The organism is Stenotrophomonas sp. YJH_SMC_138 (assembly GCF_059369855.1).
Genome location: NZ_JCAFTB010000001.1, coordinates 1 through 55,574, shown reverse-complemented (window position 1 = coordinate 55,574; position 55,574 = coordinate 1). Strand labels below are relative to the sequence as shown.

Annotated in this window: 53 protein-coding genes and 1 tRNA gene (1 of these 54 running past the window's edge); 19 read left to right on the top strand and 35 right to left on the bottom strand. The window is 66.8% G+C overall.

Annotation, left to right across the window (positions count from 1 at the left end):
• Window positions 1-299 carry the 3' portion of a RidA family protein gene (locus AC5P7I_RS00270; protein ID WP_005418155.1) on the top strand. It extends 49 nt beyond the left edge of the window, so the window shows 299 of its 348 coding nt (coding positions 50-348); its start codon lies beyond the left edge, outside the window; the stop codon is at window positions 297-299.
• A 50-nt stretch (window positions 300-349) separates the two neighbouring features.
• Here the strand turns inward: AC5P7I_RS00270 and rnfB are convergent, their stop codons facing one another.
• The 9 genes from rnfB to AC5P7I_RS00225 form a co-directional block, all read right to left on the bottom strand.
• Complete coding sequence (gene rnfB / locus AC5P7I_RS00265) at window positions 350-763, bottom strand: Rnf electron transport complex subunit RnfB (protein WP_014647962.1); 414 nt, start codon at window positions 761-763, stop codon at window positions 350-352.
• 25 nt (window positions 764-788) lie between these two features.
• On the bottom strand, window positions 789-1,379 hold the full coding sequence (locus AC5P7I_RS00260) for an HAD family hydrolase (protein WP_032958670.1): 591 nt from the start codon (window positions 1,377-1,379) through the stop codon (window positions 789-791).
• A gap of 78 nt (window positions 1,380-1,457) precedes the next feature.
• Entirely contained in the window at window positions 1,458-3,539 is a 2,082-nt protein-coding gene (metG, locus tag AC5P7I_RS00255; RefSeq protein ID WP_495222134.1) for a methionine--tRNA ligase, read from the bottom strand.
• Window positions 3,540-3,641: 102 nt separating this feature from the next.
• Window positions 3,642-4,085, bottom strand: a complete 444-nt coding sequence (locus AC5P7I_RS00250) for a DUF2147 domain-containing protein (RefSeq protein ID WP_012480941.1) — start codon at window positions 4,083-4,085, stop codon at window positions 3,642-3,644.
• 419 nt (window positions 4,086-4,504) lie between these two features.
• Entirely contained in the window at window positions 4,505-4,909 is a 405-nt protein-coding gene (gene gloA2, locus AC5P7I_RS00245) for an SMU1112c/YaeR family gloxylase I-like metalloprotein (protein ID WP_014647959.1), read from the bottom strand.
• Window positions 4,906-5,976: a serine hydrolase domain-containing protein gene (locus tag AC5P7I_RS00240; RefSeq protein WP_014647958.1), complete on the bottom strand. Its 1,071-nt coding sequence runs from the start codon at window positions 5,974-5,976 to the stop codon at window positions 4,906-4,908. The genes gloA2 and AC5P7I_RS00240 overlap by 4 nt, the downstream gene beginning before the upstream one ends.
• 16 nt (window positions 5,977-5,992) lie before the next feature.
• Window positions 5,993-7,933, bottom strand: a complete 1,941-nt coding sequence (locus AC5P7I_RS00235; RefSeq protein ID WP_262088030.1) for a DUF885 domain-containing protein — start codon at window positions 7,931-7,933, stop codon at window positions 5,993-5,995.
• 94 nt (window positions 7,934-8,027) lie between these two features.
• Complete coding sequence (locus AC5P7I_RS00230) at window positions 8,028-8,813, bottom strand: queuosine precursor transporter (protein WP_049442351.1); 786 nt, start codon at window positions 8,811-8,813, stop codon at window positions 8,028-8,030.
• Window positions 8,810-9,505: a DUF502 domain-containing protein gene (locus AC5P7I_RS00225; protein ID WP_049404662.1), complete on the bottom strand. Its 696-nt coding sequence runs from the start codon at window positions 9,503-9,505 to the stop codon at window positions 8,810-8,812. The genes AC5P7I_RS00230 and AC5P7I_RS00225 overlap by 4 nt, the downstream gene beginning before the upstream one ends.
• A 76-nt stretch (window positions 9,506-9,581) precedes the next feature.
• Here AC5P7I_RS00225 and AC5P7I_RS00220 point away from each other — a divergent pair, with 76 nt between their 5' ends.
• Window positions 9,582-10,898, top strand: a complete 1,317-nt coding sequence (locus AC5P7I_RS00220; protein ID WP_262088029.1) for a hypothetical protein — start codon at window positions 9,582-9,584, stop codon at window positions 10,896-10,898.
• An 8-nt stretch (window positions 10,899-10,906) separates the two neighbouring features.
• Here the strand turns inward: AC5P7I_RS00220 and AC5P7I_RS00215 are convergent, their stop codons facing one another.
• The 5 genes from AC5P7I_RS00215 to trxA form a co-directional block, all read right to left on the bottom strand.
• Window positions 10,907-11,623: a hypothetical protein gene (locus AC5P7I_RS00215; RefSeq protein WP_262088028.1), complete on the bottom strand. Its 717-nt coding sequence runs from the start codon at window positions 11,621-11,623 to the stop codon at window positions 10,907-10,909.
• Between the two features lie 47 nt (window positions 11,624-11,670).
• Entirely contained in the window at window positions 11,671-12,123 is a 453-nt protein-coding gene (locus tag AC5P7I_RS00210; protein ID WP_014647953.1) for a DUF4442 domain-containing protein, read from the bottom strand.
• Window positions 12,124-12,190: 67 nt separating this feature from the next.
• Window positions 12,191-13,816 carry a CHASE2 domain-containing protein gene (locus AC5P7I_RS00205; protein WP_069116173.1) on the bottom strand — a complete coding sequence of 542 codons (1,626 nt, stop codon included), beginning with the start codon at window positions 13,814-13,816 and terminating at the stop codon, window positions 12,191-12,193.
• The gene (locus AC5P7I_RS00200) at window positions 13,813-15,513 is read right to left on the bottom strand and encodes a FecR family protein (RefSeq protein ID WP_041863677.1); all 1,701 of its coding nucleotides are present in this window, start codon (window positions 15,511-15,513) and stop codon (window positions 13,813-13,815) included. Before AC5P7I_RS00200 ends, AC5P7I_RS00205 begins: the two co-directional genes overlap by 4 nt.
• Before the next feature lie 107 nt (window positions 15,514-15,620).
• Window positions 15,621-16,478, bottom strand: coding sequence for a thioredoxin (gene trxA, locus AC5P7I_RS00195; protein WP_014038035.1), 858 nt, complete (start codon window positions 16,476-16,478; stop codon window positions 15,621-15,623).
• Between the two features lie 323 nt (window positions 16,479-16,801).
• Here trxA and AC5P7I_RS00190 point away from each other — a divergent pair, with 323 nt between their 5' ends.
• The 8 genes from AC5P7I_RS00190 to AC5P7I_RS00155 all read left to right on the top strand — a co-directional run bounded on the left by AC5P7I_RS00190 (window position 16,802) and on the right by AC5P7I_RS00155 (window position 23,686).
• Window positions 16,802-17,401, top strand: coding sequence for a DUF998 domain-containing protein (locus AC5P7I_RS00190; RefSeq protein WP_053494988.1), 600 nt, complete (start codon window positions 16,802-16,804; stop codon window positions 17,399-17,401).
• Between the two features lie 105 nt (window positions 17,402-17,506).
• On the top strand, window positions 17,507-20,149 hold the full coding sequence (gene leuS / locus AC5P7I_RS00185) for a leucine--tRNA ligase (RefSeq protein ID WP_032961956.1): 2,643 nt from the start codon (window positions 17,507-17,509) through the stop codon (window positions 20,147-20,149).
• 137 nt (window positions 20,150-20,286) lie between these two features.
• Complete coding sequence (locus AC5P7I_RS00180) at window positions 20,287-20,862, top strand: LPS-assembly lipoprotein LptE (protein ID WP_032961942.1); 576 nt, start codon at window positions 20,287-20,289, stop codon at window positions 20,860-20,862.
• A gap of 12 nt (window positions 20,863-20,874) precedes the next feature.
• On the top strand, window positions 20,875-21,912 hold the full coding sequence (holA, locus tag AC5P7I_RS00175; protein ID WP_032961944.1) for a DNA polymerase III subunit delta: 1,038 nt from the start codon (window positions 20,875-20,877) through the stop codon (window positions 21,910-21,912).
• 3 nt (window positions 21,913-21,915) lie between these two features.
• A complete protein-coding gene (gene nadD, locus AC5P7I_RS00170) occupies window positions 21,916-22,581 on the top strand; it encodes a nicotinate-nucleotide adenylyltransferase (RefSeq protein ID WP_014647945.1) in 666 nt (221 codons plus the stop codon).
• A 58-nt stretch (window positions 22,582-22,639) separates the two neighbouring features.
• Window positions 22,640-23,050 (top strand): ribosome silencing factor, encoded by a 411-nt coding sequence (rsfS, locus tag AC5P7I_RS00165; RefSeq protein WP_005418109.1) that lies wholly within the window; start codon window positions 22,640-22,642, stop codon window positions 23,048-23,050.
• A gap of 66 nt (window positions 23,051-23,116) precedes the next feature.
• Window positions 23,117-23,587, top strand: coding sequence for a 23S rRNA (pseudouridine(1915)-N(3))-methyltransferase RlmH (rlmH, locus tag AC5P7I_RS00160; protein ID WP_014647944.1), 471 nt, complete (start codon window positions 23,117-23,119; stop codon window positions 23,585-23,587).
• A 22-nt stretch (window positions 23,588-23,609) separates the two neighbouring features.
• Window positions 23,610-23,686, top strand: a tRNA-Asn gene (locus tag AC5P7I_RS00155).
• A gap of 83 nt (window positions 23,687-23,769) precedes the next feature.
• Here the strand turns inward: AC5P7I_RS00155 and AC5P7I_RS00150 are convergent.
• Window positions 23,770-24,057, bottom strand: coding sequence for a helix-turn-helix domain-containing protein (locus tag AC5P7I_RS00150; protein ID WP_180840068.1), 288 nt, complete (start codon window positions 24,055-24,057; stop codon window positions 23,770-23,772).
• A 55-nt stretch (window positions 24,058-24,112) separates the two neighbouring features.
• Between AC5P7I_RS00150 and AC5P7I_RS00145 the strand changes: the two genes are divergently transcribed.
• Window positions 24,113-24,661, top strand: coding sequence for a hypothetical protein (locus AC5P7I_RS00145; protein WP_180840066.1), 549 nt, complete (start codon window positions 24,113-24,115; stop codon window positions 24,659-24,661).
• 86 nt (window positions 24,662-24,747) lie between these two features.
• On the opposite strand, the gene AC5P7I_RS00140 is transcribed toward AC5P7I_RS00145, so the two are convergent.
• From AC5P7I_RS00140 to AC5P7I_RS00110, 7 genes are all read right to left on the bottom strand, one after another.
• The gene (locus AC5P7I_RS00140) at window positions 24,748-25,263 is read right to left on the bottom strand and encodes a hypothetical protein (RefSeq protein WP_180840064.1); all 516 of its coding nucleotides are present in this window, start codon (window positions 25,261-25,263) and stop codon (window positions 24,748-24,750) included.
• A 93-nt stretch (window positions 25,264-25,356) separates the two neighbouring features.
• Complete coding sequence (locus AC5P7I_RS00135; protein ID WP_180840062.1) at window positions 25,357-26,097, bottom strand: GIY-YIG nuclease family protein; 741 nt, start codon at window positions 26,095-26,097, stop codon at window positions 25,357-25,359.
• A gap of 65 nt (window positions 26,098-26,162) precedes the next feature.
• Window positions 26,163-27,287: a DNA cytosine methyltransferase gene (locus AC5P7I_RS00130; protein ID WP_180840060.1), complete on the bottom strand. Its 1,125-nt coding sequence runs from the start codon at window positions 27,285-27,287 to the stop codon at window positions 26,163-26,165.
• 14 nt (window positions 27,288-27,301) lie between these two features.
• Window positions 27,302-27,523 (bottom strand): ribbon-helix-helix domain-containing protein, encoded by a 222-nt coding sequence (locus AC5P7I_RS00125; protein WP_180840057.1) that lies wholly within the window; start codon window positions 27,521-27,523, stop codon window positions 27,302-27,304.
• Between the two features lie 82 nt (window positions 27,524-27,605).
• Window positions 27,606-28,022 (bottom strand): DNA mismatch endonuclease Vsr, encoded by a 417-nt coding sequence (locus AC5P7I_RS00120; protein WP_180840055.1) that lies wholly within the window; start codon window positions 28,020-28,022, stop codon window positions 27,606-27,608.
• 176 nt (window positions 28,023-28,198) lie between these two features.
• Window positions 28,199-28,477: a hypothetical protein gene (locus AC5P7I_RS00115; protein WP_180840053.1), complete on the bottom strand. Its 279-nt coding sequence runs from the start codon at window positions 28,475-28,477 to the stop codon at window positions 28,199-28,201.
• On the bottom strand, window positions 28,470-29,192 hold the full coding sequence (locus tag AC5P7I_RS00110; protein ID WP_180840051.1) for a hypothetical protein: 723 nt from the start codon (window positions 29,190-29,192) through the stop codon (window positions 28,470-28,472). The genes AC5P7I_RS00115 and AC5P7I_RS00110 overlap by 8 nt, the downstream gene beginning before the upstream one ends.
• Before the next feature lie 315 nt (window positions 29,193-29,507).
• Between AC5P7I_RS00110 and AC5P7I_RS00105 the strand changes: the two genes are divergently transcribed.
• Complete coding sequence (locus AC5P7I_RS00105) at window positions 29,508-29,789, top strand: hypothetical protein (RefSeq protein WP_180834315.1); 282 nt, start codon at window positions 29,508-29,510, stop codon at window positions 29,787-29,789.
• Here the strand turns inward: AC5P7I_RS00105 and AC5P7I_RS00100 are convergent.
• The 5 genes from AC5P7I_RS00100 to AC5P7I_RS00080 form a co-directional block, all read right to left on the bottom strand.
• On the bottom strand, window positions 29,782-30,060 hold the full coding sequence (locus tag AC5P7I_RS00100; protein ID WP_180840049.1) for a hypothetical protein: 279 nt from the start codon (window positions 30,058-30,060) through the stop codon (window positions 29,782-29,784). The two genes, AC5P7I_RS00105 and AC5P7I_RS00100, sit on opposite strands and share 8 nt — an antisense overlap.
• Window positions 30,053-30,553, bottom strand: coding sequence for a hypothetical protein (locus AC5P7I_RS00095; RefSeq protein WP_164212638.1), 501 nt, complete (start codon window positions 30,551-30,553; stop codon window positions 30,053-30,055). The genes AC5P7I_RS00100 and AC5P7I_RS00095 overlap by 8 nt, the downstream gene beginning before the upstream one ends.
• A 511-nt stretch (window positions 30,554-31,064) precedes the next feature.
• On the bottom strand, window positions 31,065-33,293 hold the full coding sequence (locus AC5P7I_RS00090) for a VapE domain-containing protein (protein ID WP_180840047.1): 2,229 nt from the start codon (window positions 33,291-33,293) through the stop codon (window positions 31,065-31,067).
• 2 nt (window positions 33,294-33,295) lie between these two features.
• A complete protein-coding gene (locus AC5P7I_RS00085) occupies window positions 33,296-33,577 on the bottom strand; it encodes a DNA-binding protein (RefSeq protein WP_180840045.1) in 282 nt (93 codons plus the stop codon).
• Window positions 33,578-33,920: 343 nt separating this feature from the next.
• Entirely contained in the window at window positions 33,921-35,111 is a 1,191-nt protein-coding gene (locus AC5P7I_RS00080; protein ID WP_180840043.1) for a tyrosine-type recombinase/integrase, read from the bottom strand.
• A 336-nt stretch (window positions 35,112-35,447) separates the two neighbouring features.
• On the opposite strand from AC5P7I_RS00080, the gene AC5P7I_RS00075 reads away from it, so the two are divergent.
• Window positions 35,448-36,374 carry an alpha/beta hydrolase gene (locus tag AC5P7I_RS00075; protein ID WP_425604939.1) on the top strand — a complete coding sequence of 309 codons (927 nt, stop codon included), beginning with the start codon at window positions 35,448-35,450 and terminating at the stop codon, window positions 36,372-36,374.
• A gap of 49 nt (window positions 36,375-36,423) precedes the next feature.
• Here the strand turns inward: AC5P7I_RS00075 and AC5P7I_RS00070 are convergent, their stop codons facing one another.
• The 4 genes from AC5P7I_RS00070 to AC5P7I_RS00055 form a co-directional block, all read right to left on the bottom strand.
• Window positions 36,424-37,845 carry a basic amino acid/polyamine antiporter gene (locus AC5P7I_RS00070; protein ID WP_262088027.1) on the bottom strand — a complete coding sequence of 474 codons (1,422 nt, stop codon included), beginning with the start codon at window positions 37,843-37,845 and terminating at the stop codon, window positions 36,424-36,426.
• Between the two features lie 167 nt (window positions 37,846-38,012).
• Window positions 38,013-40,808, bottom strand: coding sequence for a TonB-dependent receptor (locus AC5P7I_RS00065; protein WP_014647941.1), 2,796 nt, complete (start codon window positions 40,806-40,808; stop codon window positions 38,013-38,015).
• Window positions 40,809-41,005: 197 nt separating this feature from the next.
• Window positions 41,006-41,656 carry an energy transducer TonB gene (locus tag AC5P7I_RS00060; RefSeq protein ID WP_049406597.1) on the bottom strand — a complete coding sequence of 217 codons (651 nt, stop codon included), beginning with the start codon at window positions 41,654-41,656 and terminating at the stop codon, window positions 41,006-41,008.
• A gap of 219 nt (window positions 41,657-41,875) precedes the next feature.
• A complete protein-coding gene (locus AC5P7I_RS00055) occupies window positions 41,876-42,613 on the bottom strand; it encodes an SIMPL domain-containing protein (protein ID WP_049406598.1) in 738 nt (245 codons plus the stop codon).
• A 129-nt stretch (window positions 42,614-42,742) separates the two neighbouring features.
• Here AC5P7I_RS00055 and AC5P7I_RS00050 point away from each other — a divergent pair, with 129 nt between their 5' ends.
• Genes AC5P7I_RS00050 through tldD form a run of 4 tightly spaced genes read left to right on the top strand, consistent with a single transcriptional unit; the run spans window position 42,743 to window position 50,223 of the window.
• Window positions 42,743-43,351, top strand: coding sequence for a Maf family nucleotide pyrophosphatase (locus tag AC5P7I_RS00050; protein ID WP_262088026.1), 609 nt, complete (start codon window positions 42,743-42,745; stop codon window positions 43,349-43,351).
• Window positions 43,344-44,831, top strand: coding sequence for a ribonuclease G (rng, locus tag AC5P7I_RS00045; RefSeq protein WP_005418079.1), 1,488 nt, complete (start codon window positions 43,344-43,346; stop codon window positions 44,829-44,831). The genes AC5P7I_RS00050 and rng overlap by 8 nt, the downstream gene beginning before the upstream one ends.
• Before the next feature lie 30 nt (window positions 44,832-44,861).
• Window positions 44,862-48,719 (top strand): YhdP family protein, encoded by a 3,858-nt coding sequence (locus tag AC5P7I_RS00040; RefSeq protein WP_495222133.1) that lies wholly within the window; start codon window positions 44,862-44,864, stop codon window positions 48,717-48,719.
• A gap of 58 nt (window positions 48,720-48,777) precedes the next feature.
• Window positions 48,778-50,223, top strand: a complete 1,446-nt coding sequence (gene tldD, locus AC5P7I_RS00035) for a metalloprotease TldD (RefSeq protein ID WP_014647936.1) — start codon at window positions 48,778-48,780, stop codon at window positions 50,221-50,223.
• Window positions 50,224-50,264: 41 nt separating this feature from the next.
• Here the strand turns inward: tldD and yjgA are convergent, their stop codons facing one another.
• Window positions 50,265-50,852 carry a ribosome biogenesis factor YjgA gene (gene yjgA, locus AC5P7I_RS00030; protein ID WP_014647935.1) on the bottom strand — a complete coding sequence of 196 codons (588 nt, stop codon included), beginning with the start codon at window positions 50,850-50,852 and terminating at the stop codon, window positions 50,265-50,267.
• A gap of 68 nt (window positions 50,853-50,920) precedes the next feature.
• Between yjgA and pmbA the strand changes: the two genes are divergently transcribed.
• The gene (gene pmbA, locus AC5P7I_RS00025) at window positions 50,921-52,288 is read left to right on the top strand and encodes a metalloprotease PmbA (protein WP_014647934.1); all 1,368 of its coding nucleotides are present in this window, start codon (window positions 50,921-50,923) and stop codon (window positions 52,286-52,288) included.
• An 87-nt stretch (window positions 52,289-52,375) separates the two neighbouring features.
• On the top strand, window positions 52,376-52,747 hold the full coding sequence (locus tag AC5P7I_RS00020; RefSeq protein ID WP_014647933.1) for a DUF4870 domain-containing protein: 372 nt from the start codon (window positions 52,376-52,378) through the stop codon (window positions 52,745-52,747).
• 76 nt (window positions 52,748-52,823) lie between these two features.
• Here AC5P7I_RS00020 and AC5P7I_RS00015 read toward each other — a convergent pair whose 3' ends face one another.
• Genes AC5P7I_RS00015 through tilS form a run of 3 tightly spaced genes read right to left on the bottom strand, consistent with a single transcriptional unit; the run spans window position 52,824 to window position 55,275 of the window.
• Window positions 52,824-53,702, bottom strand: coding sequence for a polyprenyl synthetase family protein (locus AC5P7I_RS00015; protein WP_032961955.1), 879 nt, complete (start codon window positions 53,700-53,702; stop codon window positions 52,824-52,826).
• Window positions 53,692-53,952, bottom strand: a complete 261-nt coding sequence (locus tag AC5P7I_RS00010; protein WP_014647931.1) for an exodeoxyribonuclease VII small subunit — start codon at window positions 53,950-53,952, stop codon at window positions 53,692-53,694. The genes AC5P7I_RS00015 and AC5P7I_RS00010 overlap by 11 nt, the downstream gene beginning before the upstream one ends.
• Window positions 53,953-53,988: 36 nt before the next feature.
• On the bottom strand, window positions 53,989-55,275 hold the full coding sequence (gene tilS, locus AC5P7I_RS00005) for a tRNA lysidine(34) synthetase TilS (RefSeq protein ID WP_262088025.1): 1,287 nt from the start codon (window positions 55,273-55,275) through the stop codon (window positions 53,989-53,991).
• Between the last annotated feature and the right edge of the window lie 299 nt (window positions 55,276-55,574).

The following is a 55,574-nucleotide window of genomic DNA, read 5'->3' as shown; positions in this document are numbered from 1 at the left end:
ACAACAAGGTCGCCTACCTCTCCGGCCAGATTCCGGAAGACACGAGCCAGGACATCACCGGGCAGACCCGGCAGGTGCTGGCGGAGATCGACAAGCTGCTGGCACTGGTCGCCAGTGATCGCCAGCACGTGCTGCGCGCGGAAGTGTTCCTGGCCGATATCGCCGACTTCGACGGCATGAACAAGGCGTGGGACGAGTGGGTGGTCGAGGGCGCGACCCCGGCCCGCGCAACCTTCGAAGCCAAGCTGGCCCACGCCGAGTGGAAGGTCGAGATCGTGGTGACGGCGGCCGTGCCATAACTGCGGGATGGGGCCGGATCCCTTTCCCGCGGAAAGGGATCCGACCCCTGTTACAGGGGCAGCAACTCGATGCAGTCCACCGGGCACGGCGGAATGCACAGTTCGCAACCGGTGCACAGATCGGCGATGACCGTGTGCATGTACTTGGCGCCGCCGACGATGGCGTCCACCGGGCAGGCCTGGATGCACTTGGTGCAGCCGATGCAGTCGGCTTCCACGATCAGCGCCACCTGCGGCACCTTGTGTTCGCCACGCGAACGATCAAACGGAATGGCAGGCACGCCCAGTACCTGCGCCAGCGCGCGCGCGCCGGCATCGCCGCCCGGCGGGCAGCGGTCCACGCCCACCTCGCCGCGCGCCATCGCCTGCGCATACGGGCGGCAGCCGTCGTAGCCGCACTGCCCGCATTGGGTCTGCGGCAGCAGGCGGTCGAGGCGTTCGGTCAGGGGCGGGATCAGGCTCATGCGTGGCGAAGGCTGCGCGTCGGGGTTACTTCAGGGGTTTGCCACGGAACCAGCGCTCGTGGGCCAGCGCCAGCATCGGCTTGTCTTCGGAACTGTCTCCGTAGGCATGGATGCGCACGTAGCGGGACAGATCGAACTGGCGACGGATGTGCTCGACCTTGCGCGGGCCGCAGTCGCCACCGGCATAGCGACCGGTCAGGCGGCCGTCCTGGCTTTCCAGCCGGTTGCAGATCAGCTGCAGGCCCAGCTGCTCGCACCATGGCCGCAGGTACAGGTCGAGCGAGCCGGACACGATCACCACGGTATGCTGCTGTTCCCTGTGCCAGCGGATCTGCTCCAGCATTTCCGGGCGCACCACCTCGGGCAGGAACTCACGCGAGAAGCCTGCGGCCAGCGTGGCGATGTCATCGCTGTGGCGGTTGCTGAAGGTCAGGCGGGTGACGCGTGCACGGATGCGTTCGGCCGAGATCAGTTTCAGCTTGTATGCGGCCAGCCACGGGCCGACCTTCCACCACGCCTGCGCCAGCTGTTCGGCGGTGGCCACGCGGCGCAGGAAACGGCCATAGGTATCGCAGGTGGTCACGGTGTGGTCGAAGTCGAACAGCGCCAGTTCCATTCCATTGCTTCCCATCGCGTTGCCTCCGCTGGCCGATGCTGCCGGCAGGCGCGGCGGTGGCCGCGCCCGCTGCAGGCATCAGCGGACCGGCATGCCCGGCTGCGCGCCGCTGTCGGCGTCCAGCAGCGCCAGCGCGCCGCCGTCGAAACCGGCCGACAGGATCATGCCTTCGCTCAGGCCGAAGCGCATCTTGCGCGGGGCCAGGTTGGCGATGAACACCACGCTGCGACCGACCAGGGCTTCCGGCTCGCCGTAGCTGCCACGGATGCCGGAGAAGATCTGGCGCTTGCCCAGTTCGCCGGCATCCAGTTCGAAGCGCAGCAGCTTGTCCGAACCTTCCACGAACTCGCACACCAGCACCTTGCCGATGCGCAGGTCGAGCTTGGCGAAATCGTCGATGCCGATATAGGCCGGAGCATCGGCGCTCTTCGCGTCGTCCTTGGCCGGGGCCGGTGTGGCCGGCTTGGCGGCGTCGGTCCTGGCGGCGGGGGCGGCAGCGGCGGCCGGCTGCAGGGTGTCCTTGGAGGCGTCGATCATGGCGTCAATCTTCTTCGGGTCGATACGGGTGAACAGCGGGGTGTAGTCGGTGATGCGGTGGCCCAGCAGCGGCTGTGCCAGTTCGGTCCAGTCATTGACCGGCGCGGCCAGGAAGGCCTCGGCCTGCGCGGCGGTGGCCGGCAGCACCGGCTTCAGTGCGGTGACCAGCACGCGGAACAGGTTCAGGCCCTGGCTGCACACGGCCTGCAGCTGCGCGTCGGCGCCTTCCTGCTTGGCGATGACCCACGGCTTGACGTCGTCGATGTAGCGGTTGGCTTCGTCGGCCAGGGTCATGGTCAGGCGGATCGCCGCAGCCGGGTCGTTGCGCTCGTAGGCTTCGCGGATCGGCGCCAGGCCGTCGACGAAGCGCTGGTACTGCGCCGCGTCGGGCAGCTGCGCGGCCAGCTGGCCGTCGAAGCGCTTGCTGATGAAGCCGGCGCAGCGGCTGGCCAGGTTGACGAACTTGCCGACCAGGTCGGCGTTGACGCGGGCGATGAAATCACCCAGGTTCAGGTCAAGATCGTCGACGCCACCGCCGGACTTGGCGGCGTAGTAGTAGCGCAGCGCTTCCGGCTCCAGGCCGGCATCGAGGAAGGTACGCGCCATCACGAAGGTGCCGCGCGATTTGCTCATCTTGGCACCGTCCACGGTCAGGTAGCCGTTGACGTGCAGGCGGGTCGGCGCGCGGTGGCCGGTACCGTGCAGCACCGCCGGCCAGAACAGGCCGTGGAAGTTGACGATGTCCTTGCCGATGAAGTGGTGCAGTTCGGTGGCGGTGCCGGCGCGCAGGTGCGCTTCGAAGTCTTCGCCGAGCTTGCCGCACAGGGTCTGGAAGCTGGACAGGTAGCCGATCGGCGCATCCAGCCAGACATAGAAGTACTTGCCCGGCTGGCCGGGAATCTGGAAACCGAAGTACGGCGCATCGCGCGAGATGTCCCACGCGCGCAGGCCACCTTCGGCGTTGAGCCACTCACCCAGCTTGGCCTTCACGCCCGGCAGGGCGACATCGCCGGCCAGCCATTCGCGCAGGAATGCATCGAAGTGGCCCACCTCGAAGAAGAAGTGCTCCGAATCGCGCATTTCCGGCGTGGCGCCGGAGATGACCGAACGCGGCTCCTTCAGGTCGGTCGGTGCATAGGTCGCGCCGCAGACTTCGCAGTTGTCGCCGTACTGGTCGGGGCTGCCGCAGTTCGGGCAGATGCCCTTGACGTAGCGGTCGGGCAGGAACATGCCCTTGGCCGGGTCGTAGAACTGGGCGACCGAACGGCGGCTGATGTGGCCGGCCGCTTCCAGCTTCAGGTAGAACTGCTCGGTCAGTGCCTTGTTGGCCGCCGAGTTGGTCGAGTCGTAGTGGTCGAAGGCCACGCCGAAGGCGGCGAAGTCACGTTCGTGGCTGGCCTGGATGTTGGCGATGAAGGTTTCCGGGGTGACCCCGGCCTTTTCCGCGGCCAGCATGATCGGCGTGCCGTGGGTGTCGTCGGCGCAGACGAACCAGGCCTTGCCGCCGCTCATTCGCCGCGCACGCGCCCAGATGTCGGCCTGGATGTAGCCGACCAGGTGGCCCAGGTGCAGCGGGCCGTTGGCGTAGGGCAGGGCGGTGGTGACGAGCGCGGTACGGGTCATGGTCGCGGGGTGAAGCCGAGGGGAACCGCAGAGTATCGCATGCCCGCAACGACGTGACCCGGCCGGGGCCGGGTCACGGGGATGAAGCGGGGGCCGGGGCGCTTATTCGCGCTGCCAGGTCTGCGCGCGGCAGATGAAGGCGATGCAGCCGGACACGTCCAGCCTGGTGCCACCCGGCTGCAGCTCCATCTTCGACTTGTAGGTCTTGCCGTTGGCCGGGTCGAGGATGGTGCCGCCGGACCACTTGTTGGCGCCATCGGCCTTCAGGTTCCAGAGGATGGTCATGCCCTTCACCGGCTTGTTCCTGTTGGCGCCTTCACATCCATCGCAGACCGGGTTCGGGCCCTTGTCCGAGTGCAGGATGTCGACCACCTTGCCGGTCAGGGTGCCGTTGGCGGCCTGGGTGATCTCGACGATCGACTTCACCTTGCCGGTCTTGTCGTCGATGGTCTTCCAGCGGCCGGCGGCGCCGTCGGCGGCCTGGGCCGACAGGGCGGCCAGGCACAGCGGCAGTGCCAGCAGCAGGGTCTTGAAGGTGTTGCGCATGGTCCCCTCCCAGGGTTCATTCCGGCACGGTGCCGGCATGGGTCGACTGTATACCCATTCGGCGGGGTATGGGGAAGGGGGGGCTTTGTAGGGCTGCGCCCTGCACCTGCAGAGGCAGCCGCAACAGCCGGAGCAACAGCAAAAGCGGACTTGCTGAGGGATGGCGGGGCACTGTGGGTTTGCGGGGCCGCCGTAAACCCGTCCCTGGGGGCTTGGTCGCCGCATCCATGCGGCTCACACCCCGCAAACCCACAATGCCCCGCCTTCGACAGTTTCCGGCGATCTGCCGGTGCTGGTGCGGTTGGTGGGTGTCGACCTTGGTCGACACAGATCCATGCCATGCGTGGATGACGTTTCCGGTGGCGGCGATGGGGTCAGATCCCTTTTCCGTCGGAAAAGGGATCTGACCCCCGGGGACGTCAACCGGCTTCGTACAGCTCCAGCGGCAGGTCGTCGGGGTCGGCGAAGAAGGTGAAGCGGCGGCCGGTGTACTCGTCCACGCGGATCGGTTCGCACACTACGCCGTGCGCTGACAGGCGCTGGATGAAGGGTTCCAGCGTGGCCACGCGGAACGCGAGGTGGCGCAGGCCCTGGGCTTCCGGGCGGCTGGGACGGGGCGGCGGCGAGGGGAAGGAGAACAGTTCCAGCTGGCCGCCGTCGGGCAGGGCCAGGTCCAGCTTCCAGGAATCGCGCGCGGCGCGGTGGTTCTCGGCCAGCACGCGCAGGCCGAGGATGCGCACGTAGAAGTCTTTTGAACGTGCGTAGTCGCTGCAGATCAGTGCGGCGTGGTGGATGCCCAGCAGGGCACCGGAATCGGCGGTCATTGCAGGGTGTCCAGCCAGCGCTGGGCGATCTTCAGCGCCAGCGGATAGGGTTCGGGGTCGTTGCGGTTGGTCAGAACGATCACGGTCAGGTGTTTTTCCGGGTGGCGCACGATCACGTTGCGGAAGCCGATGCTCTCGCCGCTGTGCCATTGCACGGGGCCATTCAGCCGCCAGCCGAACCCGTAGTGCGGTACATCCGGTTCGGGCGTCGATGTGGCGGGGCTGAACATCGCGCGGCGCGAGGCCTTCGACAGCAGGCGGTCGTCGTACAGCGCCGCATCCCAGCGGGCCAGGTCGTCCAGCGAGGAATAGATGCCGCCATCGCCGAGCACGGCGCTGGTGGTGCTCTGGTCGGTGCGCTGCCAACGGCCATCGATCCAGCTGTAGCCATAGGCGCGTGCGGCGATGGTATCGATGCCGTCCTGATGGGCCACGGTGTGGGCCATGCCCAGCGGGCGGAAGATGCGCTGTTGCAGGAAGGCTGCGAAATCCTGGCCGGAGGCGCGGCCGACGATCAGTGCCAGCAGCGCATAGCCGCTGTTGCTGTAGTGGTACTGCGTGCCGGGCGCGAAGTTCAGCCGGTCCTGGCGCGACAGCAGGGTCAGCACATCGGCGTCATGCACCTGCCGAGCATCAGCCGGGTCCATCAGGTCTTCGTAGTCGGGCAGGCCACCGGTATGCGAGAGCAGCTGGCGGATGGTGATGGCGGCCGCAGCCGGGGGCAGTTCGGGCAGCCATTGCCGGGCAGGTTGGTCCAGCCCGAGCCGGCCATCTTCCACCAGCAGCAGCACCGCCGCAGCGGTGAACTGCTTGCTGACCGAGGCCAGCCGGAAGTTGCTGGCCGCGGTGACCGCCGTGCCGTCCTCCACCACCGCCAGGCCATAGCCGCGCCGGAATACCGGTTTGCCGTCATGCAGCACCAGTACGGCGGCGCCGGGCACCTGGCCGTCGTAGGCCTGCATCAGGCCGTCGATGCCCGCATCCGGTGGGGCCAGCACCGGTGCGGCAACGGTGGCCAGCGGCAGCAGGCCCAGCACGGCGGCGAACAGGGCGACGGCAGGACGCATGGCGGCTCGGGAAGGCTCAGGGTGACGGGGCGGGCGTGGCGCTGGCCGGCTGGGCCATCCAGCGTTCCATCTTGCGGTCCAGCACGTCCAGCGGCATCGAGCCGTCCTTCAGCAGTTCGGCGTGGAAGCGGCGCAGGTCGAAGGCGGCGCCCTGGCGCGCCCTGGCCTTGTCGCGCAGGGCGACAATGGTGGTCAGGCCGGCCACGTTCGACAGTGCCTGGCCAGGCTGGGCCATGACCCGCTCGACTTCGGCGTTGGCATCGTCGCTGCTCATGTCCACGGTCTTCTGCAGGTAGGTGACAGCCTGCTGCTTGCTCCAGCCCTGGGCATTCACGCCGGTATCGGCCACCACGCGGGCGGCGCGCAGCAGGCGCGAGTACAGGTAGCCGATGCGGTCGTAGGGATCGGTGTAGATGCCCAGGTCCTCGCCCAGCGTTTCGGCGTACAGGCCCCAGCCTTCGACGAAGGCGAGATCGCCACCGAGGCGGCGGAAGCGCGGCAGCTTGGCCAGCTCCTGCTGCAGGCCCAGCTGCACGTGGTGGCCGGGGATCGCTTCATGCAGGTACTGCACCGGCACGTTCCAGCGCTTGCGGCCGGGCAGGTCGCGGGTGTTCACGTACAGCACCGCGGATTGCCCGGGCAGTGCCGGCTGGTAGGCAGCGGCAGCGGCGGTGAGCGCACGCTCCGGTTCCACCGCGTGTACGTCCAGCGGCGCCTTGGGCAAGGTATCCAGCACCTGCGGCAGGCGTGCGTTGACCTGCTGCTGCACCTGGCGGTAACGGTTGATCAGCGCATTGGCATCGCCGTACTGGAACTGGCGGTCGTTGCGCATGCTGCGCAGCAGCTTGGTGGGGGTGCCGCGCAGCTTGGCATCCTTCATCACCGTGGCGATCTGCGCCTGCAGTTCCTGCACGCGCTGCTCGCCCAGTGCATGCAGCTGAGCGGCAGTCTGGTCGCTGGCGGTGGTCTGCACGATCAGGCTGGCGTACCACGCCTGGCCATCGGGCAGCGCGCTGAGGCCACTGCTGGCGCGCGTGGCGGGCAGGTATTCGGTGGCAATGAAACCGCGCAGGGCGCGGTAGGCCGGCATGATGCGCAGTTCGATCATGCGCTTGTACTCGGCACTGATGCGCGCTTTGTCCTCGGCCGCGATGGTGTTGGGCATGGTGCGGATCGGCGACCAGAAGATGCTCTCCTCAGCGGTCGGCTTGATGACCGCATCCAGCTGCGGCAGCACCTTCTCCATCAGGTCGCGCGGCTGTACCACGCCGGCCTTCATGCCCTGGCGCATGTTGTCGATGGCCTGGTCGAACAGTTCGGGAATGCCCAGCGAACGGCGCGACCAGGTGTCGTAGTCCTGCACGGTGTTGAATGGCTGCGCGCCGGCACCGGCACCGAGGATCGCCATGATGCTGCCGATGTTGTAGTACTGGCTGATCGGCATCATCCAGCTCGGGTAGCGCTCGGCGGCCAGCGAGGCGCGTGCGTCGCGCACGAAGATCTCGTAGCTGAGCAGGTCCTGGCCCTGCAGGCCATCACTGCCGAGCTTCTCGACCTTGCCCAGCCATTGCGTGGTGAAGTCGTGCGACTGCTGGCGCCAGGCGGCGGACAGGATGTTGGGCAGCTGGTCGTTGTAGCGGGATTCGCCCTGGAAGGTGGCCTGCAGCGGGTTCAACCGCATCGAGGCATCCCAGTACTCGTCGTACAGGCGCTCCAGCTGTACCTGCTTGGGTACGGCACGGGCCGGCGCGACCGGACGCGGCGCGGCGCGGCGTGCCGAGCTGCCACGCGCCGGTGCGGTGGCGCGGGCGGGCCTGGCCTTGGGCTTGGCAGCCTGGCGGGTCTGCGCGGCGGCAGGGCGGCTGGCTTTCTTCTTCGCTGCTTCGGCCGACGGCACGGCACTGAACAGGAACAACGCGGCGATGGCGGCGGCCAGGGCGCGGGTGGGATGCGGCATCAGGAGCTTCCGTGGAACACAGACCGTGGAGCTTGCACGATCCGGCCGCGTACGGCCAGCGTGAAGGCGCAGTCAGCTTGCCGCCGCTGGGGCTTCAGTCAGCCGCCGCCGCCGCGCGCAGCGCAGCGGCCCTGTCTGCGCCCAGATAGCGGGTGATCGCACGCCGCATCAGGTACAGCACCGGAATCAGGGCAATTGCAAAGCCCATCTTGTAGATGTAGTTGACGCTGCTGACGGCCAGGAACAGCGAGGTCGGCCAGTGCTGCGGGCCGAGCACGAAGGCGATCCAGATCACCACGAAGCTGTCCACCACCTGCGATATCGCGGTGGACCCGGTCGCACGCAGCCACACGTGGCGCTCGCCGGTGGCCTGGCGGATGCGATGGAACACCGCCACGTCGATCAGCTGGCCGAGCAGGAAGGCCACCAGTGAACCGGCGATGGTCCACATGCCCTGGCCGAACACCGCTGCGAATGCGGCCTGGTAGTCCGGCACGCCGTGCCCGTCCATGGAGGTGATCCACCAGCTGGCCGGCGCCAGCGAGATCGCCGCGAAGGCGAACAGGAAGCCATAGGCGATCAGGACCACGGCCAGCCACGAGATGAAGCGCACGCCGCGCTTGCCGAAGAACTCGTTGATGGTGTCGGTCATGATGAACACCACCGGCCATAGCAGGGTGCCGGCGGTGAAGCTGAGCGAACCAGTCTGGCCGAACAGATTCCAGTTCAGCGGATCGATGCCGAGGGTGTCTTCCAGCGCGAAGATCTTCACTCCGATCAGTTCGGCCAGCACCGCATTGCCGCAGAAGAACGCAGCCAGCACGATGAACAGCAGGACCGCGCGGTCCTGCAATGGGCGCTCGATCGGCGCCGCGGTCATTCGCTGCGATCGCCGGGGCGATCGCCGGCGCGCGTGAACGGAACGCTGGACGGCGCGACGGCGCCGCCGGAAATGATGAAGCTCATGGCCTGGTCGACGGTCCAGTCGGTCGGGGTCAGCAGTTCCACCGGCACGATTTCCAGGTAACCCGAAGTCGGGTTCGGCGTGGTTGGCACGTACACCGCGGCCAGTTCACGGTCGGTGCCGTGTTCCTTGATCACGCGGGTGACCAGCCCGACCGACTTCATGTCGCGGTGCGGGAAGTCGATCAGCACCACGCGCTGGGTGCTGCCCGGTTCGGTCTGCAGCATGTCCAGCAGCTTCTTGGCGCTGTCGTAGATGATGCTGGCCAGCGGAATGCGCTTGATGACCGCGCCGACCCAGCGCAGCAGGCGCTGGCCCAGCACGCGGCGGCTGGCCACGCCCACCGCCAGGATCACCAGCAGGGTGGCCAGCAGGGCGATGGTGTTCTGGATCCACTCGGCCCGGACCCAGCCGAGGTAGTGCGGAAAGCTTGTCGCGATCTGCTCGGAAAGTGGCACCACCAACGGGCTGGAAATGCCCGACAGCAGCACGAACACGAACTTGACCACGACCCAGGTCAGCCAGATCGGCAGCAGGGTCAGCAGGCCGGTCAGGAACAGGCGCTGCAGGGAGGGGCGGGGGACCAGGGCGGGGGCTTCGAGCGACATGTGCGCATTGTAGCGGTCACGGCCGCTCGATTACGCTGGGCAATCGACTGCGGCAACGGCACATGGAAGGGAAGCTGTGTTGAAGATTCTGCGCGGACTGGGTTGGACCCTGGCAGGCCTTCTGGTGCTGGCCATCGTGGTGTGGTGCGCCTCGCGCATGTGGCCGGTGCCGGAATCGCGGCGACAGGCCCAGCAGCGCCTGCAGGCCCGCCTGCCTGTCCACGGCCACAACGGTTTTGCGCTGCTGTGGACGCTCGCGTTCGACGATCTGGACGCGCGCCAGCGCGAACAGGCCCTGGCCCGCGACGTGCAGCGTTGGGAGGCCGATCCGCGCGGCAATGGCGGCGCCGGACCGCAGCTGGCGGAGGACCATGACGCGCTGCGATCGCGACCGGCGGCCAGCTGCGGACCGACCGCCAGTGACTGCCTGGGCCAGGTGCGCGCCGATCCGCAGCGCTTCGTCGATGCCCACGCTGGCCACCAGCAGCTGCATGCGCGCCTGGACCAGCTGGCCGATGCGGACCACTTCGTGTCGCCATTCCGGCCCAAGGGCGACGGCATCCTGGTGCCGATGCCGACCTATGGCCTGATGATCGATGCCACCAGCGCACGCGCGCTGGCCTATGTGCAGGGCGATATCGACGGTGCGCTGCGTGGCAGTTGCAGGGGGCTTCAGCTGGGCCGGCGGCTGGTGACGGGCGGCAGTTACCTGGTGGAGAGCATCATCGGTGCCAGCCTGGTGCAGGCCAATGCCCAGCTGCTGGCCGACATGCTGGTCGAACTGCCGGCCGACCATCCGTTGCCAGCGGAATGCGACCAGGCAATGCAGCCGATGCTGGCCGCCGAACAGAGCCTGTGCCGTGCGATGCAGGGTGAGTACGCGATGAGCCGGGCTGCGATCGAAACCTCGGCGCAGGAATTCGGCGGGGTGCTGGTCCTGGATCGCAGCAGTACCCTGGCGCGCGCGGCGGGCAATCTGGGCTGGGCCTGCGGCGCGGCGGCGATGGCGGCGCTGGAAGCGGATCGCCCGCTGCCGGTGCCGGCACCGCCGCAGCATGACTTTGGCTGCCTGTCGAACATCCTGGGGTGCGTGCTGACCGATATTGCCCGCCCGGTCTATCCGGCCTATTCGTCAGGGACCCAGGATGCCGCCGCGATGGTGCGGCTGATCGGCGCGCAGCGCTGGCTGAGGCAGCAGGCGCAGGATCCGGTGGATGCGCTGCAGCGCCTGCCTGCGCAGTTCCGCTCGCCGGTGCGGGCACCGCAGCTGTCGGCCGATGGCCGCCGTCTGCAGGTGCCGCGGCGTTCACCGTCGCGCAGCACCGACGAGAGCCCATGGCTGTCGGTGCCGCTGGTGATGGAGAACGCCCCGGCCGCTGCTGCGCGCGATTGAGCAGCGTCTCAGTCGCTGCCCGCCAGCGGATCGAATGCCCAGCCATCACCGATGGTCTGCAGCGTCCAGCGGCGGCGGCTGTGCAGGGGCTCCCAGTGCACGCTGTCCTTGTCGTCCTCGATGCTGCCTTCGCTCCGCTTTACCCTGCCAGTGGAGAAGTTCACGCTCACCGACTCGGTCTGCCCGGAATTGCGCATCACCGAATTCTGGTCGTAGCCGATCAGCGCAAAGGCATCGTCCTGCCAACGGAAGGTAAAGGCGGTCGTGCCCATTGACCAGCTGCCCGCGCTGGCGAATGAAAACAGTGCGACCTTCAGGGTGCCCCGCTGGATGCTGACGCCGCCGTCTTCGAGCGGGTCGCTCATCACCGGATTGTCCGGGCGCGGTATCAGCTGGTGGTCCTGCACCGCCAGCACATAGCCGGACGGGCGCGACCACGCCACGGCGAGAATGCGCGGGTTGCTGTCGTACGGCGAGGGACCCAAGCCATCGTGCTCGATGACGTTGCGTGGCGCCTGCTGACGCAGCACCAGCACCAGGTCCGCGCGGCCACCCTGGTCGAGATCGCCTTCGACACTCGATTCAAGTGCCCAGCCCTGCGGGACGAAACCGGCGGCATTGGCCGCCTGGGCCGGCAGCGTCGGATATTGCACCGGTGGCAGGTCGAGAGCGTGGGCGGTGAAGGACAGCAGGGTCAGCAGTGTGGCAAGCGCATACGGGCGCATCGGAGCCTCCATGGCAGGGAGGCCGAGGATAGCGCGCGCGTGCTGGATCAGCGTGCGTGCGGCTTCAACCGCAGGTACACCTGCTTGCGTACCTGGGCGACCACTTCGCCGCTTTCGTCGACGACATCGTTGCTGAACCAGCGCAGCACCTTTTCGCCGCCGGCCGCTTCGGCACGCAGTTCGGCCAGCAGTGCATCATCGATGCGGAACGAAGTGCGCACCGTGCCCCGGCCAGGCTTGAGGAAATCGATCGCACCGGCCCGGTCCCACACGTAATAGTCACGGCCTAGGATGTGCAGCAGGCCCAGCATCCAGAATGGATCGGTCATCGCGAACAGGCTGCCGCCGAAATGCGTGCCCACGTAATTGCGGTTCCACGGCCGCAGTCGCAGTGCCACGTCGATCTGCCGGTAATCGGGCGTGATCCGGGTGACGTGGATGCCGGTGAACAGGAACGGCGGCCAGAGGTTGATGCCGAAGCGGAACAGGCGGGCGTTCATGCGGGTCCGGGGCGCGGGGCGAGGTGCCCAGTCTAACCATTCGCATGCGTATGTTGCACCCCGGGAGTCACGTCCCGCCGTCGATCATGAACCCGTCGCGGCCGTTGGCCTTGGCCTGGTAAAGGGCGGTGTCGGCGCCTTCCACGAAATGGTGCGGTTGCAGGTCACCGTCGGGCACGCGGGTGAATACCCCGATGGTGAGCGTGACGCCGTCATCGCTGCCGTCGCCCGGCGCCGGCAGTGCACGCACGCAGGCAATCAGGTCCTCGATCACCCGGCGCGCGCCCTCGGCCGGCGTATCCGGCAGCACCAGTGCGAATTCGTCGCCACCGTAGCGCGCCGCCATGTCGCGCGGGCGACGGGCATGCGCGCCGATCAGGCGGGCGACATCACGCAGCACGCGGTCACCGACCTGGTGGCCATGGCGGTCGTTGTGGCGCTTGAAGTGGTCGACGTCGATCAGCGCCAGGCTCAATGGCTTGCCACTGCGCCGCGCGGCGTCGCATTCCTGCTGCAGTGACTGCTCGAAGCGCAGGCGGTTGCCCAGGCCGGTGAGGGCATCGCGGTTGGCCAGGCGGTGCCAGGCCGAGATCCGCCACACCGCCCAGACCAGCAGTGCCAGCACCACGCCCAGCATCGCGCTGGCCGGTGCCCACCACAGGTCACCGGTGCGCAGCAGCAGCCAGCTCAGCAGCGGCGGCATCGGCAGCGAACACAGCGCGACCAGCCACGGCAGGCGCAGGCCGAGCAGGATCACGCACAGCGCCACCAGCACGCCACTGATGGCGTGCTGCCAGGCGTGCGGCAGCACGTCGATCTGCTTGTGCTGCAGCAGCATCGAGGTGATGTTGGCCTGGTACTCGCTGCCGCTCATCCAGAACTCGCGGGTGGTCGGGGTCAGCAGGCGAGGCGCGATGCCGCTGGCCGTCATGCCGACCACGATGCGGCGGCCATGCAGCATCGCTCCATCCACGTGCCCATCGAGCACGTCCGCATAGGACACCTGCGGCAGCCGCTCGGGCGGGCCGGCGTAGCGCACGCGCACGTAATCATCGCGACGCCATTGATAGGGCGAGCCCAGCGCCGGGTCGGGGTCGGGCAGGCCGCGTACCGCACCCGCAGGCAGGTCGGCCAGTGCCAGGCCCAGTGCCGGCCAGTGCGGCCGTCCGATACCGGCGTGCAGATAGACGCCGCGGGCGACGCCGTCCCCATCCACCTCGACATCGGTGTGGCCGATCGCGGCGGCACTGGCGGCGATCTGCGGGATCGGCAGCATTTCCTCGGCCATGCGGTCGCCGGCCGCCGGTGCCGCCAGCACCGGCAGCACCACCCGGCCGTTGCGTCGGATCGCGGCCGCCAGCTCATCATCCTGGCGGCTGTCGCGACGGTCGGGTTCGGACAGCATCAGGTCCAGCGCAACGCGTTCGGCGCCGGCATCGGTCAGGCGGTCCAGCAGGCGGGCATGCACCGAGCGCGGCCAGGGCCACTGGCCGATACGCTGCAGGCTGCCTTCGTCGATGGCCACGATCAGCACGCTGGGGTCGGGGCGGTAGTCCCAGTTGCCGACCAGTGCGTCATAGGCGGCCTCGTCCTGCCGCCACAGCCATTGGCCCTGGCTGGCCACGATGGTCAGCACGCCGGCCAGCAGGGCCAGCAGGATCCGCTTCGACCATGGCAGCGGCGAGCGCCTCACAACAACAACCAGAGCAGCAGTGCACCGCCACCGGCGCCGTAGCACAGGCGGCATGGCAACGGGATCTGCTGGGCAGGAGAGAACTCGCCGGCGTGGCCGTCATCGTCGATGTACTGCACGCGCACGTGCAGCGTGCCGCTCCACGGGCGCTTGAAGCTCACCTGCGGCTGGGCCACGGTTTCATCGATCAGTGGGGCCTTGAAGTCACCGCGGCGATCCACCTGCACCCGGTAGCGCTGGCCTTCGCTGCCGGCCTGCCAGCGCAGGGTGAGCTCGCCGTGCGCGGCCTCGGGCGGTTGCAGTGCCGGGTCCACCGGCTCGTTGCTCAGCTGCAGCGGCAGCGCCTGGCCATAGCGGCCCTGGTGGCCTTCGGCATCGCGCGAGGCCACGCGCCAGTAGTACTGTCCGGGCGGCAGCGGTTGCGCCAGGCGCAGGTCGGTCGCATGGGTAGCCTGCTCCTGCAGTGGCTGCCGGAAGCTGGGTTCGGCGGCGATCTGCAGCACGCTGCTGCGTGCACCGGGGGCCTGGCTCCAGCGGAAGCGCGGGCGGTCGCTGTTGATCGTCTGCCCATGCAGCGGCGATACGGTCAGCGGCGGCGGTGGCTGGTCACTGAGCTCGAAATCGGCGCTCGCATCCAGGCCTTCGACGCCCTGTGCGTCGACCGCGCGCAACAGGAGGCGCAGCTGGCCGGGCGGCAGGTCGCCGATCGCCAACCGGGTGTCGGCGGTGGAGGTGGCGAACAGCAGGATCTCCGGCGTTGCCGCCTGCACCACTTCCACCCGGTAGTGATCGGCGCCAGTGACCGGTTCCCAGGCAAGCAGGGTCGGCAGCGGCGCCAGGCGCAGCGCGTCATTGCGCAGCGCCGGCGCCGGCAGCAGGGCCGAGACCGCGGCGGGGGCCGCATCGGCGCTGCTGCTGCGGGTGGACTGCCCCGGCCGTACCAGCCGCTGGCCATGAGGGTTGCCGACCTGCACCTTGCCCTGCAGGACCTCGGTGGCGCCGACGTGCCCGGTATCTCCGGCGCTGACCCGGAACACCGTGCCGCGCACGCTGCTGGTCGCGGTGGGTGCATCGATGATGTAGCGCGAGGCCGGGCCGCGCGCCGGCGTCACCCGGTTGCTGGCGCGCCCCTGCTGCAGGCGCAGGCGGGTGTCGACCATGCCGGTGTGGCCATAGCGGCTGAGCTGGTCCAGGCGCAGGCGCGAGTATTCGCGCAGCTGCAGGCGCGAGGCATCGGCAAATTCCAGCGTGATGCTGGAATCGCCCTCGGTTTCCACGGTGTCACCGATATGCAGCTGCTCGCCGGCCTGGAGCGCACGGGTCGCCGTGCCATCGGCACCGGACAGCTCGACCTTGCCGCGCACCGACAGCACCCGGGCCGGCGCCGGTTCGGTGCGCAGCCAGCTGATCGGGAAGCGCAGCAGCTGGCCCGGCGGCAACTGGTAGGGGTTGTCGATGCGGTTATGCTGCTGCAGCTGCTGCCAGCGTACCGAGGGTTTCAGGTACAGCCCACCCAGGTCCCACAGGGTGTCGCCGGGCCGGACCCGGTAGTTCCAGTCCTGGGCGCCGGCGATGGCAGGCGGCAGGAGGAGGGCGCAGAGCAGGGCGCCCGTTAAACGCATGGCGAACGACAGAGAGCGGACGACGGTCACAGTTTGCAATCCCGGCAATGCGGGGGTGCAGCTGCAAGACCCCATGGCCCCGACCTCATCCCCCCGAACGGATCGTGGCGACCGCAAGGCCGCCAGCGCGCGCATTATTGCCCGCGTTCAGTGCAGGGATTCTGAACGGAGCGGGCTTCCGTTCAGAACAGCAGCGACGCCATCCTGCGGCGGTACTGGCCTACAAGGTCCTCGTCGGAGATCACGTTGAAGGCGTCGATCAAGGCTTTGCGTGGCAGGCCCTCCTCGAATCCACGGTCGATCCGCAGCATTTCCAGGAACTGCGCCAGGGCGGCCTCGTCATGCCCGCCCAGCAGCAGCTGCACGCCGCGCAGGTGGCGGGCCTTGAGATCCTTGCCATCAGCGGCGATGCGGGCCTCCAGCACCTCGGCCGCCGGGGCATCCTTCAGCGCAGCGGCGAAGGCCAGGCGGGCACGGGCGCGCACGGCGCGGTCGTCGGTGGCCAGATTGGCCGGGAGGCCGTCGATCAGGGTACCGGCCTCGTCCACGCCGCCGATCTGCAGCAGGGCCAGGGCCAGGTCGAGCTTCAGCTCATCCTTGTCCGGCTCGGCGGCGATCTGCGCGCGCAGTACGTCGACCTGCGCCTGCGGGTCCAGCGGGGCGTCATCTTCAGGGGCGGCATCGCCGACATCGGCCGGCACGATGCCGTGCTGGGCCAGGAATTCACGCAGCTGGCCTTCCGGAATGGCGCCGGGGAAGCCGTCCACCAGCTGGCCGCCCTTGACCAGGAACACGGTGGGCACCGAGCGGATCTGGAAGGCCGCCGCGATCTGCTGTTCCTTGTCGACATCGACCTTGGCCAGCTCGAAAGCGCCGTTGTACTCGGCAGCCAGCTTTTCCAGCATCGGGCCCAGGGTCTTGCACGGCCCGCACCAGGTGGCCCAGAAGTCGACCAGCACCGGCGTCTGCAGCGACTTCTGCAGGACTTCGGCCTCGAAGGTCGCAGTGGTGGCGTCGAATACGTAGGTCGTCTCGGTCATGGGGGAGGCATCGCTTGGCATCTGGAGACCGATTCTATGGTGACGATCGATGTCGGTCTCAACCCTGCCATCACGGAGTACGCCCTCGAGTGATGCTGGCGGGCCGGCAGGGGCGCAGTGCAGCGTGTGGATCACCCACTAGCCGGAGGCGACAGGCTTCGATGGGGAGGCGCGCTTGCGACAGGGCGGAACGGCCATGCCTCGAGCATCACGGTAGGCGCAGCAGGCGGATATTGAATTGCTCTGGAATGCGCCGCGCTTGGCGCATCGCGCCGCTACCGCGACAATGCCGTGGTCCATTCCTTTCCAGGTGATTGCGCGCAATGTCCGTGGTCCGGCTTGATCGTTGGTTGGGGCTGCTTGCGGCAGTCGTATTCGTCCTGGCCGTGGCCGGCTTCGGTGCCGGCCTGGACGGCTATGCCCAGGCTCGCCACCCGGTGGCGCTGCTGGGTGCGCGCGGTGTACCGCATGCGCTGGCCTTCAATCTGCTGGGTTTCGTGCTGCCCGGCGTGCTGGCGGTGGCGGTGGCTGAACGCCTGCGCCGCAGTCTGCCGGCCACCGCTGGCTGGGCGCCACGGGTCGGCAGCCAGATGCTGCTGCTGGCCGGTCTGGCCTTTGCCGCGATGGGGCTGCTGCCACTGGACGTGGATGACCTGCATGGGCCCGCCAGCCAGTTGCATGCCAGCGCCTGGATGATCTGGGTGCTGGGTTTCGTCGCCGGCACCGTGCTGCTGGGCGTGTCCCATCTGCGCCAGGCGCATGGCCGGGCCTTGGGCGCAGTGGTCCTGGGCTGCGGCGTGCTGGCCGCGCTGGCGGCGTTCGCCCTGCAGGGCACACTGCCGGCGCCGATGGCACAACGGCTCGCGTTCGCCTGCTGGCTGGTCTGGCTGGCGGCGGCCCTGCCGCTGTCGCGTCCGCGCTGAGACGCCTCCCCGAGCGCCGCGGCGCCGGCGTCCGGCAGGCAGGATTGGAGCCATTTGCCGCACTGCGGTACGCTGTACCGCTTTGCCGCCGCATCCGCGTGTTCCATGACCAGCGCTGAAACCAACGCCTACGACCCGCAGCAGGTTGAATCCGCCGCCCAGCAGTACTGGGACGCCACCCGTGCCTTCGAGGTCGACGAGACTTCGGACAAGCCGAAGTACTACTGCCTGTCGATGCTTCCGTACCCGTCCGGTGCGCTGCACATGGGCCACGTGCGCAATTACACGATCGGCGACGTGATCAGCCGCTACAAGCGCATGACCGGCCACAACGTGCTGCAGCCGATGGGCTGGGACGCGTTCGGCCTGCCGGCGGAAAACGCTGCGATCAAGAACAAGACCGCGCCGGCGGCGTGGACCTACAAGAACATCGATCACATGCGCAGCCAGCTGAAGTCGCTGGGCTATGCCATCGACTGGTCGCGCGAGTTCGCCACCTGCCGTCCGGACTATTACGTCCACGAGCAGCGCATGTTCACCCGCCTGATGCGCAAGGGCCTGGCCTACCGCCGCAACGCGGTGGTGAACTGGGACCCGGTCGACCAGACCGTGCTGGCCAACGAGCAGGTCATCGACGGCCGCGGCTGGCGCTCCGGTGCGCTGGTGGAGAAGCGCGAGATTCCGCAATGGTTCCTGCGCATCACCGACTACGCCCAGGAACTGCTGGACGGCCTGGACGAGCTGGACGGCTGGCCGGAATCGGTCAAGACCATGCAGCGCAACTGGATCGGCCGTTCCGAGGGCCTGGAGATCCAGTTCGATGTGCGCGATGTCGATGGCAGCGCGCTGGACCCGCTGCGCGTGTTCACCACCCGCCCGGACACGGTGATGGGCGTGACCTTCGTGTCGATCGCCGCCGAGCACCCGCTGGCGCTGCATGCGGCGAAGAACAACCCGGAGCTGGCGGCGATGCTGGCCGACCTGAAGCAGGGTGGCGTGTCCGAGGCTGAACTGGAAACCCAGGAAAAGCGCGGCATGGACACCGGCCTGCGCGCGCTGCATCCGGTCACCGGCGAGCCGGTGCCGGTGTGGGTCGCCAACTTCGTGCTGATGGGCTACGGCACCGGCGCGGTGATGGCCGTTCCGGGCCATGACCAGCGCGACAACGAAGTGGCCAACAAGTACGGCCTGCCGATCAAGCAGGTGATCGCGCTGAAGGATGCGCGCACCGAAGAGGAGCGCAACTGGGACGGTAGCCGCTGGCAGGACTGGTACAGCGACAAGAGCCGTGCCTTCGAGCTGGTGAACTCGGCCGAGTTCGACGGCCTGGATTTCCAGGGCGCCTTTGAAGCCTTGGCCGAACGTTTCGAGCGCAAGGCCCAGGGCCAGCGCCGCGTCAACTACCGCCTGCGCGACTGGGGCGTGAGCCGCCAGCGCTACTGGGGCTGCCCGATTCCGGTGATCTACTGCGCCAAGTGCGGCGCGGTGCCGGTGCCGGAAGAGCAGCTGCCGGTGGTGCTGCCGGAAGACGTGGCCTTCGCCGGTACCGGCTCGCCGATCAAGACCGACCCGGAATGGCGCAAGACCACCTGCCCGGATTGCGGCGGCGCGGCCGAGCGCGAGACCGACACCTTCGACACCTTCATGGAGTCGAGCTGGTACTACGCCCGCTACACCTCGCCGGGTGCCCGTGATGCGGTCGACAAGCGCGGCAACTACTGGCTGCCGGTGGACCAGTACATCGGTGGCATCGAGCACGCGATCCTGCACCTGATGTATTTCCGCTTCTACCACAAGCTGCTGCGCGACGCGCGGATGGTGGACAGCAACGAACCGGCGCGCAACCTGCTGTGCCAGGGCATGGTGATCGCCGAAACCTATTACCGCCCGAACCCGGACGGCTCGAAGGACTGGATCAACCCGGCCGACGTGGAAGTGCAGCGCGACGAGCGCGGCCGCATCACCGGCGCCACCCTGATCGCCGACGGCCAGCCGGTGGTGGTCGGTGGTACCGAGAAGATGTCCAAGTCGAAGAACAACGGCGTGGACCCGCAGGCGATGGTCGGCAAGTACGGCGCCGATACCGTGCGCCTGTTCTCGATGTTCGCCGCACCGCCGGAACAGTCGCTGGAGTGGAACGAAGCCGGCGTGGACGGCATGGCCCGCTTCCTGCGCCGCCTCTGGGCCCAGGTGCAGAAGCACGCTGCCGACGGTGCCGCCCCGGCACTGGATACCGCGGCGCTGGATGCCAACCAGAAGGCGCTGCGCCGCAAGACCCATGAAACCATCGGCAAGGTCGGTGACGACTATGGCCGCCGCCACAGCTTCAATACCGCGATCGCTGCGGTGATGGAGCTGATGAACGCGCTGGCCAAGTTCGAGGATGGCAGCGAGCAGGGCCGCGCGGTGCGCCAGGAAGCGCTGCAGGCGATCGTGCTGCTGCTCAACCCGATCACCCCGCATGCCAGCCACGCCCTGTGGCAGGTGCTGGGTCATGGCGAGACGCTGCTGGAAGACCAGCCGTTCCCGCAGGCCGACAGCAGCGCGCTGGTGCGCGATGCGCTGACCCTGGCGGTGCAGGTCAACGGCAAGCTGCGTGGCACCATCGAGGTGGCGGCCGATGCCGCGCGCGAGCAGGTCGAGGCGCTGGCCCTGGCCGAGCCCAACGCGGCCAGGTTCTTGGAAGGCCTGACGGTGCGCAAGATCATCATCGTCCCGGGCAAGATCGTGAACATCGTCGCTGCCTGATGTCCCCGGCACCGGTCACCCGCGCGGTGGCCGGTGCCATTCCATGAGCAGGGCCGGGCGCCTGATGGCCCTGCATTCACGCGGCTTCGGGCACGCTGTGTGTTGCCGTGATCGCCCGGCTCCGCCAGACTGTCTCCATGACCCGAATCCTGCTTGCCCTCGTTCTTGTCCTCGGCCTCGCCGGCTGCGGTTTCCATCTGCGCAACAAGCTGATGCTGCCGACCGACACTGCCCCGGTGAAGGTGGTCTCCACCGCCCCGTACAGTGAACTGGTCAAGCTGCTCAACCGCAGCCTGCTGGCCTCCGGTGCCAAGCTGGCCGATGAGGACAGCAAGGGACCCAACGCCCAGCTGCAGGTGCTGTCCGAGCGCTGGGGTGACCTGCCGATCGCCATCGACTCGCAGGGCCGCGCACAGGAATACAGCCTGCGCTACGCGGTGATCTTCATCTTCCGCCGCGAGGATGGCAGCGAACTGGTGCCGCAGCAGGTGATCGAACTGTCGCGCGACTATGTGTCGCCGCCGACCGACGCCACCGGTACCACCACCGAACGCGAAATCCTGGCCACGGAGCTGCGCCGGGAAATGTCCGCCTCGATCATCCGCCGTATCGACAGCGTGGTCCGCGCCGAGATCGAGAAGGGCGGCAGCCTGTCCGCGCCGAAGGCCAAGCCGATCGAGGGTGCGGTGCCGGCCGCCGACGTCAAGCACTGAGCGGAAGCGACGATGGAACTGCGTCCGGAGCAGCTGGCCAGCCAGGGCGCTGACACCCCGTTGGCGCCGGTGTACCTGATCGCAGGCCCGGAAACCCTGCGCGTGCTGGAGGCGGCAGATGCCGTCCGCGCGCGCGCGCGCGCCTCCGGCATCGGCGAACGCGAAGTGTTCGACGCCGACGGGCGGGATTTCGACTGGAACCAGCTCGACGCCAGCTTCAATGCGCCCAGCCTGTTCAGCGCCCGCCGCCTGGTCGAGGTGCGCCTGCCCAGCGGCAAGCCCGGCAAGGACGGCGCCGAAGTGATCAGCCAGTTCTGCGCCAATCCGGCGCCGGACGTGGTGCTGATGATCACCGCCAATGAATGGAGCAAGGCCCATCAGGGCAAGTGGGCCGAGGCGGTCAGCCGCATCGGCGTGCTGTCGGTGGCCTGGGCGATCAAGCCGCACGAACTGCCGGACTGGATCGAGCGCCGCCTGCGCGGCAAGGGCCTGCGTGCCGACCCGGCCGCCGTGCAACGCCTGGCCGAGCGGGTGGAGGGCAACCTGCTGGCCGCCGCCCAGGAAATCGACAAGCTGGCGCTGTTGGCCGATGGCCAGCCGCTGGATGTGGAGCGGATGGAATCGCTGGTGGCTGACGCTGCCCGCTACGACGTGTTCCGGCTGGTGGAGGCGACGTTCTCCGGCCAGCCGCCGGCCGTGCTGCGCATGCTGGCTGGCCTGCGCGGCGAAGGCGAAGCGGTGGCCGCACTGATGCCGATCGTGATCCGTGAACTGCTGGCCGGTGCCGGCCTGGCCCGTGTGCAGGCCCGTGGCGGCAACCTGGCCGCCGAAATGAAATCGCGTGGCATCTGGGAATCACGGCAGGCGCCCTACAAGCGCGCGCTGCAGCGGCACCCGGAAGGCAAGCGCTGGGAACGCTTCGTGGCCGAAGCCGGGCTGGTCGACCGCATCGCCAAGGGGCGGGCCGACGGCGATGCCTGGCTGGCGCTGGAGCGCCTGCTGGTGGCCGTGGCCGAACCGCGTGCCGTGCGCCTGCTGGCGCGGGCCTGAGCGATGAGCCTGCGGATCTATTACGGGGGCACCTTCGATCCGGTGCACCTGGGGCATCTGGCAATCGCGCGAGCCGCCCGGGACGAACTGCAGGTGGCCGTGCGCATGTTGCCGGCAGGCGATCCGCCGCACCGTGCGGTGCCCGGCGCTACCGCCGAGCAGCGCTGCACCATGTTGTCGCTGGCCATCGGCGACGAACCGGGCCTGCTGCTGGACCGTCGTGAACTGGACCGTGCCACGCGCTATCCCGGTCGTCCGTCCTACACCGTCGATACCCTGCGCGAGCTGCGTGGCGAGCTGGGCCCAAGCCGGCCACTGGCCTGGCTGGTGGGCGCCGACAGCCTGCTGGGCCTGTCCGGCTGGCACGAATGGGAGGCCCTGTTCGGGCTGGCCCACTTCGTGGTGGCCGAGCGGCCGGGCAGCCCGCTGCAGGCGTCGATCGACGGTGAACTGGGGCGTGCCCTGCAGGGGCGCTGGGCCGACAACGAACAGGCCCTGTTCGCCAGCCCGGCCGGGCGCATCCTGCGCCTGCACCACCCGCTGCGCGAGGAATCGGCCAGCGCCGTGCGCTCGCAGATCGCCGCCGGTGGCCCCTGGCGCGCCCTGCTGCCGCCGGCTGTCGCGGACTACGTCGCTGCACACGGGCTGTACCGCCCGGCCACAGCGTGAATGGCGCCGCCGTGCCATCCCCGTATAATCGCCCCCACGTTTATCGAGTCGATCCACTTTGAGCAACCAGACCCAGCCCCAGACCATCAAGGTCGATCTGCCCAGCCCGCCGCCGTCCGTGCCGGAACTGCTGGCCAGCGTCCGCCAAGCCACCGAAGACCTGAAGGCCAAGGACCTGGTCGAGATCGACGTGCGCGGCCGGTCCAGCGTTGCCGACTACATGATCGTCGTTTCGGGCACCTCGACCCGCCACGTCAAGTCGATCGCCGATGAAGTCGTGCGCTTCGCCAAGAACATCGACGTGATGCCGCTGGGTGTTGAAGGCGAGCGCGAAGCCGAGTGGGTGCTGGTCGATCTGGGCGACGTGATCGTCCACGTGATGCTGCCGCGCGTGCGTGAGTTCTACGCCCTCGAGCGCCTGTGGACCGTTGGCGACCAGCCGCCGTCCAGCGACGACGAAGTGGCCTGAGCCGCACGTTGATGCATCCCTTCGACGGCGCCGATGGCGCCGTCGACGTTTTGGAGGACCGTGTAGATGAAAGCCCGCCTGATCGCCACCGGTGAACGCGCGCCCAGCTGGGTCGCGCAGGGCTTCGCCGAGTACCAGAAGCGGCTGTCGCACTGGCTGCCGTTCGAGCTGGTGGAAATCGAGCCCGGCTTGCGCGGCAAGGGACGTGATCCGCGCCGCGCCACTGAAGAGGAAGGCAAGCGGGTCATCGCCGCGCTGCCGAAGAACGCCTATGTGGTGGCACTGGATGTGCCAGGACGACAGCTGAGTTCCGAACAGCTGGCACAGCGCCTGGAGCATTGGCGCGGGCAGGGCCGCGACCTGGCGTTCCTGATTGGTGGCCCGGAAGGGCATTCGCCGGAGGTGTCCGCGCTGGCCGACGAGAAGTGGTCGATCGGACCGCTGACGCTGCCGCACATGCTGGTGCGCCTGGTGGTGGCCGAGCAGCTGTATCGGGCCGCCGCAATGATTGCCAATCACCCCTACCATCGCGCGTGAAGAGTGGTTATACTAGTCGTCTGCCCGAATAGCTCAGCCGGTTAGAGCACTTGACTGTTAATCAGGGGGTCGTTGGTTCGAGTCCAACTTCGGGCGCCATATGATTCAAGCACTTAGGCCGCGCATCGTCGCGGCCTTCGTCTTTTGTGGGTTGCTGAAAACACGAAAGCAACACAGAAGCGTCACCCTCGCTGCTTAGACCCCTTCCGCGTCTTCGGTGACGTCGCACGCCCACGCTGCGCCAGGTACTCGCCCAGCAGCTCCTGCGGGGCGACGCCCATGGCCTCGGCGAACTCCACCAACTCCACGGCGTCGATGCGCCGCTCCCCGCGCTCGCACTTGGACACGAAGGTCTGCGTGTTACCCAGGCGCTCGGCCAGCTCGATCTGCGTCACGCCCACCCGCTTACGGACCGCCTTCAGGACGGCCAGCAGGAGTTGGTAATCGCGGTTGTGGGTCGATTGGGCCATCGCGCGGTGACATGAAGTTCACCGCACGCTAGAGTCCGTGTTGGATTAGTCCAAAATGGACTATTCAAAGCCACCACATCAAGGGGACATAAACATGAGACTTTTGGCCTTCCTGTTCTTCGCCATGCTCACCGGGTGCTCGACCACTACGGGCAGCGGCGCCAACGTCACCCGCAGCGGATTCGACGGCGCGCGGGTCGTGACCATCAACGGTCACGGCAACGCCTGCAAGTCGATGCGCTGCACCGGCCTAGGCGCGCAGTGGACCTCCAAGAACCCGAAGGAGTCGGTCCTGATCGTCTATCTCTTTAACGACATCAAGGGCATCACTGGCGCATCGCTCAACATCGACGGACAGACCTACGACCTCTCGACCATGCAGCCCTTCACCAACTTCAATGAGTTCGGCGCGGCGACGCAGGAGTCTCGCAAGGGGTTCCTCGTGCCACTTGACCTCATCCGCAAGATCACCGCATCGCAGCGGACGTGGCTGAGGGTTCAGACCACCGGGGGATACGTCGAGGACGCGGTCATCGACGGGCAGACCGATAGCAAGGCGTACCACGCGCTCAAGCGCTTTCTGGCCTCAGTGGATCAGGGCTAATCCACAGTCGCGCGACGGCGCACAAGGCAATGAAAGGAGGGCCACCTTCGCGGCGGCCCTTTCTTGTACACGGCGGGAGAACGGCGTCAGCCGTCGGACGGCGCGGGCTCGACCACGCGCACGGTGGACAGCGCCTCGGCGGACTGCTCCCCGTCCATGTCGGCTGGGTGGTGCTTCTGACGAGGCGGCACCTCGACGCCTTTCTTGCGCATGTCGTTGGCATACCACCGAACTGACTTGGCCGTCGCCGCCGCGCCCTCAATCTGCGCGTTGACCATCTCGGCCACTAGCGCGTGGGGGAAGCCAGCGGGGTCCATCAGGATCGCGCGGGCGAGCGCGCCGACGCCCTTGCCGTGGAGCTTCTTCTCTGTCGCTTCGGGTGCCTCGGCGGCCTCGGCTTTCGGCTCTGCGCGCTCCTTGGTCGCCTTGGGCTTCTTCGGCTGCCCGAACGAGGCCAGGTCTATGTCCTTGGCCTCGGCGACCTGCTCGATCCGGGCGACGAGCTTGCTCCGGGTCGCGAACGTCTTGGGACCCGCCGGCTTGTCGGCGATCCGGTTGTGCAGGTCCAGCAGTGCCTTGGTGGGCATGTCTTCCAGCTTCATGGCGTTCTCCTACGTGTTGGTGGGCACGCAGGCATTAGGTCGCGGTTCCCTCGACCCGGGAGCCCCCCCCTCTTTTATGGAACGGGCTCTGACTCACTCATCGCCATCGCCCTCTTCGCCACTCTTTTGCTCCACTGACGCAGCCCCACCTAGTGCGGCATACCGCCGATCAGCAAGCCACTGCAATCGTTTTGCTTGAGTGAGTAAGACCCTACGCAAACCGCCTTGAACTTTTCGCTCCGATATCACCTGCGCCAATCTGGAGATAATTAGCGCACGTCGTGCAATACGGAAGTCGGGGTGAGATCGCAGCTTGTAGACCTCATCAGACACGATCTTCATCCTGAAGGACTTCGGCAGCGTCACTTCAACAGTGGGAGGCGGCGGGTCCTTTTCGTTCAGAACCGCCTTGAACTCGCTCTTTTCAATCGCGTCTTTATAGACCAATGATTCAAGCGCATTCAAATGCGCCTTCGCTGCCTCTTTCTCTGCCTTTGACATGCTCTTCTGAAAATCGGGCAGAGGCCAAACTTCAATCTCATAGACTTCGAATGGATCAAGCACCGACATGGCCACGGCGTCGGTCCTCTGATTCGTCAGATGCCGCCGAATGCGCGTACGCAACTTCTCATTCGTCTGACCGACGTAAATCGGCTCGCCGTCATAGTCGAAGAATGCATAGACGCCCCAAGTGAAGTTCCCGACCTTACTTTTCACCTGCGTATTGGGATCCTCGAAAGCAGCATCGAGGAAGGCTGCCAAATTCTTGCGGAGATCCTCCGTCTCGAATGGCGGCACGTTGATGTTATCGGCAGTGATCTTTGCTGCGCTCAAGGCGGAGCTCCCCGGTGGTACACCCCACCGAGGATAGCGATTTGCAATTCAAATTGCGACGAAGTCTAGGCTGCTACCGCGATCTGCCGTTGAGGCAAGATCTTCTCCAATAAATTGGATGCAAGAAAGCGGACAACTGGCACAGCCACGCCGTCACCCGCTAAGTGGTAGGCCTCGTTGTAATTTACGGGCAACCGGTAAGAATCCGGCAACCCCATCAGCCTTGCCGCCTCGCGGGGTGACAGAAGCCGAGAACGAATTCGTCTCCCGTCAACAACGAGAATCGTTTGTCGACTTGAGCCGCCACTAGGCGTACGCAGACATCCAGCGACATCATCGAAACGAACCTCGGCGCGTTGAGTGCCATTTCGCGTCCTGCGATACAACGCACCCACCATCTTCTTTTTGCTTTTCTTCGCAGTCTCAACTTTGGAACGGTTGAGGGGGGTCATCATGTCCAGCAGTTTCTTCGTCTCTTCAGGCGTATGCCATTTAACACCTTGAGGCTCATCTTCTATGAGGTCTGCAAACGTCGTAAGACGCGGCCCAGGAGAAGGCAGATTCCACCAGACCCACTTGGATTTCGCACGTCCAGACAAATCCTCGTGAGCATTCACCAAAGCCTCGTTTTGCCACGGCAACTGCGGTTGCGACGCGCGAAGATAGCTTGGGACTTCAATGTCTCCGGCCACGCCGATGAAGAACAGGCGAGGTCTGGACTGCGGCAGGAAGCGCACCGCATCTATGACCACAGCACCGAAGCGATAACCCGCTCCAGCTAGGGCGGACGAGATCGCGGAGAAGTCGCGCCCCCCGTGTGAAGTGAGTGCTCCGCAAACGTTCTCTAGGACCACGAGCTTTGGAGCACGGTTCTCCTTAGCGAGCTTCCGCACAAGTTCCCAGAATGGCCAAAACGTGCCCGACCGGTTACCGTCAAGGCCGGCTCCAGCCCCGGCAAGCGAAAGGTCCTGACAAGGAAATGACGCCCACACCAGGTCTGGCCGACCTGGGAGATCCTCGGCTCTAATCTTCGCTACATCGCCGACATGCAATTCGTCCGAACCCCAGTTAGCCGCGTAAATCGCCGCCTTCTTAGGATCGAAGTCATTGGCAAACGCGCAGTCCCAACCCTCGCCCAAGCCTGCACGCGCCATCCCACCGCCAGCGAAAAACTCAAAAAATTTGTGCACGGGCTTGTATCTTCCTATTTGGTTTTTCGCCGATTGCCCGCTGCCAAAGGAGCTTCAAGCAGCGGCCACTGATCTCGTACGTATTGTTCTGCTGCATCGCGGACCACCCAGGCCAATGACACCTTCTTTTCTCTGGCGAGCCCTTCGAGGGTTTCGTACAGATCAGCAGGAAAACTGACCGAGAGCCGCGTGCTCCTCAGCTCCACGTCGCGTTCTGTTGTCGGTTTGCTGACCATCTGGCGCATCCGGAAAGGATGCACCACGTTACACCACTACGGTGCAGTTGAAAACGAGGGGGCCCAGCTCGGTTCGATTAGATCAACGTCGGTTCTCGGGAGGTGAGATCCGCCGGTAGAGCCTGTCCAAGTTCGTCGGGCTCAATTGACACTCCCACACCGTAAGGACGCGCCAGCCAAGCCGGCGCAGCCTCCCCGCTACGAGTTGATCGCGCTCCTTATTCTTCCTGATCTTGGAGAGCCAGTAGGCGGTAGTTGTCTCCGGTAGGCGGGCGCGGCGACAGTTCTCGTGCCCGTGCCAGAAGCACCCATGAACAAACACTACGGCCCCGCGCTTGGGGAACACCAAATCAGGCTTACCCGGCAGCCGGCTGTCGTGCAGCCGGTAGCGGAGGCCGCGCTTGTGAAGATACGAACGCACGACCATCTCCGGTTTGGTGTCGCGGCTCCGGATAAGGGACATCCGGTGGCTGCGTGCCGCTGGATCCAAGAAGTCCATGCCGCATCATGCCGCGGAAGCGCCGACATGTGAGGCGCTCTGATTGCCTGTCGGCGGGGGCGTGCTGCCTAAGTGATTGAAAAAGAAGGGGATGCCCTTGGGGCATCCCCTCCGAAACACGGCCGGGCCACCCGTTGCCCTCTGCGCACCTAACCAACCCGGCCGGGTTTGCCCGGTCAGGCTGAGCAGAGCGCGAGGTGCGCCTGGTGGTAGCCAAGTCGGTCGGCCCGGCGCTTCGTGGCGCGGTCCACGTACAGGTCCAGCGCGCGGCAGTACGGCATCCCCGCCAGGCGCGCCGCGTCGTCGAAGTAGTCGGAGTACGGGCGGACGCCCGCGGCCTCGGCCCGCTCGGCCAGGGCTTCGAGCAGGTCGCGGCCGGTGCGCAGGGCGACGGCCAGCCCGGCGAGCGCGATCGCCACCGGGTGGTCCGCCGAGTAGTGGGCCAGCTTATTCATCGCCGCCCCCGATCAGTTCGTGGTCGATGTCCCGCTCGCGCATCGCGAGCTGGATCGAGCTGATGGGGTTGGCCTTGCCGGCGTTCCAGGCGCGGATGGTGACCAGGATGCCCTGGAGGCGCGCGTCGCCCAGCTTCACGTACTCCTGGACCTTGAGGTAGTCGTCCATGCGCATGGCGGTGGCCAGCTCGACGGGGCCGACCGGGCGGTCCTTGGACGGCATGCGGTCGATCAGGGACAGCACCGCCGAGGCCAGGGCCAGGTTGCGCGTGCCGACGGCGACCTGGGCCATGTGGCCGAGCTCGGCGGGGCCGGCGTGCTGGAGCTGCTGGAGGTACTCGGTGCGCTTGGGGTCGCCCAGGGCCGCGCGGGCCAGGACTTTCGCCGGGGAGTCGTAGAACTGGCGCTGGCCGATCAGCTGGGCGTGCGGGGCGCCCGCGTCCTTGATGATCTTGTCGAGCTCGGCCTTGGAGTTGTCCTTGATCTCGCGGACGGTGGCGACGGTCTCGTGCTCGGCGAAGCGGGCGACGTCAGCCCCGCCGATGCCGGGGGCGCTCTTCCAGCGCGCGGCGATCTGCTGCTTGCGGGTCGCGATATCCTTGTTCAGGCGCTCGATCGCGGCGAGGGTGCGCTTGTGCAGCAGGTCCAGGGTCGAGGCAAGCTCGCCGATCTGCTGGGTGCTGAGGAGGGGGGTATCGCTGAGGTTGATCTTCATGGGTCGTTGGCTCCTGCGAGGGTTGTGGTCCTCCGGTCGCCTGTCACGAGCGCATCCCCAGCCTTGGGGTGGTCTGCGCGCCAATGCGCTGACCGGATGCCTGCAATGTGTCGCGGAGCGTTGGGCGCGAACGCCATCGTTCTCCTGACGTGTTTCCCTCGAAGCTGCCGCCGTCACTGCGGCTTACCAATCATGGGCTTGGCATCGCGCGACCCACCGATGGAATGTTAGAGGGTTGAAGTCGTCGCAGGATTTGCGACGCGTTCGTGGTTCCATTTACTGGCATCAAACCGATGCGCACGGGGGAGCCAACCAATGGCGAACAATCTGATTGTGTCGTACGACCTGTACAGCCCAGGGCAGGATTACTCGAAGGTTATTGATGCGATCAAAGCCCTGGGCTCGTGGGCGAAGATCCATAAGTCTGTCTGGTACGTCAATTCCAACTACACGGCAGCCCAGGCTGTTGATAAAGTCTGGGCGACGATGGACCGCAACGATTCCCTGTTCGTGGCAGATGCCACCAACAACAATGCAGCTTGGCAGAACCTGAGTGACGAGGTCTCGAACCACATCAAGGATCAGTGGTTCAAATAGCAGGGCGTTGGCTGGGTGGCTGTGACTGGCTCTCGCGATTGATGCTGCCATGCTCGCGTCGCCCCTCGTACTCCTGTGACATGCGCTCCCAGGTATCGGCGTCCAGGCGCGGCACTGGGCCGATGCAGGTCATCTCGCTGCGACGAGCCAGGGCATCGCGCCCACCCATCGCCTGGACTGCATCTGGCGAGGTGTCGTGGATCGCGTCCAGCATTGCGTCGATCTGGGCGGCGCGCTGCACCACCTCGGCCACGCTCAGGTTCTCACTCATCGTCTTGCTCCTTGTTCGCGTTGTATTTGCCCAGTAGGGCGACAAGTTGCGCACGCTCAGTGGCAGGCATCCGCAGCAGCCCATCTGCTGACAGGCCTGTGTCTTCGACTTTGACGCGCAGGCGTTCAGCCATCTCGTCGCCGTAGTGGAACTTAAGCATCACTTCCAGCAGGCGATCGCTGTGCTTCTTCACTGTGAGCGCGCGCTGTTCGCCTGTGTGTGGGTCGCGTTCTGTTGAGACTTGGCCTTGGTAGATGACTGGCTCATCCACGCCGACAACAGCGCGCCGATATGCTTCTTCGAGAAGGGCATCCATCGCGATCTGGATGGACTTCTCCCAGCGACGCTTGAAATCTAGGTCGTTCTGCTTGTACTCGAACGCAAGGCGCCTGGAGATGCCGCACACCTGAGCCGCCTGTTTCGGCGAAGCTGTGTCCTCCAGAACCTGGAGAAAGACCTCCTGCACCTCTGGTGTGAACTTCTTCGTGGCCATGGCCAGTTCCCAAAAGGTGGTGTTGAACTTGATCGTGCCGTGTCATGCGCGCGAGGCACGCCAGCACTTATGCATGCCGATCAATCGCTTGGGATGCATGGGTCACCCGAACCCCGATTAGATGTCCTGAGTCCACGCGCGCGAGGGAGAGGTCTGGCGCGCAGTTGGACGAAGATCCGACGCATTCCCCGCATTGGTGCCACGCCCACCACATTCGACCAGGTACTCGCCTTTTCGATGTCTGTTGCACTCCCTTGCTGCTGCGCCAGGCGGCCAGAAATCCTTATGCTGCAAGACTTGTTGCTTCGTTGCTGCAGTTGCGCTCGATCTGCTTTAACTGCCAGGACTGTCTTGCCCTTCAGCCCCTAATCTGGCTAGGGCTTTCTCTTTCCAGGGTTTAAGTAAAAAAGAGCAACAAGAGCAACAGAGCAACGAGTCTTGCAGCACAAGGCTTTCGGGCGCTGCCCATGGCCACTGAGGGTCAGCAACCAAGGCAGCGCCCAGCCTCATGTCATGGCCTCATGTAGCCGCGTCCCTGCTTTCCTTCATGTCCAACGCGCACGTTGTTTTTGTGTTCCCAGCCCAAATACTTCTCCATCACGATCTTCAGGCGCTGTGTGTGCTCAGGACGCAGGCTTCCTGCGGGAATCTGTAGCGCATCGGTCAACAGCATGCTGGTATGCACACGATCCATCGGCTCGACTTCTTTGTAATTTTCATCGCCAACCCAGACGATCTTGCGATCAACATAGGCGCGTAAGATGTCAGCCCACGGGTCTTCTGAAACACGCTCTTCCTGCTCGATGGCTGCCATCGCCCACAGGTCCTGCGGCAGGAACAGTGATTCGCCTTCTGCCTCCCTGGTAGCAGCTTCTGCCCAGAGCTGGTCGCGATCAGCTACCAAGGCCTCCAGGTCGATAACGCCGACCTTCACGGGCCAGAAGCGCCTGTTGCCTGTCTGGTCCTTCAGATAGGTCGCTTGGTTGGTAGTGCCGATGAAGATGCACTGACGCCGCAATTCTTCATGCATGCGGCCATAAGGGCGACGGACATTGTCGATGCTGCTCGACACGAACGCCTTGAGTGCCTCGACGCCTGACTTGGACAGGACGGACATCTCACCCAATTCGATGATCCAGCGCCCCTCCAATGACAGCGGTGCATCTTTTGACTCTGTGTTGCCAATGGGTGAATCCGAGAACCACTCGACGTGCGGCGACAACAGCTTGACGAACGAGCTCTTGCCGCTGCCCTGACTTCCTTCCAGGACAATGACGTTGTCGAACTTGCAACCAGGCTGGCGAACGCGCCTCACAGCGGCAATCAAGGTCTTGGCGCCGATGGCGCGAACGTAGGCACTGTCCATCGCACCTGCATACGTCACCAACAGCTTGTCGATGCGGGGAACGCCATCCCAGGTCAATCCATCCAAATAGTCACGCACTGGATGCACGGTATTTTCGCGGCCAATGGTGAGCGCAGCCTCCAAGACGTCTTCCTTTGTCCAGTTTGCATCAGTAGCCTCGACGAAGTACTGGCGGATACGGCGCACCACGTCATCATCCAACCTGCGGCCTACGTCCACATTCCATGGCAAGTCTGCTGCCGTGAGGTGCGTTGATCCGCAGAACTCGTCATACGCCAAGCCAAGCTGGTCGCGGATATGGCGCATCAGCTTCAGGCAGTTCGGGAAACTGCTGACGATCTTGCCAGCGTCAGTGCGTCTCATCGCGGGCAACTGCTCGCCCTCGAACGGCACAATGTCGAAGTCCTCTTCTGGGGCTGAGCGTGGCACGGCTCCACCTGCGGCCTGCACCACCTTGTGCAGGTACTTCACGGTGATCGGCTTTCCTGCGCGCCCTGCCGAATGCAGTGAATCCCAGCGGCGCCCGATGATGTGGCGATGATCCGCGTATTCGGGGTCGTCGGTACTCCAGTCGATGAACTGCTCGCGCCCCTCACCAGCAGTGGCGTGATGGCATGCCATCATCAGGCTGAGCCATTCCTCATGTTCGCGGAAGTTACTGGGGTCGAGATGTTCCAGGGCTGAGGCAAGCATCTCTGGGGTAAGTTCGCCCCACAGTTCTGCATCCGTCCCCTGTTGTAGTTCGGGCCTGCGGATCAGCTCCAGGAGCGAATCTGGCGCTTGCGGAGTCTCATCCAGGCCAACCAGGAAGAACTCGGGCTCATAACGCTTGCCATTGGGGTGCACGGAACCTGCCGCGACGACCTGCTGGCCTGCCGTCTTGAACTCGACACCTGGGTACTTTGCCAGCGTGCCAAGGATGGGCATGTCTGCAGGCTTGTGCAGGTGATAGTGGTGGCCGCCACCGCCCGTGATTACATGCGGGCACGCATCCAAATGCAGGCCGATGTCGCTGGCGAGTTCAGCTAGGCTGTCGCGGCCTGCAGGATAGTTACGCGGATCGGCATCGATGACGAGGTCAATCGGGCGCAGGCGGACGCCCACGTTCAGCCCTTCGCGTTCCGCGTGTGCCAATACTTCGGCGGGGTCGGTCTGGGCGCGTGTCCAGCCCGTTGAGATCGGCCGCTTGTCGCCGCGATGTAGGAGGATCAGACAGTGACCTGCTTCGGCGTAGGCCTGCATGGATGCAAATGACGGCTTCAGAGCGGCTGGTCCCGCGACATCATTGCCCCAGTGAGCCTTGGACAGCTCCGTCTCCTGGTCAGTCGTACCCTTGCGCCCGCCTTGCCCGCGGGCGTTTTCTTTCATGTCCATACTCAGCCCTCCATATCAGCGCCACGGCGCTTCATGTGGGCCCGCAGGTCGCCCATGCGGTATCGGACTGTGCGCGACCCGACTACCAAGTGTGGCGGATGGCTTTCGGGGCGCTGCGTACGGCTCCAGGCCAGCGTGCGGGGTGTCAGGCGCAGGAAGGCAGCAGCCTCGATGCTGGTGACGACGGCGTCGTCAGGCAGGGCATGCAGTTCAGATAGTTCTTGGGGATTGAGCCTTTTGGGCTCGTAGGGTGTGAGCCTCTTTGGCTCATTGGCGGTTGCCATTGGCAAGTTCCTTGTCAGAAGCCGCCCCATGGGCACCATGCCCTTGGGACACATCCGCAACCTTTCGTCGCAGATAGGACCCGTGCATCCCTTGTTATCGGGCGGGCCTCGGCTGTTCTTGCCGCCGAAAGCACTTCTGACCGCCATAGCAATTGCCGACGATCCTCCGGGTCAGTTGCTGACCAAGATTGAGTCGATAGTAGCGGCTAACGACAACCAAGGAAACCATCGTCTTGCCAGATTGGCCAGGTGGCTCCGTGTCGCGATCGAATGGCCTCGGGCTGCTCAGCACCAGGGTCGAAGCCATCGGAAGCGACACGGCCCATCTGGTGAGACCGCGCGGCTATTCTTTGAGCCGTGGCGGCCACGATCCAGGTTCGTGGACCAAGCCCAGAGCGTCGAGGATGTAGGCAGATGCCTTCTCTTGATGCTCGCGCAGGTGGTCGAGCGAAGGGTGCAGGTAGCCCATGGTGACGCCGCCGCTGGATGCGCTGTGATTCAGCAGGAACTTCAGTTCCAGCAGTGGTACGCCGGCCTGCAAGGCCAGCGATGCGTAGGCATGGCGCAGCGCATGCCCCGTGAGGCCGTCCAGTTCGGATTGCTGCACCTCGGCGACGTGCCCACTTTTGCTGTCGGAAGGAAACAACCATGGATTCCTGCGGCTCATCGCAGAATTGGTGGCAGCCCTGTGGGCGACCAGATCAGCCAGCGCAGATGACAACGGCAGGTCGAAGGCGCGGGCAGCGCCGCCCTTGGGCGAGGGAACGTGCAGGGCATTACCTTCCTCGCTGATGTGCTCCATCTTGGACTCGCAGGTAGCTGTGCGCCGCATCCCTGACAGCATCATGAACAGGTTAAGGTCTCGCCTGACGGGTGACAGACCCAGCACTGCCTTGCCCCACGCCTTTAGGCGATCCGCCTCGACGTCCACCTTCCTGCGCTTCTGGCCGTGGAAGTCCACATTCATCGCCGGGTTGGCGGGCAGTTCAGGATGCTCACGCAGACCGCGGTTGTACACCGCACGGAAGATGCGAAACACCGCGTCGGCGGTAGTAGCGCCGTTCTTTTTGGTGATGCGAGCATGGCGCTCGCGCACGCCAGCACGATCTGCACCTAGTTCGGCCAATGGCCTTTCTAGCCAGTCGGAAAGATACTGACCACAGTTGTAGCGGTATCCCTCGACCGTCTTCGCCGACAGCTTCTTTGCCGCGATATGCAGGTCCAGCGCCTGCTGTAGTGTCATCCCCCGAGCGCGTGCCTTCCTGCGCTCTTCGGTCGGATTGACGCCCGCGCGCATGGCGACCAGCGTCTTGGCGGCAAGCGCCCTCGCATCTTTCGCTGCCAGCGCAGGGTGCTCCCCGATTTTGGTTCGCACCTGCCGCCCGCGCACTAGGCTCTGCGTGTAGTACGAGCGTTTGGTGTTGGACACGATCAAGTAGAAACCCCGCAGTTCGGGATCGGCATACAGGACTGTGCGGCCACGCTCCACCGTCGGCGCCCGCTCGACGAGCGCCTGAGTGATCTTTGCTTTCATGGGTTGGATTCCTCGACGTTTGCGACACCGTCTGAACACGGTTTTTGCGCACAACAGCGCAAAGCTGCGCAAGCTCAAACCCTCAGACTCACCACCATAATGTCGTGCAAAATCAACGGCGTAAGCCTGTTTTTGCCCAAGGAATCAAGTCACGGCAAAGCCCATTCGTGCCGTCTGTTAATCAGGGGGTCGTTGGTTCGAGTCCAACTTCGGGCGCCACCTTGAGAAACCTGCATCGCAAGATGCAGGTTTTTTTTTTGTCGCTACACTCTGCTGCTGCAACCATGGATGCCGATCATGCGCGTGCTGCTGTCCTCGAGCTTCCTGCTGCTGGCGATGGTGCCGTTCGCCACAACGAAGGCCGCGCCTTCCACCTGGCATCCGCCACAGGGCACCACCGAGCTTCCGTTGTGGCCGCAGGGCACGGTGAGCGCGCCGCCGAAGTTGAAGGGGCCCGAGCAGGTCAGCGAAGTGATCTCCGAAGCCAGTGGCGAACACTGGATGATGCTGCAGAACGTCGCTGCGCCGACCCTCACCGTGTTTCCACCGAAGGGACCGGCCACCGGCACCGCAGTGATGGTGGTGCCTGGCGGAGGCTATCGGGTGCTGGCGATGGACCTGGAAGGCAGCGAGATCTGCGGCTGGCTGACCGCACAGGGCATCACCTGTGCATTGCTGAAGTACCGGGTGCCAGCCTCTGGCCCGAACTGGGACCCCGAGTGCAACTGCCGCGACATTCCGAAAGTGCCGATGGCCCTGCAGGATGCACAGCGTGCAATGGGCCTGCTGCGCGCACAGGCCGAGCGCTGGTCCATCAATCCGAAGCGGATCGGGGCGATCGGCTTTTCCGCCGGTGGTCACGTGGTGGCGGGACTGAGCACGCACGCGCTGCGCAGCTACGCGCCGGTCGATGCTGCGGATGAGCAACCCAGCCGTCCCGATTTCGCGATGGTGATGTATTCCGGGCACCTGTGGGCAGGGCACGGGAAGGGATTGTCGCTGGTCAGGGACATCACCGTGGATGACAAGGTGCCGCCGACGTTCATCGCGCAGGCCACCGACGATCGCACCGATGACGTGCGCGAATCGCTGGCCTATTACCGTGCCCTGGCGGACGCGGGCGCGCCGGTGGAAATGCATCTGTTCGCACGCGGCGGCCACGCATTCGGGCTGCGCATGAAGGATGCACCGGTCGCGGCGTGGCCGCAGCTGGCCGAGCGCTGGATGCAGGATATCGGCATGCTGGCGGATCGCCAGTTGTAGAGCCGAGCCATGCTCGGCTGCCTGTGTGAAGCCGAGCGCGGGCTCGGCTCTACAGTGCCAGCTCACCTCTGCAGAAGGCCACCAGCGTGGCGATCGCCACTGCCAGGATCGCGCCGAACAGTACCCACTCCCAGCGCGTGAATACCCGCTCGCCGCGCTGGCGCCGGGTCAAAGCGAACAACACCACGCCGGGCACGTACAGCAGTACCGACAGCAGCAGGTTGTCCAGGCCGCCGGCATACACCAGCCACAGCGCATAGGCGCTGGCCAGCAGTGCGACCCCGAAATCGCGCCAGCGCACGCCTGGTTCGCCGGTGTAGGCCTGCCCGCGCCAGGCCAGCTGCACGCCGAACGCGGTGGACAGGAAGTAGGGCACCAGGCTCATCGACGCAGCGAGCAGCACCAGCCCGGTGTAGCTGCCCGAACTGACCAGCACCATCAGCAGGAACAACTGGATCAGGCCATTGCTCAACCACAGTGCATTGGCCGGCACGCCACGCGCGTTCTCGCGGCCGAGGAAGGCCGGCATGGTGCCATCACCGGCGGCGGCATACAGCACTTCGGCGCACAGCAGCACCCAGGCCAGCAATGCGCCGAGCACGGAGACGATCGAACCGATGATGATCACCGTCGCGCCCCATTCGCCGGCGATGGCGCGCAGCACGTAGGCCATCGACGGGTTGGGCAGCCCGGCAAGCTCGGCCTGCGACAGCACGCCCATCGACAGCAGGCTGACCAGTACCAGCAGCAGCCAGACCCCGAGGAAACCGATCACCGTGGCACGGCCGACGTCGGCACGGCGCGCGGCACGCCGCGAATAGATGCTGGCCCCTTCGATGCCGATGAACACCCACACGGTCACCAGCATCATGCCGCGCAACTGCTGGCCGAGGTCGCCGAGTGCGGGCGTACCGAGGAAATCGGCGCGGAACACGTCCATGCGGAACGCGCCCGCCGCCAGGATCAGGAACAACGCGATGGGCAGCAGCTTGGCCACCGTCACCAGGCCGTTGACGATGGCGGCCGTGCGCAGGCCGCGCAGCACCAGCAGGTGCACGGTCCACAGCAGCAGTGATGAAGCGGCTACGGCGGCGGGTGTATTGCCTTCACCGAAGACCGGCACGAAGTGGCCGAGGCCACTGAAGATCAGCACGAAGAAGCTGGCGTTGCCGAGCACCGACGCCACCCAGTAGCCCCACGCCGCGGAGAAGCCGATGTAGTTGCCGAAGCCTTCGCGCGCATAGGCGTAGATGCCGGTATCCAGGTCGGGGCGACGATTGGCCAGGGCCTGGAACACGAAGGCCAGCATCAGCATGCCGGCGCCACTGACCGCCCAGCCGATCAAGGCGGCGGCCGGGCCGGCGCTGCGCGCGACGTTCTGCGGCAGTGAAAAGATGCCGGCGCCGACCATCGAGCCGACTACCAGTGCAGTCAACGCGGGCAGGCCCAGCCGTTGCGATGTCGCGGCCATGGAGATCCCCTGCGGCGCGGATGCCGCGAGCATACGGTAGCCATGTCCTCGTGAACATGTCCGCAAGAGCCAGCGGGCAAGCGCCAGCCTGCAGGAACCGGCCCGCGTGAAAACGACGAAGGCCCGGGCAACGGCCCGGGCCTTCGAAGGTGACGCTGCAACCGGTCTTACTTGAACGTGTACTTGAAGCCGACGGTGTAGTAACGGCCCAGCGCACCGGAGAAGTGCATCGGGTTGTAGTTCACCGCGCCGTAGGTGGTCGGATCGAGCGGGGCGATGCGGTCGAACACGTTGGCCACCGAGGCGTTGAGTTCGAACGAGTCGTTGATGCTCCAGCGACCGGACAGGTCCATCGTGGTGAACGAAGAGATCTTCTTCACCGGCGTACCGTCAGCGTAGAAGGCCAGGTAGCTGCCACCACGGCTGTCGATGTTGTCCATCTTGCTGATGTAGTTGACGATGCCGCTGACGCTCCACGGGCCCTGCTTCCAGGTGGTGCCGAAGTTGACCTTGTCCTTCGGCGTACCGATGCAGTTGGTGACGTCGCAGTTGCCGTGGGTACCCACGTAATCAACCGTGTCGCCGCCTTCGGTGCGCTCGAACTTCAGGATGTGGCTCCACTGCAGGTCCAGCTCCAGCTGGCCCGGGCCGATCTCGAAGGTCTGGCGGATATCGGTATCGATACCGCGCACGCGCGACGAGCTGGCATTCACGTAGCCGGTGTTGACCGCCAGGATGGTGCCGCTGTTGGCCACGCCATTGAGATTGTTGCTGTCGCGCAGCACGTTGCCGGCCAGGATCGCCGCCGCCGTGCTGCCCTGCACGATCTCGTTGGTACGCTTGATCTGCCAGGCATCGACGGTCATCGAGGTGGTCGAAGTCGGCTGCAGCACGATGCCGACCGAGTAGCTCTTGGACTCTTCCGGCTTCAGCAGCTTGTTCGGCTTGGTGATGATCGCCACCGAATTGGCGCCACATTCGCTGGCAGCGCCGCCGCTGATCTGGCAACGCACCGGGTCGACCGCAGTGGAGAAGGCGGCCAGGCCACCGTCACCGTTCTCGGCCGGGTTCGGCGCGCGGAAACCTTCGGCGTAGCTGGCGCGCAGGGCGATCCAGTCGGCCGGGGTCCACTTCACGCCCAGCTTCGGCGTAGCCTTGCCTTCGCCGCTTTCGTACTTGTCGTAACGCAGGGCGCCGGACAGTTCCAGCTGTTCCAGCACCGGTGCCGACAGTTCGACGTAGCCGGCGTAGACGTTCTGGGTGCCGTCATAGGCCGAGTAGCCCAGGCCGATGATGTCGCCCTGGTCGGTGTAGGTCTGCGGGGTCAGGCTGTTGCTGGTCTTGCGCCACTCGGTACCGATCGCCAGGCCCAGCGGACCACCCTTCAGGTCCATCAGGCTGCGCGAGACGGTGAAGTCGAACATGTCCAGGCTGGACTTGGCGCGGGCGCTGATCGTGGGCGAGATGTAGTCGTACAGCGCCTGCGAGTTCTTGCCGGCATCATCACCGATACGCCACACGCCACCGGCGCAGTTGGCATTGCCCAGTGCACACTGGACGGCGCTGTAGCGCAGGAAGCCGGTGCGCTTGTTGGTCAGGTCGGTGCCCGAGTGCAGGTAGGCGGTGTCGTAGCTCCAGTCGCCCCAGTTGCCCTTGATGCCGACCAGGAAGCGGTTGAACTCATTGGTGTTGTCGGTCACGCGCGGGCCGACATCCCAGGCCGAGTAACGCACGCGGCGCGCCGTGCCCGGGGTCGGGTTGTCGGGATGGTTCGGGCCCAGCACGGTGGCACCGGGGCCACTGTTGGCATTGACCGGGCCGCCCGGATAGCCCCAGCCGCCCGACACGCCGGACGGGGTGTTGCTGAAGATGGTTTCCTTCTTCGAGTAGCCGATCTCGGTGTAGATCTCGCCGCCTTCACCGAAGGCGAAGCTGGCGCGACCGAACACGTTGACGTACTTCTCTTCCGGAATCAGGTCGCGGTACTGCTGCGCCGGATCCCACAGGCAGCCATCGGCGGCGATGCTGGCCGGGGTCTGCCCACCGATGGTGGTCAGGCCGGCGCAACCCGGCAGCGGCACCAGATGGCCGGTGGCGTCGAGGTAGGAGCCGTTCGGGCCGGAACCGCCGGAGGTGCCACCACGGGTGTAGGCACCGCCGAGGAACTGGGCGGTCTTGTCATAGCCCCACGGGCGGGTGTCACCGGTACCGATCCACTTGCGGTTCTTGCGGTCGCTGATCTTGATCGCGTCGGTCTTGCCAACGTCCAGGCTGAAGAAGGCGTTCCAGCCATCGGTGGCCAGGTCGCCGGTACCGGCGGTCAGGGTTGCCTTCCGGGCGTCGCCATCGCTGTCACCGGACAGGCCGTAGGAGCCACGCAGGATGGCGCCCTGGAAGTCGCTGCGCAGGATGATGTTGACCACGCCGGCGATGGCATCGGAGCCATAGATCGCCGAAGCGCCGTCCTTCAGGACTTCCACGCGCTCGACGGCATCGAGCGGAATGGTGCTGAGGTCGGTGAAGACCTTCTGTCCGTCATCGGCCAGGCCATAGGTGGCCATGCGGCGGCCGTTCAACAGTACCAGCGTCGAGCCGGCGCCCAGGCCGCGCAGCGAGATGCCGGCGCCACCGCCGGCGAAACCGTTGCCGAAGGTCTTGGGAATCGAGCCGGCGCCATCGGCGGTGATGGTCTGCAGGTACTCGGCCAGCGAGGTCTTGCCGGTGCGGTCGATTTCCTGGCGGGTCACCACCTGCACCGGCGACGGTGTCTCGGTGTTGGTGCGCGGGATGTTGGAGCCGGTGACCGTGATGCGGTCGAGGTTGGTGGCCTTTTCCTGCGCGAAGGCGGAGGAGGAAGCGACGGCGCCGGCCAGCAGCAGGGCGCCGCCGGTGAGGATGTGGGTGATGGACGATGCCAGGGTGCTGCGGCGGCGGCTGGCGGGCCGTTGGATCGGGTGTTTCACAGCTTCTCTCCTAACTGGAAAACCGTAGCGTTGAGGGCTGTCGCCGGATCGATACCGGGACGCGCCAATCTAGGTTTCCTGCAGGTGACGAAGTCGTGAAATTTTGCTTAATCGGTAACGCTTGGTCCCTGGCCTGTCCGCATTTCCCGGGCAGCGGCAGGGACCGGCCCGGCGCGAGGCCGGGCCGGTGGTGGGGCTCAGTCGGGCAGCGAGAACTGTACCGGTACCAGGCCGATGGCCGGAACTGCCACGCCGTCACGCTGGGCAGGCTCGAAGCGCCAGTGCCGGAGCACCTGCTGGCGGGCGGCCTGGTCCAGGTTGCGCGAGCCGCTGCTGCGCTCGACGCTGACCGCGACCGGTTGGCCATGGCTGTCCACTTCCACCCGCAACAGCACCGTGCCCTGTTCGTGGTTGCGCAGGGACTGGATGGGGTAGGTCGGCGGCGGGGCGCTGCGGTACTGCAGCTGGGCGCCGGCCAGAGGGGTGGACGTGTCGATGCTGGGCGCCAGCTGCGGCGGAGCCGGTTCGGCGGCCGGCAGCGCGATGCCCTGGGTCTCCTCCACGGTCGCGGTGGGCGCCGGCAGTGGCGGTACCACCGGCTGCGTTCGCGGTTTCGGCACCACCTGGACGATCTCCTTGGGCGTGACCGGAACCGGCGGCGTTGGCGGTGGCGGGATCTTCTCGATCAGCCGGACCGGCGTCTTTTCACGCGGGACCTGCACGGCCTGGTAGGTCGCAGGGATGAGCAGCAACAGGAAGGCCAGCAGGTGCAGGGCGATCGCCGCGCTCCAGGCGGCCACCCGGGCGGGGTCGAAATGCAGGGATGCAACGGGGTACGTACGAACCATGATCCACCTCCATGCCAGTGACGAAGTCCTCAACGCACCAGGGCCCGTGGCGGGGTTGCCGCGCGCGGCTGGCAGTCCATCAGTAGCGCGGCACGACGGCTACTGCCTAGAGGCAGGGGCATGATCGTTGGGCTGGCCTTCAGCCAGTGTCGGCGGAGGGCACGAAAAAGGCGGGCCCCCTGCGGGACCCGCCTGTGTCGTCGACCGCGGCGGACGCGATCAGCGGCCCAGTTCGAACACCACGTCCAGGTTGACCGAGACGGTCGATTCGCCCGGTGCGACCGGGGTGGCCTTGTCCATCGCCGCACCGGCCGCCATGGTGCGCATCATCTGCATCGGGCGGAAACCGCCGCTGCTGTTCTCGGAGATGCTGACGATGCGGCGCACCTGCAGGCCCAGCGACTTGGCATAGGTCTGGGCGCGGGCCTGGGCCTTCTTCAGCGCGGCCAGGCGGGCTTCGTCATAGACCGGTTCGGGCTGGTCGATCTCAAACTGCGGACCGTTGATCTGGTTGGCGCCCTGAGCGGCCAGCGCATCGAGCACCTTGCCGAGCTTGGCGATGTCACGGACCTTCAGGCTGACCGTGTTGCTGGCCTGGTAGCCGGTGATCTTCGGCGCCTCGTTGTCGGCATAGCGGTACTGCGGGTTGAGGCTGACGCCGCTGGTCTGCACGTCGCGCTCGGCGATGCCGGCGGCCTTGATCGCGGCCAACACCTTGTCCATCTGCTGGGCGTTCTGGCGCATGGCGCTGTTGCCGTCGGCGGCCTGGGTGACCACGCCGGCCGACAGGGTGGCGACGTCCGGCACGCGGGTGGCCTCGGCGTTGGCCGAAATGTTCAGCAGGGTGCCTTCGGCCGCGGCGGCGATCGACGGCGACGACGGGGCGGCATGGGCGGTCATCGAGGTTCCAAGGGCGAGGGACAGGGCGAGCAGCAGCGGGGTGGCGGTCAGGCGCATGGGATCTCCTTGTTGTGCGGTGAGGGTGGTGTCGTAGCGATGAACGCGCTGTGAGCCTGTAAGGGGTTGTAGGCGTTCCGTAACGGGTTGCCGACGATTCAGGTGACGGGCTCAGGTTATGCTGTGCCGATGCTCTATCTTGCTTCCCGCTCCCCCCGACGCAACCAGTTGCTGGCCCGACTCGGACGCCCCTTCCAGGCCCTGGACCTGGAGGTCCTCGAGCAGCGCGCCGCGACCGAGAGTGCCGAACAGTATGTGTGCCGGGTCGCCGCCGACAAGGCGCGCGCCGGCCTGGCCCGGGTGCTGGCCGAAGACCCGCAGGCGCGGGTGCTCGGCTCGGACACCGAGGTGGTGCTGGACGGTGAAGTGTTCGGCAAGCCGGCCGACGCCGCCGGCGCGCGCGCGATGCTGGCGCGCCTGGCCGGGCGCACCCACCAGGTGATGACTGCGGTGGTGGTGGTCGGCGCCGACGGGCTGGACAGCGAACTGGTCATTTCCGAAGTGACCTTCGCCCCGATCGCCGCCGCCGACATCGCCGCCTATGTCGCCACCGGCGAGCCGTTGGACAAGGCCGGGGCCTACGCCATCCAGGGCGGGGCCGAGCGCTGGATCGAACATCTTTCCGGCAGCTACTCCGGCGTCATGGGGCTGCCATTGCTGCATACCGATCGTCTGCTGGCGCGCTGTGGCGTGCCGGCCCCCACTGCCGATGCCGCCAGGGAGGCTGCCGATGTCTGAGGAAATCCTGGTCAATGTGACCCCCCGCGAAACCCGGGTCGCGGTGATCGAGAACGGCATGCTGCAGGAACTGCACATCGAGCGCGGCTGGCGCCGGGGTGTGGTCGGCAACATCTACAAGGGCAAGGTGCAGCGGGTCATGCCCGGCATGCAGGCCGCGTTCGTCGAGGTCGGCCTGGAGCGCGCCGCGTTCCTGCACGCCAACGACGTGGTGCGCCCGGCCCCGGTGGCCAGTGCCGACACCGAGAACACGACCCTGCCGCCGCCGGCCAGCGTGCCGATCGTCGAGCTGCTGCGTGACGGCCAGGACATCGTGGTGCAGGTGGTGAAGGACCCGATCGGCACCAAGGGTGCACGCCTGACCACGCAGATCAGCATTCCCTCGCGCTACATGGTGCTGCTGCCGCAGTCCAAGGTGGTGGGGGTGTCCGCGCGCATCGAGGATGAAACCGAGCGCGCCCGCCTGAAGGCGCTGGTGACCGAGTTGTCGGCGCAGCACGGCGGCTACGGCTACATCGTGCGCACCAACGCCGAAGGGCAGCCGGCCGAGGCCATCGCCGAGGACATCGCCTACCTGTCGCGCGTGTGGAACGTGGTCGAGCGCCGCGGCCGCGAAGCGCCGTCGTGCAGCATCATCTATGAAGACCTGAGCCTGCCGCTGCGGTCGGTGCGCGACCTGATCCGCAAGGACGTGGACAAGGTGAAGGTGGACTCGAAGGAGACCTTCGGCCAACTGCAGGCCTTCGTTGCCAAGTACATGCCGGTGCTGGCCGAGAAGCTGGAGCTGTACTCCGGTGACCGCCCGATCTTCGACATGTTCGGCGTGGAGGACGAGATCGGCCGCGCGCTGGACAAGCAGGTGCCGCTGAAATCCGGTGGCTACCTGGTGATCGACCAGACCGAGGCGATGACCACCATCGACGTCAACACCGGCTCGTTCCTCGGCCAGCGCAACCTGGAAGAAACGGTGTTCCGCACCAACCTGGAAGCGGCGCAGGCGGTGGCGCGGCAGCTGCGGCTGCGCAACCTGGGCGGCATCATCATCATCGACTTCATCGACATGGATGATGCGGAGCATCGTCGCCAGGTGCTGCGCACGCTGGAAAAGGCGCTGGCCCGCGACCATGCCAAGACCACGGTCTATGATTTCTCGCCGCTGGGCCTGGTGGAGATGACCCGCAAGCGTACGGTGGAAAGCCTGGAGCGCCAGCTGTCGGAGACCTGCCCGCAGTGCAGCGGCCGCGGCAGCATCAAGACCACCGAGACGGTGACCTATGAGATCTTCCGCGAGATCACCCGTGCCGTGCGCCAGTTCGATGCTGCGCGCCTGCTGGTGATCGCCTCGACCAAGGTGGTCGCGCGAATTACCGATGAGGAATCCTCGGCGGTGGCCGAGCTGGAAGAGTTCCTCGGCAAGAGCATCCGCTTCCAGGCGGACGAGCAGTACCTGCAGGAGCAATTCGATGTCGTTCTGCTCTGATCCTCGCCGGCTGCAGGCCGGCGGTGGCCGATGAGCGCGCCGCCGCGCCTGCGACTGCGAAGGATCCGCCGTCATTTCATTGCCGCCTGTGCGGTGGGCCTGGTCGGGCTTGCACTGCTGGTGGGCACGCTCAGCCAGCTGCTGCCGCTGGCCGAGCGTCATCCTGACAGGATTGCCGCCTGGCTGAGCGAGCGTGCCGGCCAGCCGGTGCGTTTCGACCAGCTGCAGACCGCCTGGACCCGTCGTGGCCCGCTGCTGCAGCTGAAAGGCCTGCGCATCGGCGCCGGGCAGGGCCTGGCGATCGGCGAGGCCGAGGTGCTGGTATCGATGTACAGCGGGCTGCTGCCCGGGCGCTCGCTGACCGAGCTGCGCCTGCGTGGCCTGGCGCTGGATCTGCAGCAGGGCGAGGACGGACGCTGGACGGTGCGCGGGCTGCCGCAATCGGACAACGGCGGCGATCCGCTGGATGCGCTGCGCCGGCTGGGTGAGCTGCAGGTGATCGGGGGGCGCCTGGGCGTGCACGCGCCGACGTTGGGCATCGACACCACGCTGCCGCGCATCGACCTGCGCATGCGGGTCAATGGCGATCGCCTGCGCGTGGGCGTACGCGCCTGGGCGCAGCCCGAAGCGCTGCCGCTGACCGCGGTGCTGGACGTGGACCGTGCGCGCGGCAACGGCGAGGCCTGGCTGGGCGCCGACCCGGTCGATTTCCACGCCTGGGCGCCCTTGCTGGCGGCTGGCGGCGTGCGCCTGCGCGAGGGCAAGGGCGAGTTGAACCTGTGGTTGACCCTGCGCGATTTCGCGCCGGTGGCGCTGACCACGGATTCGGACCTGCGCGACGTGCGTATCGATGGCGCACCGATACCCGGCATGGCGGCGCCGCAGCTGCAGCTGCAGCGACTGCAGGCTCGCCTGCGCTGGCAGCGCCAGGCCGAGGGCTGGGCGCTGCAGGTACCGCAACTGCGGCTGAAGAATGAAGACGGCGAGCAGCGCCTCGATGGCCTGCAGCTGCAGGTCGGCAAACAGCTGCAGGTCCGTTCCGGTGAAGTGCAGGCCGGCATCGCACTGCGTGCGCTGGCCCTGAGTGATCGCCTTGAGCCGGGCCTGCGTCGCTGGCTGTTCCTGTCCAGGCCGCAGCTGGACGTGCGCGCGTTGCAGCTGTCGGGCGAACGCGATGGCCCCCTGTGGGCGCAGGGTGAACTGCAGTCGCTGGGTTTCGCCAGCGTGGGCAACTCGCCCGGCCTGCGCGGCCTGGGCGGGCGCTTTGAAGGCGACGCCGACGGCTTCAGCCTGCAGCTGCAACCGCAACGGCAGCTGCAGTTCGATTGGCCGACCGGCTTCGGCGTGCGCCATGACCTGCACCTGGCCGGACAGATCGTGGGCTGGCGCGACGAGGGCGGTGGTTGGCGGATCGGGACGCCGGCGATGCGTGTGGAAGGCACCGACTACGCGGCCGACGTGCGCGGCGGGGTCTGGTTCCAGGGCGACGGCACGCGGCCGTGGCTGCAGCTGGCCGCGAAGCTGGACGACGTGCCGATGACGGCGGCCAAGCGCTTCTGGATCCACTCCAAGATGAGCAAGGGCGCCACCGACTGGCTGGACATGGCGCTGGCTGGCGGCCAGGTGCGCAATGGCGTCGGCCTGGTCACCGGTGACCTGGACGACTGGCCGTTCGACAACAATGATGGCCGCTTCGAGGCCACCGGCCACATCACCAATGGCGACATCCGCTTCCAGCACGACTGGCCGCTGATGAGCCAGGTCGACGCCGACATCGCCTTCATCGGCCCTGGCTTCGACATGCGTGGACGGGGTGATCTTGCCGGCGTGGCGGTACAGAAATTCGAAGCGGGCATTCCGGACTTCGGGCACCAGCCGTTGTACGTACGTGCCGACGCGCCGAGCGAGGCCGGCAAGCTGCTGGCGATGCTGCGCCAGAGCCCGTTGCACAAGGATTACGGCGATACGCTGGACAATCTGGTCGCCAGTGGTCCGGCCCATGTGACCTTCGATCTGCTGCAGCCGCTGCATCAGGACGAGGGCGAGGGCCACCTGCAGGGCACGGTCGATCTGGCCGGCGTGAAGCTGGTCGACAAGCGCTTCCAGCTGACCTTTGACAACATGCACGGGCAGGCGCGCTACAGCAATGGCGGTTTCGGCGCCGAGGACCTGGCGGTGCGCCACCTCGGCCAGGAAGGACGGCTGAGCCTGCGTGCCGGAGGTTACGTGCATGACAGCACGCGCGCCTTCGAGTCGCAGCTGACCGCCCGCCTCGATGCCAGCGTGCTGATCGACCGTGCTCCGGAGATGGCCTGGCTCAAGCCTTACATCAACGGCAATTCGGCCTGGACCATCGGCGTCAACCTGCCCAAGGTGGCGCCCGGCGCGCCTGCGCCGCCGAGCGAGCTGCGGCTGAGTTCGGACCTGGTCGGCACCCGGCTCGACCTGCCGGCGCCGCTGGACAAGCCGGCCGCCGAGCCGCTGGCGACCACGGTGGCCGCGCAGCTGCCGATGGGCGCCGGCCGCATCGATGTGGCGTCCGGCCAGCGCCTGGCCCTGGCCGCGCGCAGCCACAACAACCAGACCGGTGTGCAGGTCACGCTGGGCAGCGACCATGTCGACCGCGAGCCGCCGGCGAGCGGACTGACGGTCAATGGCCGCAGCCCGACCCTGGATGCGCTGGAGTGGATCAGCCTGGCGCGCGGTGGGAGTGACGACGACGCGATGCCGCTGCGCGCGGTCGACGTGCAGGTCGGCCAGCTCAAGCTGATCGGCGGAGTCTTCGAGCAGACCCGGCTGCAGCTGCACCCGGGCCCGCAGGCACTGGACGTGCGCCTGGACGGGCCGTCGCTGGCCGGCCGCCTGACCGTACCCAACGCCGACGGCGGCACCATCAGCGGCCAGCTTGACCGGGTGCACTGGCAGTCACTGCCGGCGGCACCGGGTGCGGCCGCCGCGCCGGCGCGGGTACAGGCCGGTGCCAATGACATGGACCCGGCCAAGCTGCCGCCGTTCGCGCTGGACATCGCCGACCTGAAGTTCGACAAGGTGGTGCTGGGCCAGGCGGTGCTGCGCACGCGCCCACTGGCCAACGGCCTGAACGTGGACGCGTTGCGCTTCCGCGCGCCGGACCAGGAAATCGACATCACCGGCCGCTGGCTCGGCCGTACGGGCGGCGCCCGTACCGAACTGACCGCGCAGGTGCGCAGCGAGGACCTGGGCGGGCTGATGCAGAACCTTGATTACGGCGGCCAGCTGCGCGGCGGTTCCGGCCAGGCGCAGCTGCAGGCGGCCTGGAGCGGGGGGCCGTCGGACTTCCAGCTGGGCAACCTGCAGGGCAGCCTCGACCTGCATGCGCGCAATGGCCAGCTGCTGGAGCTGGAGCCGGGCGCCGGCCGCGTGCTGGGCCTGCTCAGCGTCGCGCAGCTGCCGCGGCGGCTGATGTTCGATTTCCGCGACTTCTTCTCCAAGGGCTTCGCGTTCAACCAGATCGAGGGCAGCATGCAGTTCGGTCAGGGCATGGCGCGCACCGACAAGGTGCTGATCGAAGGCCCGGCGGCCAACATCACCATCCGTGGCCAGGCCGACCTGCGCAACCAGCAGTTCGACCAGACCATCGACGTCAACCCGCGCGCGGGCAACCTGCTGACCGTGGTCGGTGCGGTGGCCGGCGGCCCGGTGGGGGCGGCGCTGGGCGCGGCCACCAATGCGGTATTGTCCAAGCCGCTGGGCGAGATTGGCGCCCGTACCTACAAGGTGACCGGTCCATGGAAGGAGCCGAAGGTGGAAGTGATCGAGCGCAGCCGCGACAAGACCCCATCACCGCCCGTGCCGGCACCTGCACCGGCCATTCCGCCGACCGTCACCGACCTGCCGCGCTCGCGCTGAGCACGGCTTCCTGTTCACGGGGCTTGCCTGAGCGCCCCCGCACCCCCAGATCGAAACCATGACTGATATCGCCCTGACGCTTGCCCAAGACCGCCTGCTGCGCCCCGGCGGCCTGGATACCGCCGGCCTGGAGCGCACCTTCGGGCAACTGCTCGGCCCTGGTGTCGACTTCGGCGACCTTTATTTCCAGCACGCCCGCCGCGAGAGCTGGAGCGTGGAAGACGGCATCGTCAAGGACGGCGCCCATTCCATCGAGCAGGGCGTGGGCGTGCGGGCGATTTCCGGCGAGAAGACCGGCTTCGCCTACTCCGATGACATCCATGCCGATGCGCTGCTGGCGGCGGCGCAGTCGGCGCGCGCGATCTCGCGCGAGGGCGGTGCGCAGACCGGACGTTCGCTGCTGCGCGGCAATGCGCGCGCGCTGTACCCGGCGCTGGACCCGATCGACGGCATCGGCAACGAGGCCAAGGTCGAGGTGCTCAAGCGCCTGGATGGCTACCTGCGTGCCGCCGACCCGCGCGTGAAGCAGGTGATGGTGAGCCTGTCCGGCGGCGTCGATACGGTGCTGATCGCCCGCAGCGACGGCGTGCTGGCGGCCGACGTGCGCCCGCTGGTACGCCTGAACGTGCAGGTCATCGTCGAACACAACGGCCGTCGCGAGTCCGGCTACGCCGGTGGCGGTGGCCGTTATGGCTACGAAGCGCTGTTCGCCAGCGGCCGCCCCGAAGCCCTGGCCCAGGAAGCGCTGCGCCAGGCGCTGGTGAACCTGGACGCGGTGCCGGCGCCGGCCGGCATGATGCCGGTGGTGCTCGGCCCGGGTTGGCCGGGCGTGTTGCTGCACGAAGCGGTCGGCCACGGCCTGGAAGGCGACTTCAACCGCAAGGGCACCAGCGTCTACGCCGGCCGCATCGGCGAGCGCGTCGCCGCACCGGGGGTGACCATCGTCGACGACGGCACCCTCGACGGTCGCCGCGGTTCGTTGAACATCGACGACGAAGGCCACCCGAGCCAGTGCACCCCGCTGATCGAGGACGGCATCCTGGTCGGCTACATGCAGGACAGCCTCAACGCGCGGCTGATGGGCATGGCCCCGACCGGCAACGGGCGCCGCGAATCGTTCGCGCACCTGACCATGCCACGCATGACCAACACCTACATGCGCGCCGGCGAGCACGACCCGCAGGAGATGATCCGTTCGGTGAAGAAGGGCCTGTACGCGGTCAACTTCGGCGGTGGCCAGGTCGACATCACCAGCGGCAAGTACGTGTTCTCGGCCACCGAGGCCTACCTGATCGAGGATGGCCGCATCACCACCCCGGTGAAGGGCGCGACCCTGATCGGCAACGGCCCGGAGACCATGCAGAAGGTGCGCATGGTCGGCAACGATCTGGCCCTGGACGAGGGCGTGGGCATCTGCGGCAAGGACGGGCAGAGTGTGCCCGTGGGTGTCGGCCAGCCCTCGCTGTTGATCGAGGGCATCACCGTCGGCGGTACGCAGGCCTGAGCGTGGCGATGGCCGCGGCCACCGCCCGGGCCGGCGCGGACTCAGTCCTCGTCGGCCTCGTCGACCGGATCGCCGGCGTGTTCGTCGCCCGCCGTCTTCAAGCCCAGCGCCGCCGGCAGCATCAGCGTACGCAGCACCTGGAAGATCTCGCGGTAGGCGCGTGGCGGCTTGTTCTTCGCCTTTTCGGCCTGCGCGTTGCGTACCAGGGTGCGCAGCTGCTGGCGGTCGGCCTGCGGGTAGTCGTCAAGCAGGGCGGCCAGCGCCTTGTCACCGTCGGCCAACAGGCGGTCGCGCCAGTCTTCCACGCGGTGCATCATCGCCACTTCGCGGCGGCCAGTCTCGCTGTTGGCGTCCAGCGCATCGCGGATCGCGTCCAGCGTTGCCTCGTCCTCGCGGCGCATGTGCTTGGCCAGGAACGCCAGCTGGCGCTTGTGGGCGATGTGGGCGGTGATGCGCTTGCACTCGGCGATATGCGGCAGCAGGTCTTCCGGGATCGGCAGGCGCGCCAGCTGGGCCGGGGTCAACGACACCAGCTTCTCGCCCAGGGCCAGGACGTCGAGCGCGTCGCGCCGGTTCTGGCTGCGGCTCTTGTCGTGGAATTCACCGGTTTCTTCGTCGCGTCCGCGCATCGTCCCTACCTGATCTCAAAAAAAGTCGCCCGGCGTGATGCCGGGCCCAACCTGTACAGGATAAAGCATTGAACGTGATCGCCCCTGAAGTGGCCGTCGGCGACGACAGCCCGGCCCGGCTGGAACGGCTGGCCGACCTCTCCCAGCAGCTGCTCGACCGCGCCCGCGCGCTGGGCGCCAGCCAGGCCGAGGTCAGTTGCAGCGAGGACCGCGGACTGGAGGTCAATGTCCGCCTCGGCGAGGTCGAGACCGTGCAGTCCACGCGTGACCGCGGCATCGCCGTGACCGTCTATTTCGGCCAGCGCAAGGGCAGTGCCAGCACCGGTGACCTGAACGAGGCCAGCCTGGCCGCTACGGTCGAGCAGGCCTGCGCGATTGCCCGGCATACCGAGGATGACCCGGCTGCCGGCCTGGCCGAGGCCGCACTGATGGCCACCGACTTCCCTGAGCTGGACGGTTGGCACCCGTGGGCGTTGCAGGCCGATGAGGCGGTGGACCTGGCCCTGGCCTGCGAGGCGGCCGGTCGCGAGGCCGACGCGCAGATCCGCAATTCCGACGGCGCATCGGTGTCGAGCATGCAGAGCCTGTCGGTGTATGCCAATTCGCATGGTTTCTTTGGTCGTGAGCGCGGCACCCACCATTCGGTCGGCTGCGCGCTGATCGCCGGGCAGGGCGATGGCATGCAGCGCGATGGCTGGTACACCAGCGCGCTTGCCCGGGAGGACCTGGAAGACGTGGGCCTGGTCGGCCGTCGTGCCGCCGAGCGCACCGTGGCCCGCCTGCAGCCGCGTTCACTGGCTACTGGCAGCATGCCGGTGCTGTTCGCCCCGGAAGTGGCGCGCAGCCTGGTCGGCCACCTGCTGTCGGCGGTGTCCGGCGGCGCCTTGTACCGCCAGGCCAGCTTCCTGCTGGACAGCGTCGGCCAACGCCTGTTCCCGGAATGGATGCAGATCGACGAGCTGCCGCACCTGCGCCGTGGCCTGCGCTCGGCCGCCTTCGACGGCGACGGCGTGGCCACCCGTAGTTCGGCGCTGGTCCGAGACGGCGTACTGCAGCGCTACGTGCTGGGCAGCTATTCGGCGCGCAAGCTGGGCCTGCAGACCACCGCCAATGCTGGCGGCGTGCACAACCTGCAGCTGGCGGCCAATGCCGGCCCGCTGGAAGAGATCGCCCGGCAGATGGGTGACGGCCTGCTGGTGACCGAGCTGATGGGGCAGGGCGTGAACGGGGTGACCGGCGATTACTCACGAGGCGCGGGCGGCTTCCGTGTCGAGAACGGCGAGATCCAGTACCCGGTGGACGGCGTCACCATCGCCGGCAACCTGCGCGAGATGTTCAGCAGCATCGAGGCGGTCGGCAGCGACGTCGACCCGCGCTCGCACATCCGGACCGGTTCGATCCTGCTGGGGCGGATGACCGTCGCCGGTAATGATTGATGGCATTGATGACGTAAGCTATGCGCGCCTGACGCAACCAGCTTGGTGCTGGTGGGTCAAGACCACCCAATGAAAAGGAGTTTTGTCGTGAGCGAATTCGATAACGTCCCGCCGCCGCCGGCAACCACCGATGCCCCGGCCGACCAGCGCACCATGGCGCTGGCTGCGCACCTGCTGGGCATCTTCACCTGGTTCATCGGCGCCCTGATCATCTGGCTGATCAACAAGGATGACGCCAGCAAGGCCTTCGTGACCGACCAGGCCAAGGAAGCGCTGAACTTCCAGATCACCGTGACCATCGCCATGGTCATCAGCATCATCCTGATGGTGGTGATCATCGGCGGCATCCTGGCGCCGATCGTGGGCATCATCAACCTGGTGTTCTGCATCATTGCCGCAGTCAAGGCCAACAACGGCGAAGCCTATCGCTACCCGTTCACCCTGCGCCTGATCAAGTAATACCGGCCGCATGCGCAAACAGGAACGCCCGGCATTGCCGGGCGTTCCTGTTTGAGGGCAGCGTCACCGGCGGCGATCAGTGATCGCGTTCGACCGCCAGCGTTGCCAGCGCGCGCAGCGCATCGGCCTCTTCGCCATGGCCGGCCAACGTGGCCTGCATGCGTGCGGCCAGTTCGCGCAGCTGCGCCTTCGCGCCGTCCATGCCGAGCAGCGCGGGGAAGGTGCTCTTGTCCTGCGCCTGGTCCTTGCCGGCGGTCTTGCCCAGCTGTTCGGAACTGGCTTCGACATCGAGGATGTCATCGCGGACCTGGAAGGCCAGGCCGAGTGCATCGGCGAAACTGTCGAGCTGGGCCAGCTGCGGCTCGTGGGCCTGGCCGCACAGCGCCCCCATGCGCACCGCTGCACGGATCAGCGCGCCGGTCTTCAGCGCATGCATGCGGGTCAGTGCCGCCAGGGTCTGCTGCTGGCCGGTGGCATCGATGTCCAGCGCCTGGCCACCGCACATGCCGGAGGCGCCGGACGCGTGAGCGAGGGTCTGCAGGCAGGCCACGCGCAGCGTGGCCGGCAGCGGCGCATCGGCCAGCAGGCCGAAGGCACGCGTCTGCAGGGCGTCGCCGGCCAGGATCGCGGTGGCTTCGTCGAAGGCGATGTGGGTGGTCGGCTTGCCGCGGCGCAGGGCGTCGTCGTCCATCGCCGGCAGGTCGTCATGCACCAGCGAATAGGCGTGGATCAGCTCGACAGCCATCGCCGCCGCGTCCAGCTGTTCCGGCTGCGCGCCGAACAGGTGGCCACTGGCATACACCAGCAGCGGGCGCATGCGTTTGCCACCGCCCAGCACCGAATAGCGCATGGCCTGGTGCAGGCGCTGCGGTGCTTCGGCAGGCGAGGGCAGGGCGGCATCGAGCTGGCTTTCGATACGGTCGCGCCAGCGCGCGAACAGGGCTTCAGCCGTCATGGTTGGGCGGATCGAAAGGCTCGGCCGTTTCCGGCTGGGCCGGATCGCTGAGCAGGCGCACGCGCAATTCGGCCTGCTCCAGCGCCTGCTGGCACTGACGGTACAGACCGACGCCGCGTTCGTAAGCACTGAGCGACGCTTCCAGGCTCAGCTCGCCGGTTTCCATCTGCTCCACCAGCTGCTCCAGCGATTCGAGCGACTGCTCGAACTGGGCGACCGGGGAGGCGTTTTCGGGGGACTTCTTGGCCATGCGGCAAGTGTGGACGGGCTGCGCGCGGGGGTCAATTCACCAGCCGCCGGGACGCCACTGCAGCTGCGCGTCGTGGGCCTGCAACCAGGCCTGCAGGGGAGCTGCGATGACCACGTCGGCGGCGGCAAGCAGCTGCGCTCCATCGAAGACCAGCGGCAGCTGGGCGCGTCGCCAGGGGGCAAGGTGTTCGCGTTGCAGGCAGTCCTTCAGCGCATGCGAATGCTGGCGACCGGGCAGCAGGATGCGTTCGCCGCCCACACGCGCACGGACCTGGAGCGGCCGTTCGAAGGCCTCGGCGCCGTGCAGGTGCAGCTGACCGCCATCGGGCAGCGCCAATGGCGCGCGTCCATCCCATCCGGCCTGCCAATCATGGGGAAGCGCCGGCAGTTGCGCGGGCAGGAGATAGGCATGATCGCGCCATTGCTGGATGGCATGATCGTGCCAGCGCACCCGCGCCTGGCGATCGTTGCTGGCTGGCAGCAGCTCGTCCAGCGCCTGCTGCAGCACCGTGGCCGGCAGTGGGGCGGCCCCATGGCCGATCACCCAGGCACGCAGCACGCGCGCGGCGCGGCCCGGTGACACCTGGCGCAGCAGCTGCAGCGACAGCACACGCGGTGCCACCTCCAGATGCACGATCAGCTCGGCGTCCTCCTCGTCCAGCAGTTCGCGGGTCTGCCGGCAATGCAGGGCGCTGCCCGCCAATGCCGCGGCGGCGTGCGGCCAGCGCTGGCGCAGCAACGGCAGCACCTGCAGGCGCAGGAAATTGCGATCGGCGTGGTCGTCGGCGTTGCTGGGGTCTTCAACCCAGCGCAGCGCGTGCTGGTGCGCATAATCGAGCAGCGCACGGCGCGGCACCGCCAGCAGCGGTCGCCACACACGGTGTTCGCCTACGCGGCTGTCTGCGGACATCGCGGCAAGACCATCGACGCCGGAGCCACGCAGGGCACGCAGCAGGAAGGTCTCGGCCTGGTCGTCCAGGTGCTGCGCCAGCGCCAGTGTTTCGCCGTCGCGCAGTTCGGTGGCGAACGCGGCGCGTCGCGCCTGCCGTGCTGCGCCTTCCAGGCCCAGGCCCGATGTGGGGTCGATCTGCACGCGATGCACGGCCAGTTCGATGCCCAGCGCTGCGCATTGCTGCTGGCAATGCAGCACCCAGTCGTCCGCATCGGGGTGCAGGCCATGGTGCACGTGCACCGCGCGCAGCGCCGTGCCGGAGGCCTTGGCGCAGCGGCACAGCCAGTGTAGCAGCACGGTCGAGTCGACACCGCCGCTGTAGCCCACCAGCAGTGGCGCATCCAGCGGAACGAGGGCAGGGAAGGCAGTCACGGCGGCAAGTATAGGGTTGCTCGGCAGGGCTGCGCCCTGCACCCGCTACGATCCAGAGCAACGGCAACGGCAACGGCAACGGCAACAGCAACGGCAACAGCAACGGCAACAGCAACAGCAGAAGCTGGTTTCCTGAGGGGAGGCGGGGTGGGTCCGGTTGCGGGAGACGCCGTAAACCCCCAGGCCGGCCCAGCCGCTGGCGGCTGTGCGTTCGGGCGCTTGCGAAGCAGTGCTTCGCAAGCAAAGCGCCCTCACCCATGGGGGCTTGGCCGCGGCATCCATGCCGCGGACACTCCCGC

What these genes read in the sequence shown, in the direction of transcription:
- AC5P7I_RS00115 (WP_180840053.1), bottom strand. Translation starts at nt 28,477, where the DNA reads ATGAATAAGCTGGCCCACTACTCGGCGGACCACCCGGTGGCGATCGCG.
- holA (WP_032961944.1), top strand. Translation starts at nt 20,875, where the DNA reads ATGGAACTGCGTCCGGAGCAGCTGGCCAGCCAGGGCGCTGACACCCCG.
- rlmH (WP_014647944.1), top strand. Translation starts at nt 23,117, where the DNA reads ATGAAAGCCCGCCTGATCGCCACCGGTGAACGCGCGCCCAGCTGGGTC.
- AC5P7I_RS00080 (WP_180840043.1), bottom strand. Translation starts at nt 35,111, where the DNA reads ATGAAAGCAAAGATCACTCAGGCGCTCGTCGAGCGGGCGCCGACGGTG.
- AC5P7I_RS00190 (WP_053494988.1), top strand. Translation starts at nt 16,802, where the DNA reads ATGTCCGTGGTCCGGCTTGATCGTTGGTTGGGGCTGCTTGCGGCAGTC.
- AC5P7I_RS00140 (WP_180840064.1), bottom strand. Translation starts at nt 25,263, where the DNA reads ATGAAGCTGGAAGACATGCCCACCAAGGCACTGCTGGACCTGCACAAC.
- AC5P7I_RS00250 (WP_012480941.1), bottom strand. Translation starts at nt 4,085, where the DNA reads ATGCGCAACACCTTCAAGACCCTGCTGCTGGCACTGCCGCTGTGCCTG.
- AC5P7I_RS00210 (WP_014647953.1), bottom strand. Translation starts at nt 12,123, where the DNA reads ATGAACGCCCGCCTGTTCCGCTTCGGCATCAACCTCTGGCCGCCGTTC.
- AC5P7I_RS00100 (WP_180840049.1), bottom strand. Translation starts at nt 30,060, where the DNA reads ATGAGTGAGAACCTGAGCGTGGCCGAGGTGGTGCAGCGCGCCGCCCAG.
- AC5P7I_RS00260 (WP_032958670.1), bottom strand. Translation starts at nt 1,379, where the DNA reads ATGGAACTGGCGCTGTTCGACTTCGACCACACCGTGACCACCTGCGAT.
- tldD (WP_014647936.1), top strand. Translation starts at nt 48,778, where the DNA reads ATGACTGATATCGCCCTGACGCTTGCCCAAGACCGCCTGCTGCGCCCC.
- AC5P7I_RS00120 (WP_180840055.1), bottom strand. Translation starts at nt 28,022, where the DNA reads ATGGACTTCTTGGATCCAGCGGCACGCAGCCACCGGATGTCCCTTATC.
- AC5P7I_RS00225 (WP_049404662.1), bottom strand. Translation starts at nt 9,505, where the DNA reads ATGTCGCTCGAAGCCCCCGCCCTGGTCCCCCGCCCCTCCCTGCAGCGC.
- gloA2 (WP_014647959.1), bottom strand. Translation starts at nt 4,909, where the DNA reads ATGACCGCCGATTCCGGTGCCCTGCTGGGCATCCACCACGCCGCACTG.
- AC5P7I_RS00040 (WP_495222133.1), top strand. Translation starts at nt 44,862, where the DNA reads ATGAGCGCGCCGCCGCGCCTGCGACTGCGAAGGATCCGCCGTCATTTC.
- AC5P7I_RS00095 (WP_164212638.1), bottom strand. Translation starts at nt 30,553, where the DNA reads ATGGCCACGAAGAAGTTCACACCAGAGGTGCAGGAGGTCTTTCTCCAG.
- AC5P7I_RS00145 (WP_180840066.1), top strand. Translation starts at nt 24,113, where the DNA reads ATGGACTATTCAAAGCCACCACATCAAGGGGACATAAACATGAGACTT.
- AC5P7I_RS00200 (WP_041863677.1), bottom strand. Translation starts at nt 15,513, where the DNA reads ATGGGGTCTTGCAGCTGCACCCCCGCATTGCCGGGATTGCAAACTGTG.
- AC5P7I_RS00105 (WP_180834315.1), top strand. Translation starts at nt 29,508, where the DNA reads ATGGCGAACAATCTGATTGTGTCGTACGACCTGTACAGCCCAGGGCAG.
- AC5P7I_RS00055 (WP_049406598.1), bottom strand. Translation starts at nt 42,613, where the DNA reads ATGCGCCTGACCGCCACCCCGCTGCTGCTCGCCCTGTCCCTCGCCCTT.
- AC5P7I_RS00240 (WP_014647958.1), bottom strand. Translation starts at nt 5,976, where the DNA reads ATGCGTCCTGCCGTCGCCCTGTTCGCCGCCGTGCTGGGCCTGCTGCCG.
- metG (WP_495222134.1), bottom strand. Translation starts at nt 3,539, where the DNA reads ATGACCCGTACCGCGCTCGTCACCACCGCCCTGCCCTACGCCAACGGC.
- AC5P7I_RS00050 (WP_262088026.1), top strand. Translation starts at nt 42,743, where the DNA reads ATGCTCTATCTTGCTTCCCGCTCCCCCCGACGCAACCAGTTGCTGGCC.
- AC5P7I_RS00090 (WP_180840047.1), bottom strand. Translation starts at nt 33,293, where the DNA reads ATGGACATGAAAGAAAACGCCCGCGGGCAAGGCGGGCGCAAGGGTACG.
- rng (WP_005418079.1), top strand. Translation starts at nt 43,344, where the DNA reads ATGTCTGAGGAAATCCTGGTCAATGTGACCCCCCGCGAAACCCGGGTC.
- AC5P7I_RS00060 (WP_049406597.1), bottom strand. Translation starts at nt 41,656, where the DNA reads ATGGTTCGTACGTACCCCGTTGCATCCCTGCATTTCGACCCCGCCCGG.
- AC5P7I_RS00215 (WP_262088028.1), bottom strand. Translation starts at nt 11,623, where the DNA reads ATGCGCCCGTATGCGCTTGCCACACTGCTGACCCTGCTGTCCTTCACC.
- nadD (WP_014647945.1), top strand. Translation starts at nt 21,916, where the DNA reads ATGAGCCTGCGGATCTATTACGGGGGCACCTTCGATCCGGTGCACCTG.
- rnfB (WP_014647962.1), bottom strand. Translation starts at nt 763, where the DNA reads ATGAGCCTGATCCCGCCCCTGACCGAACGCCTCGACCGCCTGCTGCCG.
- AC5P7I_RS00075 (WP_425604939.1), top strand. Translation starts at nt 35,448, where the DNA reads ATGGTGCCGTTCGCCACAACGAAGGCCGCGCCTTCCACCTGGCATCCG.
- AC5P7I_RS00230 (WP_049442351.1), bottom strand. Translation starts at nt 8,813, where the DNA reads ATGACCGCGGCGCCGATCGAGCGCCCATTGCAGGACCGCGCGGTCCTG.
- AC5P7I_RS00180 (WP_032961942.1), top strand. Translation starts at nt 20,287, where the DNA reads ATGACCCGAATCCTGCTTGCCCTCGTTCTTGTCCTCGGCCTCGCCGGC.
- AC5P7I_RS00150 (WP_180840068.1), bottom strand. Translation starts at nt 24,057, where the DNA reads ATGGCCCAATCGACCCACAACCGCGATTACCAACTCCTGCTGGCCGTC.
- AC5P7I_RS00015 (WP_032961955.1), bottom strand. Translation starts at nt 53,702, where the DNA reads ATGACGGCTGAAGCCCTGTTCGCGCGCTGGCGCGACCGTATCGAAAGC.
- AC5P7I_RS00010 (WP_014647931.1), bottom strand. Translation starts at nt 53,952, where the DNA reads ATGGCCAAGAAGTCCCCCGAAAACGCCTCCCCGGTCGCCCAGTTCGAG.
- AC5P7I_RS00085 (WP_180840045.1), bottom strand. Translation starts at nt 33,577, where the DNA reads ATGGCAACCGCCAATGAGCCAAAGAGGCTCACACCCTACGAGCCCAAA.
- trxA (WP_014038035.1), bottom strand. Translation starts at nt 16,478, where the DNA reads ATGACCGAGACGACCTACGTATTCGACGCCACCACTGCGACCTTCGAG.
- leuS (WP_032961956.1), top strand. Translation starts at nt 17,507, where the DNA reads ATGACCAGCGCTGAAACCAACGCCTACGACCCGCAGCAGGTTGAATCC.
- AC5P7I_RS00235 (WP_262088030.1), bottom strand. Translation starts at nt 7,933, where the DNA reads ATGCCGCATCCCACCCGCGCCCTGGCCGCCGCCATCGCCGCGTTGTTC.
- AC5P7I_RS00070 (WP_262088027.1), bottom strand. Translation starts at nt 37,845, where the DNA reads ATGGCCGCGACATCGCAACGGCTGGGCCTGCCCGCGTTGACTGCACTG.
- yjgA (WP_014647935.1), bottom strand. Translation starts at nt 50,852, where the DNA reads ATGCGCGGACGCGACGAAGAAACCGGTGAATTCCACGACAAGAGCCGC.
- AC5P7I_RS00110 (WP_180840051.1), bottom strand. Translation starts at nt 29,192, where the DNA reads ATGAAGATCAACCTCAGCGATACCCCCCTCCTCAGCACCCAGCAGATC.
- AC5P7I_RS00125 (WP_180840057.1), bottom strand. Translation starts at nt 27,523, where the DNA reads ATGGTCAGCAAACCGACAACAGAACGCGACGTGGAGCTGAGGAGCACG.